Raw genomic sequence first — 40,771 nt, 5'->3', positions numbered from 1 at the left:
TGGAAGAAGGCACTGAACCAGTTCTCACTCTTCTTCGAGGACCGGCTCAACACGAAGTGAAAGTCGAGGACTTACACAAAGTTTCGTACACGCCCCGACTGACATGGAGTGGCGTGGAAGGGCTTGTTGCAGCGGGGGCAGTGGCCTTCCACACTGTCCTGGTCGAGGCGGGTAACTCGGTGGTCTGCGCTGCCACATCGGGCGCAGAAGACCGCTGTGTGTCCATACCGTTGGTTGTACATCAGGTCAGCGACATCGTTCCCCCGCTCAGGTTCGGAGCCTTCGAAGGACAGCGGTGGCACTCGCGCAAGGGCGCATGCCGCACGGTCGTTGGATGGTCCCGCACGCCATGCGCCCGTGTTCGCCTTCGCGGTGGTTTGCAACAGTTGTGTCCCTAGTGGTGAGCGCAGCGCTGGTGCTCCTGGCGGGTGTGTTTGGGTCCTGTGCATGGACGTGCAATTAAGCCCGGAAGAGTACGAACGGACTTTGCCGCGGAAGCGGGTCGCCGCGGGTGTTCTGTTCTTTGACCCGGAGGGGCGGGTGCTGCTGGTGGACCCGGTCTACAAGCCCTTGTGGGAGATCCCCGGCGGTGCCGTGGAGTGGGACGAGTCCCCTCGCGCCGGTGCGGTACGGGAAGTCAAGGAGGAACTGGGACTGGAGTGGGAACCGGGACGGCTCCTCGGTGTGGACTGGCGCGGGGCACGGCCGGGGCGCAGTGAGGGCCTGGTCTATGTGTTCGACGGCGGGGTGCTCAGCGGGGATCGGCTGGCGGGGGTCCGCTTGCAGGCGGAGGAACTCGGGGCAATGGAGTTCGTCGCGGTCGACCAGATCCGGGAGCGTTTGGTGGAGCGGCTCGCGGTGCGGGTGGAGGCGTGCGTGCGGGCCCGCGAGCAGGGGCTGACGGTGTACCTGGAGTACGGAGTGCCGATGTAGGGAGAACGCGCGCGCTGGTATTCCGGCCCGGTGTGGGGCCGGAACACCAGCACTTGGTCAGCTGGCCTGCGCGTGGGGCTGTTGTGCCGGCTGGGTGGTGGTAAGGGCGCGGCCCACGGAGCGATGGAGTGCGTCGTGGATGCCGTCGGCGTAGAGGAGTCCGCCGAGGTCGGCACGGGCTTTGGCGAGGGGCGACTGGGCCTGGTAGGCGGATGCTCCGACGAGGAGGGAGAGTTCGGCGGTCGCGCGGTGGGCGGTGTCGACGGCGTGTGCTTTGACGCCCCGGGACCAGGTGTCGCTGTGGGGGCTGCCGGCGGCGGTGAGGGCGGCTGCGCCGATAGCGTGGAGGAGTGCGGCGTTGAGTTCGGCGTGTGTGCGGCCGAGGGTGACCAGAGCGTTGTCGCGCAGGCGGCGGATGAGGCGGGTGTCGAGGCGGGCGGTCAGGTCGACGGTGACGGCGGTGTGAGCTCCGGCGGCGGTTCCCAGCGCGGTGGCGGCGACCAGCGGCCGGAAGTGGGCGAAGTGTCGGCGGAAGACACGCAGCCCTTCTCCGGAGCCGCTGAGGAGATCCTGTGGGTGCAGGGGGACGTCGGTGAGGGAGAGTCCGCCCCAGGCCCAGCCGCCCAGTCCGGCTGGCGGAACGGGCCGGCGTTGCAGGCCGGGGGTGTCGGCGTCCAGGACGGCTGCGGTCAGGGCTCCGGCCGGATCTTTGAAGAAGACGACGAAGCCGCTGGCCTCGGTGAGGCGTGAGACCCAGCATTTCTCGCCGTTCAGCAGCCAGCCGCCACCGGGGCGGATCGTGGCCTGTGTGGTGATCTCCTGCAGGCGGCTGCCGCCGTGGCGTTCGGTGGCTGCGATGCCGACCAGGTCTCCTGTGGCGAGCCGTGCGGCCCAGTGCTGGCGGACCGGTTCGCGGGCATGGCGCAGGATCATCCGGCCGTGGCCGATGCCGACGGCGTCGCGCAGGTCCAGGTCGTGGAAGCCGCAGAGGAAGGCGGCCAGGGAGTCGGTCAGTGCAAGGGCGGGTGGTGCGAGGTCGGGGGTGGCGTCGGGCTGTCTGAGGGCGGCGAGGCGGCGGCGGAGGGCGAGCAGGCCGGCGCCCGTGAGCGGCCCGGTGGTGGCGAGGGCCTGGACGAGGTGGGTTTCCAGGACGTGCAGTTCGTCGAGTTCGCGCTCACCCAGCCCCGGCAGGGCCGGCTGGAGGGGAGCGATCCAGGTGGAGACGCAGAGAGGTTCCATGGTGTGTTCCCTCACGGTCAGCGGGCGGCGGGGCGGGGGCGGGCCGGGGAGCCGTAGACGGTGCTGTCGGCCGTGACGTCGCGGGTGACGACGGATCCGGCGCCGACCAGGGCGCGTTCACCGATGGTGATGCCGGACAGGATGGTCGAGCCCGAGCCGACCTTGCAGCCCGTTTCGAAGCGAGGCGGCAGGAGGGTGGAGGTGCGGTCCGTCTCGCGCCAGATCAGGTGCTTGTCGTTGACCGTGCGGATGCCTGCCCCGAGGAAGACGCCGTCCTCGAGCACGGTTTCCGAGGTGAGGTGGGAGAGGGGGGAGCAGCGGACGCGGTCGCCGAGGTGGCAGGCGCGTTCGATGACGAGGAAGTGGCCCAGGACGCTGTCGGCGCCCAGGTGGCTGTGGCTGCGGATCAGGGTGTGGTGTCCGACGGCGGTGTTGTCGCCGATCCGGGTGCCGGCGTAGACGACGGCGCCGGAGCGCAGGGTGGCCCCGTGGCCGATGTGGGTGTCCGCGCCGGCGCCGGGGTAGGTGTGGCCGACTGCGTAGCCCGTTTCCGGTTTGCCGACGACGATGTGGTCCTCGATGCGGACGCCGTCGCCGATGCGGGTGCCGCCGTGCAAAATCGCGCCGGCGCCGATGACGGCGTGGTCGCCGATCCGGACCGGGCGCAGGGTGCCCTGCTCGTCGGCCGGTTCGATCAGGGCGTGGGGGCTGATGCGGCAGCCGGTGCCGGTCTCCAGCAGTCCCATGGACAGTAACTGGGAAGGGGTGGCAGGCGGGGTGAAGGAGATGGGTGTCCCCATGAAGGGGCCTCCATTCGAGGGGTGAGGTGCCCCAACGCACTGACGAACCATTAGGGCTAGGACTATCGTCGGGACGAGCAGGAGCACGGTCAATAGGGCTAGGACTATCGCGTCAGGTTGTCCGAATCCGCATGAAACAGGAGGTACGGATGAACAGTCCCGCCTACCAGCAGATGGCCGCTGAGCTGCGCAGCGCCATCGAGGACGGGACCTACCCCCCAGGCAGTCCTTTGCCGAAAATCGTCGACCTCGCCCAGCGGTACGGGGTGGCGAAGCAGACCGCCCGTGAAGCCCTCGCCGAACTCGAGTCCGAGGGCCTGATCGACGTCGCCCGCCGCAGAGGCACGATCGTCCGTCCCCACCCCGTACGCCGGCGCCTCACCCGCAGCCGCCAGGTCTACCGTGACGAACGCGGCTACTACTTCGACTCCGCCGCACAGCCATGGACCGCCCTGGAACCCCCCACCGTGACCTGGGCGCCGCCCCCCCACGACATCGCCGCCCTACTCGGACTCCCCGAAGGACGGGAAGGAGAAGACGTCCTGCTCCGCGACCGCATCATGGGCGAGGCCGCCACCAACACCCCCTTGCAACTGGCGACCAGCTACCTGCCCGCCTCCCTGGCCCGCGGTACCCGCCTCGCCGAGAAGGACACCGGCCCCGGCGGCATCTACGACCTGCTCGAGCACATGGGCCACAGCCCCCTGGCCTGGGAAGAAGCCGTCAGCGCCCGCATGCCCACCCCCACCGAGAACGAACGCCTCCGCCTCCCCAGAGGCGTCGCGCTGCTGAGAATCCTCCGCACCACCACCGGACCCGACGGCACCGTGCTGGAAATCAACGACACCCGCATGTCCGCCGAGACCTTCGAAATCGGCTACAGCCTCACCCGGCACACCAGCGCCCAACAGACCTGACCCGCAGGTCCCACAGCCGGACACCACCTACGCCGAGGTCGCACCGTTGCTGGACAGTGCGACCCCGTCTACCAGGTACTCCCCCAGGGTCTGTCGGTCAGCGCAATATGACCGCGTACCCGAGGGGCTCGTGGGAAGGGATGGAGACGATGACTACCGCAGCCGGTTTGCCCGCTGTCCGAGAATCACTCCACCTCGCCCTGCTCGCCGACCCGCAGAGCAACGTCGGGACGGCTGAGCTGGCCGAAGCGGCCGTCGAGCACTACGCGCTGAACTACTCCAAGCACCCGCCACAGATCCTGTTCAACGAAGCACGCGAGGTCCGCCAGCTCCTCACCCCGGTCGTCCAGTCCGAGCCCGACGCTTCGTACGGGGCCGATATACAGCGGCAGGTCGGCTGGCTCTCGGCACTCCTGGGGAACCTGGCATTCCACCTGGACGATCTGACCGGAGCCCGTACGAGTCGGGCGCGGTTCTTGGCGCGCGTCCGGGCCGCCTGCTGTGCGTCGTCGTTGGTCATATGAGCACCCCATCCCGGCTGGCCTGTGGAGGGAGGCTGCCGGTGCGAGCAGCTGCTGGCGGGTCGGCGGCGGGTGATCCGTGGCGATGTCAGACCTGATCTGGTGAGGGAAGCAAATGACTGCGCCCGCATGTGAAGATTCCGGCCAAACCTCGTAAACCGGTGGCTCGCGCCTGCTGCAGCCTCATAGCGTCAGACGCGTCCTGGTGCCGCACCGGCCGGAACCACCGGTCGCTAGAGCCCAGGACAAGGGGGATCAACAAGGATGAGTTACACCAAGCGTGCCGCGGCCTCTGGGCTTGCCGCATTCGCGCTTCTCGGAACCTGCACGGCGGTAGCCACGGCCGCACCGGCACCGCGTGTGACCTACGAGCTGAAGACCAGCGTCAGCGCTGTCAGTCCGCAGGCTGCGACCAGCGCGGTCACGCCGAAGGCCGGGCAGCTCGTGTGCGGTGTGCCGGTCGTACGGACCAATGATTTCATTCGCACCTTCAAGTGCGAGACGGTCAACGCACGCATCGATGTCCTCAAGATCGTCAACGGGGCGCCGCAGTACGAGGGCGCCGCCACATTCCAGATCCAGGACGAGATGCGGCTCGATATCAGGCAGACCACCTGGAAAGAGCATCTGACCGTCTCCAATGTCCGCCTGGTCGGCAAGGCCAGCGGCATCACGATCACACCCGCCTATTCCGCCGGTGGAGCCTCGGCGAAGGCCAGCGGGGCAATCGCCCATGCCTTTGCCCTCAGCCAGGGATCGAAGCACACCGGCACCGTCACCTACAACGCCGGTGCCATCGTCAAGGGGAAGAAGAAGAGCGTCTCCCCCAGCCACACCTTCACCGGCACGAAGGCCGGGTACTCCCCGGCCAAGCTGGCGTGGAAGTTCGAGACAGCCCGGTGCGACAACATGGTGGGCGGGCGCCGCGCAGGCTGCGTCTTCCCCGCACACGCGCCGATCGACGGTCTCAACGGGGTCTCCTCCATGGCCTCGATCCCGTTCGTCAACGCCAACATGAAGCAGGGGCAGTCGGGACCGCACCACTTCGGCAAGCCCGGGGGCACCCCGCTGCACCGGATCACCAACCAGACGGCGATCGACGACAACCGCAGGCTCGCTTGCGCAAAGTTCCCGAGGCCAGCGGGCGGCCGGTACGGCTGGGTCGTCAAGCCGGCCCCGCCGGGCAAGACCAACTCCACCACCCCGTCCTGCGACGAGTACCCCTTCGCCTCCAGCAAGGAGGGCGGCAACAAACACCCCGCCGACCAGAAGATGAAGTGGGTACCCAAGGGCAGCAACGACGCCCAGGGACGTGCCCTGAACAGCTTCTACAGTCCCAACCGCGTCCTCGACGGAGACCCCTACTACATCAACATGGGGCCCTGATCACCCGGTGATCACTACCTGATGGTGCCCCGGTGCCGGCCTCCCGCACTGGGGCACCACCATCAGCCCGATTGAACTCTGAACTACGTTGTGGACTATGTTGCTTCGTCATATCAACATGACCCTCCGGCCGCTCGGCGAAGGCTACGTCGTCTCCCTCGCCGAGGAATACGACTACCCCGGCCCCTGGGAAGACGACCGCAGTATCCAGACCAACGGCACATCCGCCGCCCAGGTCAACTGCGTCACCGACACCGGCGACCTCGCACTCCGCATCGAACTCCACGACACCCCCCCGGAGACCGACACCAGCCGCGCCTGGCAGTACGGACCTGAAGACGTCGTGCTGTGCGCCGAGGACGGCTGCCTCACGCTCGCGGTCGCCTGCCAGGGCGACCTCAGTGAGTGGTGGCCCGACGACGAGCCACCGCTCGCTCTCCCGCCCAAGACTGCTGGCGGGTCACTGCGGGTGCGCCTGTACGGGCGGGCGGATTCCAGCGAATACGGCATCGGAGACCGGGGAGAAACCCACCTGCTCCAACTCTGGCCCGACCCCGAAGCCGCAGCGCCGTAACTGCACGAGCGCTCCGGGAAGCCCGGTTCGCCCACGACTGCTCGGTCTGGGAACCGCCGCAGGCCAAAGGCCGCTGAACCCGACTCTCCGGCGATCGTCGGTGCCGACCGCGCCCTGGGCAAGGGCTGTCTCGTCGGTGCCGGCAGCACTATTGGGGACCGTGTGAAGATCGGTAACTACGCAGGCGTGTTCGGCGCGAGCGTGGCCGACGAGGCGGTGATCAGCCCCGGTGTTCTCCTCCTGGAGGACCCGGCCCCGCGGGCCACGACTCCCGAGGGCCGCCGCAAGGGCCCCGACGACTGGACCCGGCACCCCGTCACCATCGGTACCGGGGCGACGATCGAGGCCGGTGCGGCCGTTGCTCCTGGAGTTACCGTCGGCGCGCACGCCCTGGTCGCGGTCAGCGCGGTCGTGCTGCGCGACATGCCCGCCCACGGCCTGGTCATCGGCAACCCGGCCCGTCAGGTGGGCTGGGTATGCCGGTGCGACCAGACCCTGGACCCGGTGCTGCACTGCACCACCTGCCAGCGCGGCTACCGACGCGACGGAGACGAACTGACCGAGCACCAAGTTCCACCGCCGGAGTGAGAATCACACCGGTTTGTCACTGTTCTGTGCCAGACCGTGGCCGCGTGACGGTCCCGCGAGCGGTGCGGTTAGCGTCCCGACCCATGAGCACCACGCACCTGCCTCCAGCGGAGTACTACGCCTCCCTGCCCAAGCACATCGCAGGCGCCGGGGCAATCATCCACAACTCCGGCGGCCGCATTCTTCTGGTCCGGCCGTCCTACGGCGACGGCACGTGGGAGATCCCCGGCGGCGGACTGGACACGGGAGAGGACCCGCAGCGTGCGGTCCGGCGTGAGGTCAAGGAAGAGCTCGGCTTCGACCTCACCCTGGGCCGGCTGCTGGCCGTCGACTGGGTACCGGAGCAGCTCGACGGGCGCCCGCCGCTGGCGAACTTCATCTTCGACGGCGGCCTGATCACCCAGGAAGAGGCCGAGACACGGATTCACCTCGACACCGACGAGCTCACCGCATGGCAGCTGGCTGCCCCCGACCAGTGGGACACGCTCCTCGCCCCGCACATGGCCCGCCGCCTGCACGCCTGCTCCCGTGCCCTGACCCAGGGCACGGCCGTCTACCTGCATCACGGATTCGACCCCACCCGCCACCAGACCTGACGCCCACCGCCCCTTCCGGCCCGCGTACAGGCGCTGACCGGAACACCACCGTGAACACCCCACTTAGAACCCCTAACGAAATGGGATGGCGGATGTGCCCCTGCCAGGGCAGGGCTTCGGCGTAGTCGCGGGTTGAGCGGGTTGTCCTGTATGCGGGCCCGGAACGAAGGGCAGGCACGAGCTTCCAAGATCGTGTGGGTGTCGAGTCCAGTGATCCCTACGGAAGTCCGTGCCTGCCGTCGTATCTTCTCCGATCTCGCCCGTCCTTGACCAACTCTGCGATCAGCCTGACGCCGCTGAGGATGAACTGCCCGGGCTGCTGGCCCGGTTGGCCGAGGTTCCCGACCCCCGCAAGCCGCGCGGCGTGCGCCATAGCCTGGTGTACGTGCTGGCACTGGCGGCCTGCGCGGTGCTGACCGGCGCGACCTCGCTGCTGGCGATCAGCGAGTGGGTCGCCGATGCGCCACCGGCGGTCCTGGACCGTCTCGGCGTGCGCCGCTGCCCGCTGAGCGGCACCCGGCCGGTGCCGTGCGAGACGACCATCCGCCACACCCTGGCCCGCCTCGATGCCGATGCACTCGACCGGGCGGTGGGCGCCTGGCTGGCCGACCGCCGCATCCAGCCCGGCCCGAAGGCCCGGCGGGCGGTGGCGGTGGCGGTGGACGGCAAGAGCCTGCGCGGTGCCGCCAGGGCCGGCGGCCGCAAAATCCACCTGCTGGCCGCACTCGACCACACCAGCCGCCTGGTCCTCGCTCAGCTGGACGTCGGGGACAAGACGAACGAGATCACCTGCTTCCAACCCCTGATGGACGCCCTCGCCGACCTGGCCGACACCGTTGTGACCAGCGACGCCATGCATACTCAGCGCGAGCACGCCGAGTACCTCGCCAGCCGCGACGCCCACTACATCGTGATCGTCAAAGGGAATCAGAAGAAGCTCCGCAAGCAGCTCAAGGCCCTTCCCTGGCAGCGGATTCCGCTCCAGAGCCGCACCTGCGAGAGCGGTCACGGCCGCGGAGAGATCCCCCGCATCAAGGTGTGCACGGTGAACAACCTGCTCTTCCCCGGCGCCCGCCAGGCCGTCCAGCTCAAGCGGCGTCGCGTGAACCGCAAGAACGGCAAGGTCAGTATCAAGACCGTCTACGCGGTCACCAGCCTGAGCGCCGAGCAGGCCACACCTGCTCAGCTCGCGAACATGATCCGCTCGCACTGGCAGATCGAGGCCCTGCACCACGTGAGGGACACCACCTTCGCTGAGGACGCCTCACAGCTTCGGACCGGGAGCGCGCCCCGCACCATGGCGACCTGGCGCAACCTCGCCATCGGCGCCTTACGCATCGCCGGCACCCACAACATCGCCGCTGCACTCCGCGCCAACTCCCGCGACCCAAAACGCCCGCTCGCTCTCCTCGGCCTCACGTGATCACAAACCGGACATCACGCGACGATGCCGAAGCTCCGCGCCCAAGGGTCATACCTGAGATGAAGTCAGGAGCGGCTCAGGGGCAGCTCGGGGTCGTCTCCTGATGGCAGGGCAGGCGCGTCCCACGAAGATCCTCCGTATGACTTCGAACGCATACCGCCTGGCTCGCCCTCGGCCCGGACACAGGCGGCTGCTCATTGTGGCGCCGGTCCTCACGGCTGTAATCGCCGCAATGGGCGCAGCCTTTCCTGCCCAAGCCGTCCCCACGTCACGACCGCCTGCGGCTGCGGCACCCCTCCCCTCGCTGGACCCGACGGTGCTTCAACAGGCGATCTCCAGTGCACCGAACCGGGTCACAGCGGTGCTGGCCCGGGTGAGCGGACCGGACGGCCACTGGTCGGGGGTATCGGGAGTGGCCGACACGGTGACCGGCGAGCAGGTGCCGGTCGACGGGAGGTTCCGGCTCGGCAGCGTCACGAAGACGTTCATCGCGACAGTGGTGCTGCAGCTTGCCGCCGAGCACCGGGTCGATCTGGACAGCCCGGTGCAGGACTATCTCCCGGGTGTCCTCCCCGCCGATTACCCGCCGATCTCGATCCGTCAGCTCCTGAACTTCACCAGCGGCCTGCCAGAGTTGACCCCTGAGGATCTTCCGACGGACCCTCAGGGGATCGTGGCCCACCGGTTCGACGACCACCCGCTCTCCCAACTGGTCGGCATGGCGGTCCGGCACCCGAGGCTGTTCGACCAGCCCGGCAGCATGCAGGTGTACGGCGCCACCGGGTACTACGTCGCCGGGATGCTCATCGAGAAGCTGACCGGGCAAAGTTATCAGCGGGAGATCACCGATCGCATCCTGCTCCCACTGCACCTGCGGGTCACCACGGCACCGGAGACGGATCCGACGATCCCCGGCCCGCACGCGCACGGTTACATCGCCGTCCCGCAGCCCGATGGCAGCAGCCGTCTGGTGGACATCACGGAGCAGAACCCCGGCGCCGGGGGAATGATCTCCACCACGGCCGACCTCGACCACTTCATGACATCGCTGTTCCGCGGCCGACTTCTCCCGCCGGACCAGCTCGCCGCGCTGTTCACCGTCCCTGACGTCCCGTACCTGGGTGGTGGCGCCAACGACCCGGGCCACGGCCGGGCCTACTACGGTGCGGGCCTGATGCGCATCACCCTCCCCGACGGTGTGACCGTCTGGGGCAAGACCGGCAGCACCTTCGGCTACACCGACGGGATGTTCGCCACCCGCGACCTCCGCCGCCGACTCGCATACTCCTTCAACCCCGTCACCGGCGGCGGCAATGATCTCACCCTGGTCAACCGGATCGTCTCCGCCGCCTTCAACCCCTGAAGCATTTCGGGTGCCGGGACCAACGACCTGGGCAGTTCAACCGCCGGCCGTCATGCGCTCTCGCCAGCCCCTGACGGTCTCCCACTCGGATCACGGGGCGTCGAGAACTCCATGATCTTGGAAGCCCGCGCCTGCCTCGTGTCCGGACCAACCAACCCACTCGGACCCGGATCATTCGGACGATCCGCCACTTTGCCGAAGCCCTGCCTGCCAGGTCGAGGATCTCTCGGTACTCGCCGATGAAGGGGCAGTCGTGGACGACATTGTTCCGAGAGAGCTCATCTATCTTGCTGATGACGAGGGGAACAGCGTCACCGTCAACGTTCTGGGGCGTGATCCCAGGTGGTCCGCCGGGCTGGAAGCCGAGATCGTGGTCATGACGCCTTTCGTGTCCGGCCGTGTTGCCTTGGCGCTATACACCTCGAGACTGGAGAGCTGGGCGGATGCGCTGAACAGGCTCAATGCTGGCGAGGATGTTGCCTGGATGGAGATGAGCAGTGGGCCGTCGATCTTCATCCAACTCACCGGCGAGCGTGACTGTCCGGAGGTGGTCGTGGAGGACGAGTCGGGGTCCATGGTCACCGTTCGGGTGCCGCTCGTGCCGCCGGACGACTGGATTGCTGACCACCAACAGCGTCTGCAGCAGGTGATGAAGCACTGGGTTCCGCTGCTGTCAGCGTAGGGAGGCAAGCCTCCGCCTTGAAGCGTGGCCACACGATTGATGGCCTGGCCGACAGCGTCGACATCCTTCTGCGAGCCGGGGAAGAGCCGCTTCGTACCAGATCCATCGACGCGGTGGACAGGTCGTCCTGGTTCACGATCTTCCTGAACTCCACGGCGACGGCAGTGGTGGCCTGCTGCGGCGGACGCCGACCCACCACCATGGAGTCGGCCGACACCCCCGAGTCCGGCGCCCAACCTTGCAGGTGACAACAAGCCTGCCTATTACTCCAGTCGTAGATCGCGACATGACACAGCGTCATCTACGTTGAATCGGGGCTGGCTCGGACGATGACGGCCGGGTGCATCGGCATGTTCCGGATCTACTGTTTGTCCAGCGGATGCCCCAGTTGGGTCGACTTCACGGCTGGGTGCGTCGCTCGGCGGCGTCGAACGCGGGTGCGAGCGGGGCCAGCGCCGCGCGGAGCTGGTCGGGCAGTGAGCCGGAGGGCACGACCAGTCCTCCGGCGCCGAAACTCCCGGCGGCCCCTGCGCTCCCGGTCGGCTGGAGCCAGCCTTCCAGCGCGATGCGAACTGCCGCGGCCACGCTCGCCGCGAGAACGCGGGCTGTGTGCGCTCCGGCGTCAGCTAGGCGTTCGGCGATCACCGCCGTGAGAGGGGGCTCGATGCCGGTGGTGGTATCAAGGAACGCGTCGCGCAGCGCGGTCTGGGTGGTGATCAGCAGCAGCGCCTCGTGTTCGTGCTCACCGGTGTTCATGTACTGCTCGACCACTGCTTCGGTGACGGCGTCAGCCAGGCGCGCGCCTGCGGGCCGGGCCGCGACCGCCGCCGCGATCCGCGCCTCCCGGTCCGCGGTAACAGCGGAGACGATCGCCTGCTCGCGGCTGGCGAAGTAGTTGTTGTAGGTGCGCGGCGAGACCCCGGCCGCCTCGGCAATGTCCTCGACCCGCACCTGGTCCGGTCCGCGCTCAACGGCCAGGCGCAGGGCCGCCTCGCGTAGCGCCTCGCGCGTGGCCTGCTTCTTCCGCTCTCGCAGCCCTGGTGGTGGTGTCGTCACGGTGTCAGCGTTCCATACATGGCTGCGTGCACGCAAACTTGCGTGCACGCATTTTTCCTGTCAGCCTCGACCCGACCGAGACCGACAGAGAGGACGTCACCATGCGAGCAAGAGGAATGACCTACGACACCGGATTCGTCGTGCACGGCCAGATATCCCGCGAGCACTTCGACCCCGCGGTGGTCCGGCGCGAGCTCGCCATCATCCGCGACGACCTGCACTGCAACGCGGTCCAGATCATCGGCGGTGACCCGGACCGAATGGAGCTGGCCGCCGGTGCCGCCGCCGAGCTCGGCCTGGAGGTCTGGTTCTCGCCCTATCCGCTGGAGCTGAATCCGGAGCAGATCCTCACGCTCTTCCGCGACTGCGCCGAGCGAGCGGAACGGCTCCGACAGCAGGGGGCCACAGTTGTGTTCGTCGCAGGGGTCGAGCTGAGCGTGATGAACCGCGGGTTCCTGCCCGGAGAGAGCCCCGAGGAGCGGGTCGAGCAGCTGATGAGCCAACCCGAGCGGCGGGCCAAAGCGATGCGTGAGCTCGGCGTGCGCATCAACGCATTCCTCCGCGACGCCGCGGCCACGGTCCGCGAGCGCTTCCAGGGCAAGCTCACCTACGCATCCATCCAGTTCGAACAGGTCGACTGGACCCCCTTCGACATTGTGACGTTCGAGCTGATCCGCTCCGCCGAGGTAGCCGACCGGTTCCGGGACGCGGTGCGCACCCTGGCCCAAGGCCCAAAGCCGCTCGCCATCACCGGGTTCGGCACCGCGGCCTACCGCGGCGCGGGAGACCGCGGTGGGCGAGTGCTGGAAGTGGTCGAGTACGACCCAGAGACCAAGGCCCCAGTACGGCTGAACGGCATAATAGAGCGTGACGAGGCTGGCCAAGCCGTATATCTGAGCGAACTGCTGGAGATCTTCGAGACCGAGGGCGTGGACAGCGCGTTCGTGTTCCTGTTCGCCTTGCCTGGCTACCCCCACCGCCCGGACGGCGACCCCCGGGACGACTTGGACCGGGCCGGCCTGGGCATCGTCAAACTCCTCGAAGGGCGCCGGGGGCAGACCTACCCCGACATGGAATGGGAACCCAAGGCCGCCTTCGCGGCAGTGGCGCAGCGGTATCGGAGATGACAGGCCCCGCGCACGGTAACCACGGCTCGGGATCTGCACTGCGCCGCAGTGCAGATCCCGAGCAGATGGAAGCGGTATTCGCCGAACTCGCCGCAGACCTCGCGCCGGTCTACCGCCGCCGCGACCTGCGGGCCAACGGCGTGTTGTACCTGCGCGGGTTACTGATGCCGGGCGTTGCGGGCAACTGCTGGTCGATCGCGGAGGCAGTCGGCCTGGACCGACCGTATCGCCTGCACCACCTGCTCGAACGCGCCTGCTGGGAGGAGGACGCCGCGAGAGACGTGGTGCGCGCGTTCCTGACCCGGCACCTCGGCGCCGATGGCGGGGTCCTGATCTTCGACGAGACGGGGCAGGCGAAGAAGGGGACGAAGACCGCGGCCGTGGGTCGGCAGTATTCCGGCACGATGGGCCGGGTCGAGAACGTGATCGTCGCGGTGTACACGACGTACGCGACCAAGCGGGGCCACGCCCTCATCGACCGGGACCTGTACGTGCAGGCCGACTGGTTCGCCGATCCGGCGCGGATGGCGACGGCGGATTTCCCTAAAGATCACGCGTTTGCCACCAAGCCGGCGCTCGCCCTCGCGCAGGCGAAACGGGCGCTGGCCGCCGGGATCCGACCACAGTGGGCGACCGGGGACGAGGTGTACGGACGCAGCCGGGAGTTGCGCGAGTTTTTGGAAGGCGCCGGCATCGGCTATGTGTTCGCGGTGCCCGTCGACCACCAGCTCACCACCTCCGGCGGCGGGCGCATGCGCGCGGACCAGGCACTGCACCTGGTCGAGCCGGACGGGTGGAACCGCCGCTCGTGTGGAGCGGGCGCGAAGGGCCAGCGCTACTACAACTGGGCGTGGATCGCCACCGACCACCCGCGCCGATGGCTGCTCATCCGCCGCTCCATCGCCGCCCCGAGCGAGATCGCGTACTTCTACGCCTACGCGCCCGAGGGCCATCCCTGCCCCCTGACCGACCTGGTCAAGATCGCCGGGATGAGATGGAAGGTGGAGGACGACTTCCAGGACTCGAAATCCACCGTCTCACTCGACCAGACCCAGGTCAGGCGCTACCGGGCGTGGAAACGCCACGTCACTATGGCCATGGCGGCCCTCGCCCTGCTCGCCGTGCTCGCGGCCATCGACAGGACCAGCCACCCCGCCCCCATCCTGCCCGACGATCCCGACCAGGACCCGCCGGCCGATTGCGGCGCGATCGCGCTTACCGTCCCCGAGGCCCAGCGACTGTTTCACCTGCTCACCATGCGCATCCGCGACCTACCGCCGCCAGCCATGCGCGCCCAGATCGCCCGGCATCTGAACTGGTCCGACTGGCGGCGACATCACCAGGCCCGAGCCCGCTGGCACCACTACCGAACCCGACTCGCCCTCGCTGAATGACACCGCGTCAGGTCGCGATCTACGACTGGAGTACTATGTGACAACTATCGCACTTTGGCTCAGGATTGTTTTATAGCAGGCCCGGAATTCGGCCGCGTCAGAACTGGAAATATATGCACTGGACGTGCGTGAAATCCGCGCGCAGGCCAGCGGCGCGAGTGCCCCATTCCGTGAAATACAACTCGGTGATGGCTTCCGCGACGATCGGATGCAGAACCTCCTCCGTCGCTCCGGCTTCCTGGAGCTCCAGGATCTGCTTCACGTAGGTGAGCGAGATCGGGGTGGTGATGGTGCGGATACGCCCGTCGTCCGAGCTGCCAGAGCACGTGAATCCGAAGTTCGCCGTCACCTCCACCATCATCCCGCTGGAAGTGGAAGCCTGCTCTCGCACCTGTGCCCTGACCTGCGGTTGCCACTCGGATTCCGTCTCGTCCACCAGGGCGGCCTGGAGCCGCTTCTGCAGGGTCGTCAGCTTCCCGGCGCGGTAGCGCTCAACCGTCCGGCGCGAGACGCCCAGGCGCTCCGCCAAGGCCTTGGTCGACCTTTTCGCCCGCGTGAGGCTGAAATCTTGGGTAGGTGTGGTCGATTCGAGTGGCCACGCCGTTCAGGCACCCAGGTCGTAGTCTCCCTACTCAGCACTGCGATAGAGCGGTCTGCGGCACGTGCGTGACGGTAGTTGTGCTGTACGGAGCCAAGGTCACCGTGACGTACATGAACATCAGTCGGCCTTCCTGAAGACCTCCGACATCCCGTCTCCCGTGTCATGGGTCAGCAGCCCCGTCGCGTCCGGCGCGATCAGGCCGATGCGAGTGGCCAGTTCCCGGCCGTGTACGTCGACGGCCGCCTCGATGAGGCCCGCGAGCGCGCCCAGCGCGGTCCGAGCGCGGAAACGGGCCACGGCTCCGCAACCGACGGCGACCAGCGCGGCCGGCCACCACCAGCAGGCGAGCAGCGCGTAGCCCGCGGCCCAGGCTGTGAGGCGGGCCGCGGCGCTGAAGGAGTCGCGGGCCGACTGGATCTGCCGTCCGGCGAGCTCAGGGAGGATCAGCCACAGACGCGGCCACAAAGCGGCGAGGTCCACGCCGTAGGCGGCCTCGACGCGGTCCGCCGTCGCCTGCATGCGATCGCCGTACCAGGTGGGGCGGGTCGGTTCGCGCAGCGCGATGCGGTCGCGGGCCTCGCTGAGGGCTTGGATCCGCGCCCATGTGCTTCTCGGGATCGTCACCGCGCCGTTCGCTCCGGCAGCAGTCGGGTTGGCGTGCGCGACGGCCTCCTCGACCTTCGCATCCCTTTCCTTCCATTGCCGCTCGCGTCGTGCAGTGCGGGCAAGCGACAGGGGGTCCCGGCCGAAGCGCAGCCAGTACTGTTCGATCGCGCCGCCGAGAAACTGCGCGGCAAGTGAGGCCGCAGCCGCGGTGAGCAGGACGAGCGCCGCCAGGAGTGCGGCGGTGCCGGTTCGGTCGAGTGCGGGGCGGGCGGCGAGGCCATCCAGGGTGGCGCGCAGCCGGTCGACGTCGTGCCAGTGGCGGTGCCCCAGGGTGGTGCCGATGGCTGTGACGGCGAGAAAGAGCGCACCGGGCAGCACCAGCAGGTTCAGCCAGCGTTCGGTGAGTTTGCTGCCCAGAGTGTCGAGGAGTGGGTTCATGGGGTCGGTGGCCCGGGGGTCACTCTTCGGGGCGCAGACGCCGTTTGTGCATACGCGTGTCATGGACGGCGCAGTGCGGGGCGGGCAGTAGGTCGCGGGCCCGTTCCAGTCGGCTGCAGCTGGCCGGTCCCGGGCACACAGCCACCTTGATGTGCGTCGCAACGCCAGGAGTGGTGGCACCCCGGGATTCGTTGAGCAGGCCCCGCGCGTCCCCGGCCTGGCGCAACAGGTGATCCAGGTGGTCGTAGCAGGCCGCCAGTACGGCGGCGTCCGCGCCCGACCGCAGCAGGGCCAGTGCGCGCTCGGCCGCCGCCTGGACCTCGGGCAGCCGCCGCACGTCGCCCGACGAGCCGAGCAGGGCGCACAGTGCCGCTGTTCTCTGGGCGAGAGCGGAGCGATCGGGCTGTACGGTCATTCCCCAAGTGTGCCGCAGATTGTGCACAGTTGGTGTTGGCTATTACGGCGGCGGAGTCGATAGGGGGCGGCAACGTGCGGGATGATCGGGACCGGCTGGTCCGGGCGATCCGTGATCGCGTCATGCAGTACGGGACTGCGGACGGGCGTGTGAACAGGGACGCCGTGTTCGGCGACAAGGCGGATGCTGAACTTCGGGCACTGCTGAGGACCGCCGACATGAGGACCGACCTGGAGGCCCGGCACGCGGCCGGCTGGCTCTGTGCCGTCCGCGCGACGGCCGACCCGGGGGACCACGGCCGCCTCCACGGGAGCATGGCCGGAACCCTGCTCTTTCCGGTGTGGGTGGCCGATCCGCGACTCGTGCCGCCCCAACTGGCGGCGGTCTTTGCAGTCATCGACCGTGCTGTGCACCCCGACCCGGCGAGCGCCGACGGTCCCGCCGAGTGGGCAGGCGAGTGCGCCGCCCTCGTAATCGCTGCGGAGGGACAGCAGGACAATCCGCCGCCGGACGCCTCCGAAGATGTCCTCCGGCTCTACGAGTCGGCCGCGCGGTACGGCGCCATGACCCCCTCGCGCGAGGTGCATCTCGTCACCGCTATCGGGTGCGGCACCCTCGCCGTCCTCGCGACTCCGGACAACGACCCCGAGTCCGCGGCTCGGCTCGAGGGTCTGTCCTACGCAGTGGCCCTCGCCGGGATGACCTGGCCGTTCGGAGACCTGGGCGTCGCTCGGGTCCGGTTCGGCCACCGTGTCCTCGAGAGCATCCCGCCCGACTCCCCAGACCGGCTCGTCGCCCTCAGCGATCTGGGCATCCAGCTCCTGGAGCGCTACCGACGGTCATACGACCCGGAAGACCTGCACGAGGCGGTCGGCATCGCGCGTGACGTGCTGGCCCAACTGCCGCGGGAGAGCCCGCATCTGTCCCACTGTCTCAGCGCCCTGGGGAGCGCGCTGTTGACACTCCGGGAGCAAGAAGACAGCACCCCCGAGGAGTACGACGAGGTGGTGGACCTGTTCCGCCAAGCCGCCCCCGACGATCCGAAGGGGCCGGCGGTTGCAGGCCTCAACCTGGGCCTCGCGCTCGTACTGAGGGCCCAGCGCGCCGGCCGGGTGGACGACCTGGACGAGGCAGTCCACGTGCTGACCGAGGCACTCCGAGCGTCCCGGGATCCGGAACAAAGCGCCGCGATCCGCCAAGTCCTGGGCAGCGCGGCCCTGATCGGCGGCGATCCGGCCGAGCTGGAGACGGCGATCACGCACCTCTCCGCCATGGCCGACACATCCTCGGAGCTGACGCCTCATACCGCGCCACAACTGCTCGCTCCCGCCTTGGCCCGATACGCCCGGTACGAGCGCGATCCGGAAGGAAACAGGGCGGATCTGGCGGCGGCACTGCGGCTCCTGCGGCAGGCCGTGGCACTCCTGCCGCCGGACCACCCGCTGCGGCCTGAGACGCTCCACAGCCTCGGCCAGGTACTGAAGAGCAGCTACGAGCGGCGGGGAAAACAAGAGGAGGTGAGCGAGGCCGTGCGAGCTCAGCGGGAGGCGGTGGCACTTACCCCCGAAGGGCACAAGATGTTCGAAACGCGGATGCTCGACTTAGGCATGGTGTTGACTTTGCGGCACCTGCTGACCGATGACGGCGAGGACCTGCGAGAAGCCCAGGAGTGCTGGCGCAGGGTGGTGCCATCGCCCGGCCTGGACCGCGCGGCCCACGCGACGCTGCTGGACAAGGTGGGGGCCATTCGGTTCACGGCCATTGCGCGCGCCCCCGAGTCGGTTGCCCAACTCGATGAGTCAGTAAGGCTCTTCAGGGATGCACTCGCCCTCACCCCGGAGGGCGACCCGCTGTTGCCCAACCGGCACCTCGGCCTCGCCGCCGCCCTGTTGGCCCGCTTCGCGCACACGCAGCGGCGCGGCGACGCCCGCGAGGCACGCAAGCTGGCCGACATGGTGATCGCGGCGCTGCCTCCGAACTCCCCCGACCTGCCGAACGCTCTGGCCGTGGCCGCAGGCTCGCGCATCGCGAGCTCACGCAACCACGTCCGGGACGAGGCGGTCACGCTGGCCCGCCAGCTGATCGAGATCACCCCGCCCAACCACCCCCGGCGCGCCCTGCGGCTGGCGAATCTCGGCCACGCCCTGGTCGTCCGAAGGGCGGGCCGCCTGCGAGCCGACCTGGTCAAGGCGGCTGAGGCGTACCAGGAAGGGGCCCTGCAACAGCACTGCGCCCCTTCCCAGCGCCTGGATGTCGCACGGTTCTGGGGCAACCTCCAGGCGGAGCTCGGTGACTGGGCAGGCGCATTGGACGGCTATGCGGTGGCGGTTGACCTCCTGCACTCTGTCGCGCCCCGCCACCTCGCCCGCGACGACCAGGAGATACTGCTGAGCCGAGCCGTCGGGCTGGGTGCCGCAGCGGCGGCCTGCGCGGTGCGCTGCGGCCGCCCCGGGCTCGCGGTCGGTCTGCTCGAACAGGCCAGGGGCGTACTCCTCTCCCACGCCTTCGACGCCGACAGCGATCTGACCCGGCTCCGGGAAGTGGCCCCGGACCTCGCCGACCGCTTCGAAGAACTCCGGGATGCCCTGGACACGGCTACCGACAGCCAGGATCAGAGGTTCCTCGAGGAAGAGATCCCTGGCGCCGCGCACGGCCCCGACGCCGGCGCCGATCTGCGGCAGCGACTGGCCGCCGAGTGGCGGGAGCTGACTGAGCGGATCCGCGCCAACCACCCGGAACTCGGCCTGCTGCGGCCGGTGCGGGAGTGGGACGAGCGGGAACTGCGCGCGACGGCCGCGGCAGGCCCGGTGGTGCTGGTCAACGTCTCCCCGTACGGGAGCGACGCACTGGTCGTCACCCAGCGATCCATCGACGCCGTACCACTCCCTGGGCTGGATCCAGCGACGACATCGGCCCGCTGGCAGGCCTTTCAGGACGCGCTGTCGCGTATCGAGACGCCCCGAACCTCCCGCACCGAGTCCCTGCGCGCACAACAAGTCGTCCGCGACACGCTCACCTGGCTGTGGCAAGCGGTCACCGGACCCGTCCTCGACCACCTGGGCATCCCGGCTGCCCCCGCCGGACCGCTGCCCCGTGTGTGGTGGGCGCCCGGCGGCGTCCTCGGCACCCTGCCGTTGCATGCCGCAACCCCCCAGGAGGGTGCGCCAGGTGCGTTAAACCGGGTCGTCTCCTCGTACACGCCGACTTTGCGAGCTCTGCACCACGCCCGGCAACGCGCCGCCCGCCCGGCGGGCACCGGTGCGCTCGTCGTCGCCGTCGGCCAAGCCAGCGGCCTCGCACCGCTGCCCGCCGTACACCGTGAAGCCGAACACCTCGCCCGGCTGCTGCCCAGCGTTCAGGTGCTGACCGGCGCGTCCGCCACTCACTCCTCGGTGGTCTCCGCCCTGCCCCGGTACGCGTATGCACACTTCGCCTGCCACGCCCTGGGGGATCTCGAGCGCCCGTCCGCCAGCCGGCTCGTCCTGCACGATCACGCCGAACATCCGCTCACTGTCCGCGACCTCGCCCGGCTCAGGCTGCCGTCGGTCCGGCTCGCCTACCTCTCCGCCTGCGACACCCTGCGGACCAGCCCCGAGCTCGCCGACGAGGCCGTCCACATCGTCAGCGCCCTCCAGATCGCGGGCTTCCCCCATGTCGTCGGCTCGCTGTGGCACGTCGACGACACGATCGAAGCCGGTGTCGCCCAGGACGTGTACGAGGCGCTGGGCACGGGCGACGGCGCACTGGACGTCGACCGGACAGCCGAGGCCCTGCACTCCGCCGTGTGCGCGCTGCGCGACACATATCCCCAGACTCCAAGCCTGTGGGCATGCCAGGTGCATGCAGGTCCCTAGGCGTTCTGCCCGGGGAGGTTCGGCCTCGGGACTGGTGAGCTCGCATGTTCAGGTGTCGCGTATTCGCGGCCGAGCCCAGATGCGGCTCGCGCTGAGTGATCTGCGCGAGCTCGGCGGCACCCGGCAGTCTGCTGGTCGGCGATTGACATGATGGGCAGCGGCAAGTCTCAGGTGTCTCTAGAGGAGCGACTATGGCGTTCAAGACCGGAGTCGCCGAACGGGACGAGTGGTCCTATTCGCCGGCTGTCGGCGTCGGACCGCTCCGGTTCGGTATGACCGTCGACGAAGTGGTCGAGGCGGCTGAGATACTCGGCCAGACGAAGGTCAGCGATTGTGCGCGGGACCACGCGATCTTCTCGCCGACTTGGAAGGTCGAAGTCCACCGTCGCGGGGTGGCTTCTTCACCGCCTGCCGTCACGGCCTATGTGAGCCAAGTTGTGGGGCTGTTCTGCATCGCTGCCGACGCCGTGCACGGTCCCCAGGTCGCGTACGACGGACTCCCGCTGGTCGGGAGAGACCTGTCGGAGCTGGAGAGCGACGCAATCGCGTATGCCGAGGCGATGGACGTGCACTTTCGCGTCACGCCCGAGGGCTACGCAGGGCCGGATGATTCCGGGGTCGTGATGCGCGGGCAACTAGTCGGGCAGGTCCTCCGATCGCGTCCGTTGTTCATGGTGACGCGCGACGGCGCGAATACTGAATGGGACTCGATGCCCTCCGAGGAGTACCGCGTCAACGGCCAGTCCACGGCCTGACGTGGTGTGACTCATGACGTGGGGTGGAGGAGGTACGCCCGAATACGCCAGTTCACCAGTCGAGGCCGCGTTCGGGGCGCCCGTTAATGCACGAAGGCGAGTTCCTTGATCACATCCGTCGCTGCGTTGTCCGCTTCATGGAGACGGGCGCAACCGGCGACCTGCAGCGATCACTGGCTGTGGTCGCCAGGGGCGTATCGGCTCCAGGTTCCGCCGGCCTCCGTGACGAGGTGGGTGGTGGTCTTGTCGTGGTAGCCGAGGGCCCGGGCGACCACAGGTGCGGGGGCTTGGAGGACCAGTTGGCGGATCGCTGAGGCCCGGCCGCGCTGGGCGGGAACTCCGGCGGCTCGGAGCTGGTCGAGCAGGCTGGTCGGGTCCATCGGATGCCCGGGCTGCCGGCCGGGGAACAGCCAGGCCGTGCTGCGGCTGCTGGCGCGGGCGAGCCGGGGCTGTTCAGCCAGGTAGGCGCGCACGAGACTGGCGACGGGTCCGGGCAGCGGCGACGGAGGGTCTCCGAGCCGGAGCATGAGGGCATCACCGTCGTCGATGACGTCCTCGGTGGTCAACCGGACGATGCGACTGATGGGTTGGGCATAGAGCAGGACGAGCGAGGACGCGGTTCGAGTTCGCAGCGGCAGGGTCTCGTCGTGCAGGACGCGGCGGAGGACGGCGAGGCGGCGGTGCTGGTGCATCGGGGCCTGGTCCTGCTTGATCACGTGGGGCGGCAGGGCGAGTCGGGGCATGGCGCCGTTGCCCATGCACCAGCGCAGGAAGGGCTGGGCGGGTCGGCGGGTGGCGTAGTTGTCCGCGTGCCAGGCGTCGAGGTCGGCCTGTCGGCACTGGTCAAAGGTCCGGTTGCGGGCTGCGAGCCAGGTGAGGAAGGCGTCACCCTGGGTGATTTGCTGCCGGGCCTCGTGGGTGGGGGAGCGTCCGAGCGGCCCGGCTTCGGCCTTCGCTCGTAGGCGCCGCAGTTGGTGCCAGGTGGCGAATCGGTGCAGGAGCTGGTGTCGCGCGGGATCCTCGACCGCCGTGAGGCGCTCGGCGAGCCAGCGTTCGTAGAGCAGGAGCCGCCGGTCCGCGTGGGGCAGGATGTTGCTCTCCATGAGCAGGTCGCGCAGGTGGGCGGCCGTGCGCCAGTGCTCCTGCTGCTGCAGGCCCTCGTGGCTGATCGGGACGCGACCGCTCGCCAGGTCCTGCAGGAGGCGAATGACGTTGGGGCGGCGGAGCCAGATCAACCTGCTCTTGGGGCGGTCAAGCTCCAGGAGCAGGTCCATGAGGGGCACCAGCTGGGGGCGAACCTGGCCGGTGCCGTCGTCGAGGAGGCTGGCGAGCCGGTCGGCCAGGGTGCAGTGTTCGCAGAGCCGGCGACCGAGCAGCATCCCCTCGAAGCCGCAGCGGTCGCAGAAGAAGTCGCGGCTGATCCCCGCACAGTCGCGGCAGACCGAGACGCCATCCGGATCGCGGCCGGGCAGCAGCCGGTCCGTGCCGCAGCCCGGACAGCGGCCCCGGACGCGCATGGCGCGCTCATAGCAGGTGCGGCAGATCGGCCCGTCAGACCACTCGGCCAACTTCGCCCCTCGTCGGCTACAGCGCGAGCACGTGCGGACGTGCCAGCGTTCGTACTCCTCCGGCGTCATGATCAGTCCTCCGTCAGCCTGACCCGCTTGGGTCGGCGGGCGGCCAGGTCGATCGGCGCATCCTGGCCGACGGCCCGCCGGGCGGTCAGATTCTCGGCCGAGGTAGCGATCAAGTCGGTGGCCGTGCAGCCGAGGATGTCGCAGAGCGCCGCCAGCACCGGCAGCGATAGCCGTTCCGGGGTTCCGGAGACCAAGCGGTGGACCTGGGAGGCGGACAGGGTGATGCCCCGCTCGGACAAGTGGGGCATCAGCTCGGTGACCGTGAACATGCCGCGCGAGCCCATCAGCTCGCGCAGGCGCCACCGGTAGCTGATCTGGCGTGGCATCAGGAGATCCTTCCCGGCCGCAGGGCGGCCTCGACGGTGGCGTCCAGGACGCGGCGCAGGGTGCGGGTGCGGAAGTCGGAGGAGACGCAGGTGTAGATCGCGGTGGTGGATGCGTGGTCGTGGCCAACCTGGTGCTGGACGAACAGCGGGTCGAAGCCGGCTTCGATCAGGTGGGTGATGTGGGACCTGCGCAGGGAGTGGAACTCCAGGGCTGGGTCGAGGCCGAGGGCGTCGCGGTAGGCCGCGAAGCGTGAGTCCAGGCGCTGCAGTCCGACCCGCGGTCCCCGCTCGGAGGGCCAGAGGGCTGGGCCGGTGGCGTGCCGCATGCCCGGCCGGACCTCGCTGATCCACTCGTCGACGGTGTCGGGTGTCCACTGCCAGACGGTCAGCACGCTGCGGCGTTTGGGCGGTGAGCCCTTCTTCGCCTTGCCGTAGCGGACCTGAAGAGTGCCGTACTCTCCGAACTCGCGCCCTTCGGGGTTGCGGCCGAAGTCGGTGAGGTCGAGCATGCGGGTCTCGTTGCGCCGAAGGCCGTAGGCGTAAGCGGTCTTGAACAGGGCGGCGTCGCGGAAGGCCGGCAGCCAGCCTTTGCGGCCCTTGCCGCGGACCCGCAGGACCTGGTCGTCGGCGTAGTCGAAGAACGCCTCCAGCTCGGGCTTGGTGAACGCTCGGCGTTCCGGCTCGCCCTCGGCCTCGTCTGCGTGCACCGCCGCGTTCCAGTCGTGGACCACCTGGACCGGGTGCGTGCCGAACAGGCGCAGGCACTCCTCCGTCCACCCGTAGGCCGGGTTGGTCAGGAAGTCGCAGAACTGCCGTACCGCACCTAATGGTGACGTCGGGTATTGGAACTGTCCGAATGCCTCTGATCCGGAACCCCCGGTGTGCGGCCTGGGAGCCGACGTCAGCCTTGCTTGAGTATGCGAGCGCTCAGACCTGTTCGAAGTGGAACGCCTTGATGAAGCAGTCTCGGGGCTGGGCGACTGCGAAGAGGATGCAGTCCACGAGTGACTGACCGGTGAGGGGATCCTTGGCCTCGCGCGGGGTGGTCTCCCACTCCTCGGAGAGCGGGTCGGTGTTGTCGAAGTCGGGCGGGTAGAGCGATATCATCCGGACACCTTGGGGCCGTAGGCGCTTGGAGAGGATCTCGGTGAACCCGGCCTGTGCGCTCTTGGCTGCATAGAAGGCGGCGTGTGCGTCCGAGCGGTGATGTCCGGCCGTTCCGCAGGCGGAGACCATCGTCACCACGTCCGGCTTGTCCGAGTTGAGCAGGAGCGGGAGGAAGTTCTTCACGGTCAGGACCGTGCCCGTGGCGCCGGATGCAATGGTGTCGACGATATCGGCGTCGGATACTCCCTGGAGATCCGGCCCTTCGAGGTAGCGCGAGCCGTTGTTGATCAGGATGTCGACGCGGTCGGTGTGCTGGGCGACGCTGGAAGCGAAGTCGCTGATTGAGGCGGGATCCGTCAGGTTGCAGGCGTAGGCATGGATCCGCTGGTGGCCTCGGTCTCGGATCTCATCGCGGACACGCTCAGCGGCAGCGAGGCTGCGTGCGGACAGGAAGATCTCGGCGCCGAGGTCTGCGAGCCGGATGGCCAGAGTTCGCCCGAAGTCGCGGCCGGCAGCAGTGATGACAACGTGGTGGTTGTCGAATCTCATGATTTTGCTCCTTATTCGTGGACCGGCTGTTGTTGCGGTGAAGCGCGGCGGCTGACCTCGGCGGCGTAGGTGGCCCAGTCGCCTGCGGAGAGCCGTTGCCAGGCGACGGCGACGTCGGTGTGGATGCCCAGGGTGCGGGCGAGGATCGCGGCGGGGATCTCGGTGGCGAGCTGGAAGAGTGCGGTGCTGCGGGCCTGGTTGGGCCGGATCCCGAGCTGGTTCAGCCGCTGGGTCAGCTGTGTGGTGCTGATCGGGCGTCCGGGCTGGCCGCCGGGGAAGAGCCAGGGTGAGGGGGCCAGGGCGCCGATGGTCGCGTGGCCCTTGCGGTTCGCGGCGACGGTGCGGGCCAGTGCGGCGACGGGCTCGGGCAGCTGGACGGGTGCATCGCCGAGATGGAGACGTACTGCCTGGGCGCCGACCTCGATGTCCTCGGTGGTCAACCGGTGGATCGCTGAGGGTCCTTGGGCATAGAGGAGGAGCAGTAGCCCGGCGAGGCGGTCTTCGGGCTTGAGGGTGTCGTCGTGCAGGAGTCGGCGTGCGACGTTCCACCGGTGCTCGTCATCGAGTGGCTGGGTGGGGCCGTTCCAGCGGATGGCGGGGACGTGGACGGTGGTGAACTTGTTGGTGCGAGCCCAGCGGATGAAGTGCCCGGCTGTGTGGCGGTAGGTCGCGGAGTCGTCGGTGAGCCAGCGGTCGAGGTCGGCTTGCTGGCAGGTAGCCAGGGTGAGGTCGTGGGCTGTCAGCCAGGTAAGGAAGGCGACGGCCGCGTGGGTGCGTTGACGTGCGGAGTTGAACTGCTGCGGGGTGATGGGGCGGCCGTTGCTGCGTCGGCGAAGCCGCCGGACCAGATGCCAGATCGCGTACCGGTGTAGAACTTTGCGTTGTTCGGGGTCCGGCTGGGGTGCGAGGAGGCCGGTGAGGAAGCGTTCGAGGCGGACCATGTACTCGTCCCGCTCGGGCAGGGCACCGACGCCGACGAGGACTTGGCGGAGGTGGGCGAGGGGCGGGCTGCCGGGCAGCTCGTCGAGGGCCTCGTGAGTCAGGGCTCGTCTGCCGGCCGCGAGGTCGGCCAGGACCGGAGACACGGACGGCTTGTTCAGCCACCGCGTGGCGGTGAGTGGGTGCTCGGTGGTGGCGATGTTGTTCCGCAGGGCTTGGAGACCGGGGTGGAGGGCATCGGACGGAGGGCCCAGGAGCTCGTTGAGGCGCCGATTGATGAGACAACGAGCGCACTGGCCGGGGTGCGGGTAGTCGGGATCGCTGCAGGTGGGGCAGGTGTGCCAGACCTCAGGCGCGGTGCAGGCCAGGCAAAGGGGCTGGTCGAGAGTTCCGGAGACGACCGCCGCGACGCCGCCGCAGGCTGAGCACGGCGCGGAGTGACGTTGGCAGTCCAGGCACCATGGCCGACCCGTAGTCCGGGAGGTGCCGCAGGGTTTCTCCGCGTCGCAGATACTGCAAGTCGCGGTGGACAAGGAGGGGCAGCTTTGGCAGAGCGGGCCGTCCGGTGTGCGGGTGTTCACGACCCTTCGTCGGCCGCAGTTGATGCAGGTCTCCAGGTTCGCCGGGTCGCTGACCAGGCAGTTCGGACACACTGGCCGGCCTTGGTCGTCGCTGGTGGCGGGCTCTCGGCGGGCTCCGCATCCCGAGCACTCCTCGGTGCGGGAGTGGGAGATGCACATGCGGCAGACCCGCTTTCCGTCCAGAGGCTTGTCGATGCGTACGACTCTGTGGCAGCCGGGGCAGGACGGCCGGACGATCCCGGCGATGCCGGCCTCGTGCAGCAGGTCGATCAGCTTGAGGATCGCGCGGTGGGGTGCGAGGTGGCCGTCGCCGGTCAGCAGAGCTGGATGGGATTCCAGGGACCAGGCAAGTTTCCTCTGGTAGGAGGGACGAGGTGCCGATCGACGGACCGCGTCGGAGACCGTCTCCCGTTCGGCCTGCGGATCCAGTTCAGCGATCAGGGCGCCGATCGCTGCGATGGGGTCACGTCCGTCGTCGTCCGGGCACTTGGCGCATCGTGGCCGCCCGGTCCGGTCGCGTGAAGTGACCCGGCGGGTGTTTCCGCAGGCAGCACACGGCTCGGGCTGTGGCTGCCCGCAGTTCCAGCAGTACCAGTCGTTGCCGCGGCGCTGGAGCGTTCGTATCTGCCTGCCGCATTCGGCGTAACACGGCGGCGAGACCCTCTGGGCCCCGGCCTCACGCAGGGCGATGAGCAGGTCGCCGACGGCCCTGGGCGCCGGCGAGCGGCCGTCGTTCAGAACGCGGGGATGCTCAGTGAGATGTGCCGCGAGGAGGCGTGACTTCGAGCGTCCGCCCGCGACGCTGGCGACCACGGCACGGATCCGGTCCGGCTCCAGCTGATGTTCGATGGCCGCGACCAGGTCCGCAATGAGCCCGATCGGGTCGGAGACGGCCCGCTCGGGGTGCCCGGGTGCGGTCACGGCCGCTCGAAACCGCTGATGCGGGCTCGCTTGGGTCGCAGGTCACCGACGCCTGCCTCGGCACCGACAGCCTTCTTTGTTCGGGTAGCGGTTCCGGCACCCGCCGCGGCGGTCGGCTCGATGAGGTCGTCCATGGTGCAGTTGAGGATGTCGAGCAGGGCCATGAGGATTTTCAGGCTGAGCCGCTCGGGGCGCTCGACGACGAGCCGGTAGACCTGGCTGGACGACAGGGTGATGCCCCGTTTGTCCAGTAGCGGGATGAGGTCGGTGGTGGAGAAGAGCCCTCGGTCGGCCATGATCTTGCGCAAGTGCCAGTGGTAGTCGAGCTTCGCGGCCATCAGCGGTCCTTGTCTGCGGGGAACGGGGCGAGCGCGGGCGCAAGTGCCCTGTGGAGCATGGTGTTCATGAAGTCGTCGCTGACGTGGGTGTAGATAGCGGTGGAGCTGTCATTCTCGTGACCGACTTGCTGCTGGAGAAACCGGCGGTCAACCCCGTTCTCTGTGAGGTGGGTGACGTAGGAGTGGCGAGCGGAGTGGACGGTCAGCGCCTTCGGGAGCTTCAGCGCGTCGCGGTAGGCGACGAACCGGCACCGAGCACGACGCACCCACCGGACCGCAGCCTGCGCACAGCTACCGCGAACTCGTTGGCGGGCCGCTGGACGGAGGAAGAGATCACCACCGGCGCACACACCTGATCACCACTCACAGCGCCTACGGGCCGGGCGGGAGAACCTCGTACGGGCCGACGTTCAGCCGTCCTGACGGGCCGTGGGTCTGGGAGGGCGACGTCCCCTGACCACCCCGGCGCCCTTCCGAGCACTCCCCCGCACATCCTGAGGTGGCAGGCGGCGCTAACGCCAATCCGGAACCCGTCGGCGTCACACGAAATGCGCCACGGATGACACCTGATGGCCCGTCTGTACTGAAGCAATTACTAGCAGTTAGCGTCCATGGGCACCTGATCTTGTCCGGTTGGGCCGCGTTGAACCGGAGAGTCCCCGACTCGTTGACTTGTTCGCGGAGGCGAGAAAACGGGTCGTTGCCGAGATCGAGGGTGCACAGCAGCCCGAGACCGGCGATCCGTTCAACCGGGGAGGCGGATTCGGTCGCTCGTGGCCCCTGACCCAATCGCCCCCCACGGGTGCCAACTGCAACCGCTGATCTCCGACACCTGTCTCCACCTTCATGACAGCCAACGGAAGGCCGCGATCCACCCCGAACGACCGGGAGCTACGACTGTGGAAGGTTGGCCGGGCCCTCACGGTCGCCTTCGCTGTCGCAGTTCTGGCAGCGGGCAGCGTCTTCTACGGCTTGGTGTACCTGCTGGACTTCCAGGAGATCGACAACACCAAGAAGCTCGACGCCGCGACGCTCTTCGACCTGGTGAAGCTCTCCTTCGGAGTGGTCGCTGGGGCCGGCGCGCTCGTCGCCCTGGTCGTCGCCTACCGCCGTCAGCGCGTCGACGAGGCTGGCGCCCACCGCGAAGCCACCCGGCTCCACACCGAACGCTTCTCTCAGGCGGTCGACAAGCTCGGCTCGGACTCCCCGGCCGTCCGGCTCGGGGGCGTCCATGCCCTGGCCGGTCTTGCCGACGACGCCCCCGACGACAGCCTGCGGCAGACCTGCATCGACGTCCTGTGCGCCTACCTCCAGCTCCCCTTCACCCCCGACCCCGGCGACGACCCGACCCACCAGGAGGAACACCACCAGTACCTGGCTTTCCGCAAGGTCCGGCACACAATCCTGCGCCTCATCGGCGACCACTACCGACGCCCTCGTGGAACCCATCGCTCCTGGCAGGGCTGCGATCTCGACCTCACCGGCGTCACCATCGACAGCAACCTGGACTTGCGAGGGGCGACGTTCTCCGGCGGCACGGTGTCCTTCGGCGGTGCCACGTTCTCCGACGGCATGGTGTCTTTCAACGAGGCGACGTTCTCCGGCGGCGAGGTGTCGTTCCACAGAGCGGTGTTCTCCGGGGGCATGGTGTCCTTCGACGATGCGACGTTCTCCGGCAGCGTGGTGTTGTTCGGCCCAGCGACCTTCTCCGGCAGCGTGGTGTCGTTCGCTAGGGTCGCCTTCTCCGGCGGCACAGTGTCCTTCAGCGGAGCGACGTTCGCAGACCACGGGGTGTCATTCCACGCCGCGGCGTTCTCCGGCAGCGACGTGTCCTTTATGCACGCGACGTTCTCCGGCAGTCATGTGTTCTTCGAGCACGCGGCGTTCGCCAGCGGCGAGGTGTCGTTTCACGAAGCGTCGTTCCGTGACGGCGAGATGTCCTTCGAGCACGCGACGTTCTCTGGCGGCGAGGTGTCGTTCTACAGAGCGGCGTTCTTCGGTGGAACGGTGTCGTTCCGCGACACGACGTTCCGCGGCGGCTTGGTGCCCTTCAACGAGGCGACGTTCTCCGGCGGCGAGGTGTCGTTCCGCGCAGCGGCGTTCTCCGACAGCGAGGTGATCTTCCACGGCGTGACGTTCTCCGGCAGCACGGTGGCCTTCCGCGACACAACGGGCCCGGTCCCCATTGGGCTTCTCACTGCCTTCAGCACTTCTCCTCCTGGGTCGGTCATCCTTCCCCCAGCTTGGCTGCCCGTGAATCCATAGAGAGGGGGAGGCCAAAACGGTCGGTTGCGCCCCCACCTGCCTCTGGAGTGCTCGTACGGGGGGAACTGCAACCAGCAGCGAACTGCCTGCCATCGTCGGAGCGTCGGCCCGGTCATGGAACAGATCGCCCCTCTTCACGTCTCGGAACCGGACCTGCTGGTCGTCGACCTCACCGCGGCGGACGAAGAGACCGTCCAGGCCGCGATCAATGCGCTCGTTCGGCGCTGGGCAACGTCGGGCGGTGGCCGGGTTCGCCGTGTACCTGGCGAGCCTGGGGTGACGGCGAGGCTGTATGCAGATATCCGCCGCGTTGGGTCCGAGGGCGCTGCGGCGCCGGACTGACTCCCGGGCCGCTACGTGCTCAATCCCCTCGCCCCGCACGGGCCGCCTGGACGCTCTCCTCCAGCGCCGCCAACAGATCCACCGGCGCCGCCGGCCCCACGGGCTCGACCAGCTCGCCGCCGCTGAGTTTCGCCGTGACCAGCTGCTCCAGGGCGTGCCCGTACCCATCCTGCAGCTCGCTCTCCTCGATGCCGGGCAGTGATCCGATCAACGTCTCAGCGAGTTCGAGCTCCCGGTCTGTGACGGGCGCGGACGGAGCGAGATCACCGGGGTCACGCAGCTCGTCGGCCCAGAGCAGGGTCTGGACAACGAGCACGCCATGCCGTGGACGCAGCAGCGCCAGCCGCTCCCGGCTCCTGATGGCGATCTTGGAAACGCCCACGAATCCGGTCCGGGCGAGGGCTTCGACGAGCAGGACGTACGGTCGGTCGGCCCCAGGACCGTTGGGCCCCGCGAAGTACGGCTTGCCGTAGCTGATGGGGTCGATGTCCTGGCCCGGGACGAAGTCGAGTACCTCGATGACACGCTTGGTCGGCAGCGGAAGGTGGGCCAGATCGTCATCCGTCAGCGACACCACATTGCCGTCGGGCATCGCGAAGCCCCGCCCGACTTCCTCGTACGGGATTTCCCGGCCCTCGACCCGGCAGAAGCGCCGATGCTCGACCCGGCCGAAGTCGGTGGTATGAATCTCGTGGAGCTGCACCCGGTGCTCTTCGGTGGCGGCGAACAGCTGGACGGGTAGCGCGACCATCCCGAACTGGATGACGCCGGACCATGTAGCCCTCATGCTCCCAGCGTCGACGGCTGACGGCCGAGACGCATCCCCGAACCGCGCGTCTGGCCTCGGCCGAATCCGGCGCCTCACGGAGGCGCGGGCCCTCGCTGTTCGAGCGCCCAGGTGGAGACGCAAGGCGGGGCCCTACGGTCCCGATGCCGCCCGGGGCGCGGGAAGGATTGGGGAGCGGTGGGGATCACGGCTCACCGGTGATGGGTTCGCGCGTCGCGCAGCAGCCTCCCCACTCACCAGCCGAGGCCCCGCAGACTCCTCGCCGTGTCGGTGAGCGTCACCACCGCCTGCCCTCGCGACTCCCCCGAGCGCTGCGATGCGCGGGCAGGACGCGACGCTGGAACGGCTCCGCGTCGACCGCCAACTCGAAGAGGCCCTGGCCCACGGCCCCGACCCGCTCCACCTCGCCGAGGTGTTCGGCCTCGACGAGAAGACCGCGATGCGCTACGCGGAATCCGCACGAGCCCTGCTGGAACAGGCCGCTGAACAGCACCTCCGCTGAAACCGGCTCGACCGCGACGCACCCTGAAGGGAATCATGGACGAGTGATGTCGACCGAAGCTGCAGCGCTCGCCCTACAGGACCATGCCGTCCTGGCGTGACGTCGTCGCTCTGCTCGCCGAGTGCCTGCCCGTCACGGATTGATCCGATCGGCTCCTGATACTCACTCCTGCCCGCCGTCGTCGTCTTCGTCCAGCTCCGACGCCTCCGGGTCGCGCAGCGGGCGCAGGGCGCCGGCGGCCGGGGTCGAGGCCGTGAAGCTGTAGCGGCCGAGCAGGTTCAGGTTGCGGTGCTTGAGCGGGGAGAGCCGGGCGATGTCCTCGTCCCGTATCTCGTGGCCCTCGGCCTTCAGCTGGGCGACGGCGGCGTCGATGTAGCGGGTCGTCCAGAGCACGATGGCGTTGAGGACCAGGCCGAGCGCGCCGAGCTGGTCTTCCATCCCGTCCCGGTACGCCTGGTGGATGGTGCCGCGCTTGCCGTGGCACACGTCGCGGGCGAGCTTGTGGCGGGACTCTTGCACGGTGAGCTGGCGGTTCATCTGCCGGCGGTAGGTGTCGTCCACCCGGGCGAACCTGCTCTCGGCCTGCTCCAGCTTCTACGTCTACGCCGTACGGACCCGCGCCACCGAGGCCGATCCCTTCGAGGCCGTGCTGCGCCCGGTCGTCGACCCGGACGAGTCACCGACCGAGGGCCTGACCGAGGACGAGACCGCGAAGCTCATCACGATCGCGACCGCCTGGTCCCCGCGTGCCGAGGCACTCGTGAAGCTGCTGTACCTGATGGGGCCGCGCGTGGACGAGATCCTGGCCCTGGACGCCGCCAGCTCGGCTACGACCGAGGCCACCGCACCCTCCCCCTGTGGGTCAAGGGCGGCGCCGAGCTGGCCGAGCCGCCGGAGGCGGCACCAACGGTGGACCTGATGTCCGCGCTGGAGGCAAGCGTACGGGCGGCCCAGGCCGAGCGCGGCAGCTGAGAAGCCGCGGCGCGGGCCCATTGGCCGTCCGGTAGAAGCGAGCGTGAACCCCTTGTGGCCTCGTGCACGACTCGGTAGGTTCGTATGAAGTCGTGTACGACTTTGGAGGGATGATGGATCGAGAGGTACTGCGAGCCGCCGTCGTTGGTGCGCTTGCGGACGTTGAGGCCGTTCAGAAGAAGCTCACGGGGTTGCTTGCCGACATCGACGGCACGGCGTTCTCGGTGAACATCCCCCGGCAGGGGCTCTGGACGCGAGAGCAGGTCAGTCTGCTGTGGGGGCGAGTCCGGCACCTGGCAGGGGTGCGTGCCCTGTTCGAAGTCGCTGTCGAACGCACCGGCGAGACTGTCACGTTTACCGAAGTCCTTGAGCGCTCAGGGCTCGATGAACGTCAGCAACGCAACGAACACGCACGCCTGAGCCGTGTTGCAGCGGAACTGTTCGGGGAGAAACGGTGGCCGATCGAGAACTGGCAGGGCAGCTACAACGGCAACAGTGGCAAGTCCGAGATGCTCTACCGGATGGATCCCCAGGTTGCTGACTGGTGGCGTGGTCTGACGAGCTGACCTTGAGTCTGGGCTCCGTGTAGGTCTGTACGGCCCCGTTGTCGCCCCTCACCTCGTGGGGCGGCCGAACGACACATGAGGAGAAGTGAATGACCAACCATGCCAAGCCTCCGGCCGACCCCTACCAGGACGTGCCAACGGCCATGGTCTTCGACGAGTTCTCGGAGACGGCCACCACGCTCACCGGCCTCTACAACGGCCGCTCGAAGGGCGCAGCGACCGCCGAGGAGCGTGAGGAGTGGTGGGACAAGGTGATGGCGCTGCGCGACGCGCGCCGTGCCGTACCGGCCCACGATCGGGATCAGCTCATCGCGCACATCGCCCGATGGACGCGAGAGAGCGAGGAACTGGAGTCGTCCGAGCGTGGCTGAGGCGAGCAAGTACTTCTTGACCGAGGAGCAGCTGCAGGCCGAGTTCGACCGCACGGTCCGGCGCTATGTCTTCGATGGATACCAGCCCCAGCCGGACCAGCCGGTTCTGGTGCTTCTTGGCGCTCAGCCGGCGGCCGGCAAGTCGCAGGCGATGCAGGCAACTCAGCGGCGCTACGAGGGTGCCGACCTGGTGCCGCTGACCGGTGATGAGCTTCGTTCTCTTCACCCCGAGTACGACGAGCTGCGCCGGGAGGGGCCACAGACGTTCGCGCAGGCTTCCGGTCCCTGGGTACGCATGAGCATCGACTACGCGCTCAAGAACCGCTACAGCCTGGTACTCGAAGGCGTCTTCCGTGATCCGGAGATGACGATCAGCACGGCCGAACGTTTTGCGGTCGCCGGATTCCGGGTGGAGATCGTTGCCCTCGGTGTGCGGGAGGAAATCAGCCGCCTTGATGCGCTGCACCGGTTCCTCACTCCCGGCACCGGACTGCCCGGCCGGTGGACGCCTCCAGCACTGCAGTACCTGTCGTATCGAATGATGCCGGAGACCGTGGCCGCGGCAGAGGCGAGTGCGATAGTTCAGCGGATCACCATCACGAACCGCACAGGCGCCGACCTCTACGTCAATGAACGCTCCCCCGACGGTCGGTGGAGGTCAGCCCCGCAATCCAGGCCCTCCAGCGTGAGCGGGCTCTTCCGCTGCCGGCCGCCGATGCGCAGAGTTGGCTCAGCCGCTACCAGCAGGTCATTGTCACCTTCGCCGGGGAGGGCCTGGTGGACGAAGGGGTGTTCACGAGAGGGCCTGACCAGCGGCGTGCCGAACCGCTGAAAATCGCTTCCCACCTGCCTACTGATCGTTTCCCGAGCGGAGGCTGCTCAGCAGTCGTAGCGGTGTGCGTACGGCATGTCCGGGCACTCGGGGCAGACGAAGAGGTACACGCCGCCGAGATCGCCCATGTCCATCCCGTGGCCGAGGCTGTCGACGACCACGTGGTCCGTCTCGGTCCACTTGCTGGGGTCTGAGCTCTCTGGTCCCTGTTCGTCGAGCGGGAACCAGCGCCCTTCGACCGGTTCCGAGGCGGTGATGCTGAGAAGGTGGTCCATGCGCCGGCCGCAGCGGCAGTCCGGCCAATTGGGCTGCTGGAGCCAACCCGGGACCCGCCGACCTTACTTTGGACGGTGACGGCCATCTCGGAGTACGAGAAGCCGAACACCTCCTCGATCTCATCGAACCGTTGGCTCAGGCTCTGGGCCAGACCACCCGGCAGGTCCCCATTCGGGTACTCCACCACTCGCGTCGGCGTCACCGTGCAGGATCCGGGCACGAACTCCTCTTCGTACTCGTACGGCAGCGGCGGGTCCGACAGCACCCGACCCGCTGCGGCTGTCTGCTCGCTACGCCAGTACACCTTGGGCAGCGCAGTCCCGGCCTCGTCATTGTGGATCAAGGGGCACCACACGACCTGCAGCACGAAACCAGCGGGTTCACAGAATCTGAAGGCCACCGGGTCGGGAACGCGCTGGCGGTGGGTGGACAACACCCGAGGAGGCACGCGGGTTCGCCCGGCTCTGCTGGTGTCAGTGCTCTGTGAAAGCCTCGCGGGCATGAGTTACGACTTGGCTGTATGGGAAGGCGAACGTCCAGCAGACGACAAGACCGCTGGACGGGTCTTTAACGACCTTTACGATCGCCTCATGGAGACGGAGACTGACGAGCCTCCGACCGAGCGCATCAGGGACTATGTCGCCGGACTCCTTGAGCGCTGGTGCGACCTCACCGAAGACGACGACGACACCTCGCCGTGGTCAACTGGTCCCTTGATCGGCGAAGCCCGTGGCTCACTGATCTACTTCCCGATGCGCTGGAGTATGGCTGAGGAGGCCTCCGCCTTCGCAGCTGACCTTGCGCGGTCCATGGACCTGGTCTGCTTCGATCCTCAGCTGAACAAGCTCAGGCCTTAACGATCTCGGTCAGTTCGCCACCAGCACCGAAGTTGACGGAGCCTATGCCTGGGTGGGGTCGATCGTGAAGCGTTCGGGGTGGGCGGTGCGGACGTAGTGGATCGCGGTGTAGGAGGTGATCCCGAACAAGCGCATCAGCCTGACCGGGTCGGCGGTCTCCCGCGCTTCGTCCAGGAGCCGGTCCTGTCGGAGCTGGGTGAAGTTGATGCCGATGCGGTCGCGGAGCGTTGAGAAGTTGGCGATTCCCACGGCTGGACGATCGATGTGCAGTGCGGTGAGAGGACTGACGATCAGGTAGGGGCTGGTGCTTAGCCTCGATCCGCCGAGGTGGTTTGAGAGTGGTCTTTTGATCGGCTTTGGGTCGGGTGGCCGGGTGAGGGCAGGTTGTGTCCGCTGGTCTGCCCAGCTTTTCCACGGGTTCGGTTCCGGTCGGGCCCTGGTGGGCGGGGTGGTCAGGGGCTGTTCGTGTCAGCCGGGTGGGCCGTGGACGGTGTCGAAGAGGTGTGTCCAGGCGTGTTGCCAGGGCCAGTTGTGTGGCAGGTGCAGGGTGATGCGTCGTGCGGAGCGGGCGATCCGGGCCGGGACCTGGACCAGGTGGGTGCGGGGGGTGGCGGTGGTGGCCTTGGTATGGAAGGGCGAGGTCAGTGCGCCGGTGGCCCGCAGCAGGTTGTAGGTCATCGCCCACAAGGTCAGCCAGGCGGCGTTGGCGTGGAAGTGTCCGGAGGGCAGGTGGGCCAGGGCGCCGGCTTTGCTGTCGGCGATGACCTGCTCGACCACGGCGTGGTGGCGGTGTTCCCGCTCGGTCTGCAGGGTTTCGGTGGGCCGGTCGGTGAAGAAGGGGTGGTAGCGCCAGACGGGGAACAGTTCGCCCTGCTCATCCATGACGGCGGCTTTGGCCAGGTCACGGACCCGGCGCACGATCAGCCGGGCAGTGACCCGCTCACTCTTCTCCCGGCTCGTGAAGGCGGTGTACTGGGGTATCTCGGCAACTTCGGCGTCCGAGATGAGCTCACCGGTTTCGGGGTCGGGCACCGCGGTCGGGTAACTGATCTGCTGCCAGGCATCCTCGGGAATGCCGTGGACGGCCCGTTTGATGGAGGGGTTCATGCCGGTGGTGATGGAGAAGTGCGCTCCGGCCCGGCGGCAGGCGGCGATCACCCCGGCGTTGTAGAACTGCGAGTCCGCTCGCAGGATCCGGTACTGGTGCAGCCGGCCTCGGCGGCGGTGGACAGGGCCTCGGCCACGAACTTCGGGGCGCCCCGGGAGTCGGCGGCCTTCCCGCGGCGCATCCGCACCGTGGCGATCACCGGCCTGGAGTACGGGGTGCAGACCGTGGCCAGCAGGGGGTGCAGAGTACGGATGCCTTTGAACCGGCCGTACTCGGCGCTCTGCTTGGCCCGCCCGTAGACCCGCTTATGGGCGCTGTCGACGTCGATGAACGCCAGCTTGTCCGCGCCGGGCAGCAACGGAGTGTGCGCGGCCAGGAACCCGCGGTGCACAGCGTGGAGTTGAAGCGCATGGCCGTGGGTGAACGCACGCAGGAACGTGCCCAGCGTGGACGGGGCGCGAATCCCGCCGAACAGGGCCGGCATCGCGCCGTGCCGCAGGACGTCCAGGTCGTCGATGCTGTCCGCACCCGCAGCCATCTCGCCCACGATGCTGGTGACCTTGGCATCCGCCGCGGCCCCCGCACCGTTCCTCGCTCCGGTCAGCTTCACCTTCGCAGCCACCAGTCGCGACAGGCCGCACCGCTCGGCCAGCCGCATCACCGGGACCAGCCCGGCATGCGCGATCAGATTCGGGTCATCGAACACAGCGGAGACCGCTGCCGGAGTGTGGGAAACTTGCATCTACGAGGTGCCTTGCTGATTGTGCGTGCTGGAAGCGTCAGAACTCCCATCATCGCAGGTCAGCAGGCACCTCTTCTTGACTCCTCATCCACAGGAAACAAGCCCCTCGGTGGATCGAGGCTCAGCGGAGCGAATCGGAATGCATGTAGGGAGGGTCCCAGCAACCACTGACAACGGACGGCTCCGTCACTTCCGGTGTGCGATGTACCGTCTTCATGACAGTGAGCCACCTGTAAATGCACCGCTCCACGTCAGCCACCGAGACGCAAAGCACCACTTCGTGTCAGCAGCCAGCCGTCGCCATAAGCCAGAGACCTGCAAGAAGACGCCCACATGATCAACCGTCACTGCCACCAGCTCACCGACATGAAACCGACACATCGCAAACGGCTACCCGGGCAACAAGGACAACGGCCAGGTCCAGTGGTACTGCGAGGGCCGGACCTCGGACTCCGGCGGCAGGCTGGCGCTCGGCTGCGACTTCGGCGGCGGCTGCAGCGGCGGCCCGTGGATGCGCGAGTTCGACCAGTCCTCGGGGCTGGACCAGACCAACGGGGTCACGAGCACCGTCGACTCCGCCGGCGTGAACCGGAGTCCCTACTTCGGCGACAGCGTCAAGCAGATGCTCGACGACCAGGGCTCCGTCACCTGACGTCCATCGGATCGGTGTTCACCCCGCGGCACAGCCAGTAGCGTGGCGGGGTGAGCGTCGTTCCCGTACGGCTCCGCACTCGCCAAGGAGGTCGCCCCATGAAGCGCTCCGGCATCCGCGCCCTCGTCGTCACCGCAGGCGTCGCTGCGGCTGTGGCCACCGTCGTCGCACTCCGTCAGGACACGTCCGAGTCCCCCGCCTCTCCGCCTGAGCCCGGGGGCAGCACATCGACCTCCGAGGTTCAGCACGACCAGCGCGACGTAGAGAAGTACTGGACCGACCGCCGCATGGAGGAGGCCGAACCGGCACCCATGCCGCACGAGGAGTAACGACCCCTATCAGGGCGTCCCGTTGCTAGTTCACCGGGGCTTGACCCGCCACTCAAGACTCAAACGCAACGGTGTTGCTGTCCACACCGGCAGGCAAACGCTGCTTGAAGCGTACGAAGCCCGGGCTGTCGTCATTAGTCACCGTCCGCTCACGGTGGTGGCCGTTACGGACCACCAGACGGCGACCGGCCTCGTCCCGCTCGCCCGCCAACTCGGCTATGTACTGGTTGACTTCGGCTTCCAGGGCCGCGGCGAGCATCCGACGGGCACCCTCACGGACGATGTCGTCCATCAGGGAGCCGCTCGGGGTGGTGCCGTCCTCGTTGACTACGCTCAGCACGGGCGTGCCTTCCCGACCCGCGCTGCAACGCGGGCCTACTCGATGACCAGAAATCGATCACTCGGGAAGGTACGCCCTCCGCGTTGCGCGAGGCACCTCTCCCGAGTCCAATCCACAGGTCTTGAGCATTGCTCTTCGTCATCCACATTGCCGGGTGCCGGAAAGCAGTCGCGCGGGCCGTCTGCCGTACTCGGTGGATGAGTGGGCGCGTCTGGGCGGTCATCATGATGAGCCGGTGGCGGTCTTGGCGTTCTGAGATCCGCGGGAAGCAGGAGAGGGAGGCGCGGATGCTCGGGACCGTGACCGAGGTGTTCGACAGGGCCATGGACGTGCTCGTCGTGGCCTTGGGGCTGGACTGCGTGTGGCTGGGGTGGCGGGCCGTGTTCCGGCCTCACCGACCACCGGAGCCGATCCAGGGGCCCGTGTGGGTGGTCCGCGCCTGGGGGCTCGGCTTTGTTCTGCTGGGGATCTCCCTCGTCGTCCAGACGGTGACCCTGATGGCAGGCGAAGAGCCGAGGTGGCCGGCGAACGTGATGCGCTGGGTCGCCGGGCCGCTCGTGGTCGGCTCGATCGCGGCGGCCTGCGCCGCCCGGTGGCGGAAACGCCGTCGGACCCGGGCCGTGAATGAGCGGCGGCGGTAGTGGACCGGGCCATCTCCTGGAACGAGGCGACACTCGTGGCCGCGGTCTGCTGGGCGGTCAGCGGCCTGGGATACACCGCGAGCGCCACCCTCGACGAACCGCAGCTGTCCGTGGCTCCCCTCATCGGGCTGGGGCTTGTGCAGTGGTTCTGGGCGCGCCACCGCTCCTGGCCGGCAGCGGTCGCGGCGGGCCCCGCGGGGGCTGTCGTGCTGTTCGCCCTTGTCGACGTCCTGCGGCCGGAGCTGGGCCGGTACGTCGCGGACGCGCTGTCCACGGGGGCCGCGGCCACCGTCTCCGTGGCCGTGCTCACGCTGGTGGAGCGTGGAAGGGGACGCCTTCATGACGCCGCACGCTGATCCGCGCCGCGTTGGCCACCGCCTCGGCCTGCCGCCCGAGCCGGGTGCCGTGCGGCGCCGTACCGTCTGGCACCGGGTATGGGGACTGTGCGCAGCTCTGCTCGGCATCACGATGCTCCTCCTCGGCGCCACGGGGCTGGCCGCCATACCCGACCTGATCGAGGACGAGAAAGCGTTTCGCGCCGCGACCCCGTGCACTGCCCTGTCCTCTCCCCACGACGACTGCTTGCGCTCGTACGACGCGACAGTGACCCGCACAGTGATCAAGGAGCAAGCCAAGTCATCGCAGTACACGCTGTACCTGAACGGCCCGACGCAGGTGCCCCACAGCATCGACATGGGCGCCTCGGAGCCGCTGCTCAAGCGCCTGCGCCCCGGTGACAACGTGACGGTCACTCTGTGGCGGGACTACGCGACCGCGGTACGGCAGGGCAAGATCTCCCAGGAGACCGCCGATACCCCACAGGGGGAGCCGGCGTTCGTGTGCGCGCTCGCCCTGGCGGTGCTCTCCGGCGGCGCGTACGGCCTGTACGCGGGAGGCACAGCCCTGACCCGAGCCCGGCGCCACGCCGTGCAGGGCCTGCCCGCCACGCTCGTGACGCGGGGCAAGGAAGCGGCCGGAGCAGCCCTGTGCACGCTTCCGGCCCTGGTCGTGGGCGACTTCACGAACGTTCCGGTCATGCTGGTGGTGTGGCTGGGGCTGCTGCCGCTGGTCCGATGGGTCGTGCACCGGCAGCAGCAGCGCAGTACGGGACGGCACGCCCGGCCGCCCGTGTCCACAGCCTGACGGATCCACGGGCCCTGAATATGAGAGCGCCTGAGGCGAGGTCCTCGTCGGTGGTGGCCGGGTAGCGCAGCGGGCGCAGTCCGCCGACGTCCCTTTCTGCAGGCGCTTGACCCCATCACCCACGAACGCGAGTGACCCAAGCCACTCAAGCTCCGATGAGAAATGCTCAACCTTCCCTACGTTCTTCTGTGGGACCGGGCGAGCCCTTCGTACGGTTGGCCTTCCCAGGGACGTCAGGTGTGGCTTTCAACCTTCTGCCGACTGTGGCAATGATTGGCCGCCCGAGCGCATCGACCAGCTGACCCCGACCGTGGTGGGCCGCACAAAGCGCCTGGGCGCGTCGTGGGAGGTGATAGGCCAGCTGCTCGGTATGAACAAGG

43 protein-coding genes and 5 pseudogenes are annotated in these 40,771 nt (G+C 68.4%); 29 read left to right on the top strand and 19 right to left on the bottom strand.

The window, feature by feature from the left end; genetic code table 11:
• The first annotated feature begins 486 nt into the window (after positions 1-486).
• On the top strand, positions 487-933 hold the full coding sequence (locus tag ACIPEK_RS39430; RefSeq protein WP_402006672.1) for an NUDIX domain-containing protein: 447 nt from the start codon (positions 487-489) through the stop codon (positions 931-933).
• Between the two features lie 57 nt (positions 934-990).
• Here ACIPEK_RS39430 and ACIPEK_RS39425 read toward each other — a convergent pair whose 3' ends face one another.
• Complete coding sequence (locus ACIPEK_RS39425) at positions 991-2,172, bottom strand: acyl-CoA dehydrogenase family protein (protein ID WP_402006670.1); 1,182 nt, start codon at positions 2,170-2,172, stop codon at positions 991-993.
• 17 nt (positions 2,173-2,189) lie between these two features.
• Positions 2,190-2,972, bottom strand: coding sequence for a DapH/DapD/GlmU-related protein (locus ACIPEK_RS39420; protein ID WP_402006667.1), 783 nt, complete (start codon positions 2,970-2,972; stop codon positions 2,190-2,192).
• 149 nt (positions 2,973-3,121) lie between these two features.
• On the opposite strand from ACIPEK_RS39420, the gene ACIPEK_RS39415 reads away from it, so the two are divergent.
• The 10 genes from ACIPEK_RS39415 (at position 3,122) to ACIPEK_RS39370 (ending at position 11,270) form a co-directional block, all read left to right on the top strand.
• The gene (locus tag ACIPEK_RS39415) at positions 3,122-3,889 is read left to right on the top strand and encodes a GntR family transcriptional regulator (RefSeq protein ID WP_402006664.1); all 768 of its coding nucleotides are present in this window, start codon (positions 3,122-3,124) and stop codon (positions 3,887-3,889) included.
• A gap of 149 nt (positions 3,890-4,038) precedes the next feature.
• A complete protein-coding gene (locus ACIPEK_RS39410; protein ID WP_402006661.1) occupies positions 4,039-4,413 on the top strand; it encodes a hypothetical protein in 375 nt (124 codons plus the stop codon).
• Between the two features lie 261 nt (positions 4,414-4,674).
• Positions 4,675-5,796: a NucA/NucB deoxyribonuclease domain-containing protein gene (locus tag ACIPEK_RS39405; protein ID WP_402006658.1), complete on the top strand. Its 1,122-nt coding sequence runs from the start codon at positions 4,675-4,677 to the stop codon at positions 5,794-5,796.
• Positions 5,797-5,893: 97 nt separating this feature from the next.
• Positions 5,894-6,370 (top strand): hypothetical protein, encoded by a 477-nt coding sequence (locus ACIPEK_RS39400; protein ID WP_402006655.1) that lies wholly within the window; start codon positions 5,894-5,896, stop codon positions 6,368-6,370.
• 162 nt (positions 6,371-6,532) lie between these two features.
• Positions 6,533-6,958, top strand: coding sequence for a hypothetical protein (locus ACIPEK_RS39395; RefSeq protein ID WP_402006652.1), 426 nt, complete (start codon positions 6,533-6,535; stop codon positions 6,956-6,958).
• Between the two features lie 83 nt (positions 6,959-7,041).
• Positions 7,042-7,554 (top strand): NUDIX domain-containing protein, encoded by a 513-nt coding sequence (locus tag ACIPEK_RS39390; RefSeq protein WP_402006649.1) that lies wholly within the window; start codon positions 7,042-7,044, stop codon positions 7,552-7,554.
• A 229-nt stretch (positions 7,555-7,783) separates the two neighbouring features.
• Positions 7,784-8,977, top strand: coding sequence for an ISAs1 family transposase (locus ACIPEK_RS39385; RefSeq protein ID WP_402006646.1), 1,194 nt, complete (start codon positions 7,784-7,786; stop codon positions 8,975-8,977).
• 316 nt (positions 8,978-9,293) lie between these two features.
• Positions 9,294-10,340, top strand: a complete 1,047-nt coding sequence (locus tag ACIPEK_RS39380) for a serine hydrolase domain-containing protein (protein WP_402006643.1) — start codon at positions 9,294-9,296, stop codon at positions 10,338-10,340.
• Positions 10,341-10,593: 253 nt separating this feature from the next.
• The gene (locus ACIPEK_RS39375; RefSeq protein WP_402006640.1) at positions 10,594-11,022 is read left to right on the top strand and encodes a DUF5959 family protein; all 429 of its coding nucleotides are present in this window, start codon (positions 10,594-10,596) and stop codon (positions 11,020-11,022) included.
• Positions 11,023-11,039: 17 nt separating this feature from the next.
• Positions 11,040-11,270 carry a hypothetical protein gene (locus tag ACIPEK_RS39370; protein ID WP_402006637.1) on the top strand — a complete coding sequence of 77 codons (231 nt, stop codon included), beginning with the start codon at positions 11,040-11,042 and terminating at the stop codon, positions 11,268-11,270.
• A 151-nt stretch (positions 11,271-11,421) separates the two neighbouring features.
• Here ACIPEK_RS39370 and ACIPEK_RS39365 read toward each other — a convergent pair whose 3' ends face one another.
• Complete coding sequence (locus tag ACIPEK_RS39365) at positions 11,422-12,078, bottom strand: TetR/AcrR family transcriptional regulator (RefSeq protein ID WP_402006634.1); 657 nt, start codon at positions 12,076-12,078, stop codon at positions 11,422-11,424.
• A 116-nt stretch (positions 12,079-12,194) separates the two neighbouring features.
• Between ACIPEK_RS39365 and ACIPEK_RS39360 the strand changes: the two genes are divergently transcribed.
• Together ACIPEK_RS39360 and ACIPEK_RS39355 are read left to right on the top strand one after the other, a co-directional pair.
• Complete coding sequence (locus tag ACIPEK_RS39360; protein ID WP_402006675.1) at positions 12,195-13,205, top strand: hypothetical protein; 1,011 nt, start codon at positions 12,195-12,197, stop codon at positions 13,203-13,205.
• A 65-nt stretch (positions 13,206-13,270) separates the two neighbouring features.
• Entirely contained in the window at positions 13,271-14,599 is a 1,329-nt protein-coding gene (locus tag ACIPEK_RS39355; RefSeq protein WP_402006631.1) for an IS701 family transposase, read from the top strand.
• 97 nt (positions 14,600-14,696) lie between these two features.
• Here ACIPEK_RS39355 and tpg read toward each other — a convergent pair.
• The 3 genes and pseudogenes from tpg to ACIPEK_RS39340 all read right to left on the bottom strand — a co-directional run.
• Positions 14,697-15,155: pseudogene (gene tpg / locus ACIPEK_RS39350) on the bottom strand (telomere-protecting terminal protein Tpg); the annotation flags it as partial.
• 162 nt (positions 15,156-15,317) lie between these two features.
• Positions 15,318-16,244: a hypothetical protein gene (locus tag ACIPEK_RS39345; RefSeq protein ID WP_402006628.1), complete on the bottom strand. Its 927-nt coding sequence runs from the start codon at positions 16,242-16,244 to the stop codon at positions 15,318-15,320.
• 19 nt (positions 16,245-16,263) lie between these two features.
• Positions 16,264-16,659: a hypothetical protein gene (locus tag ACIPEK_RS39340; protein ID WP_402006625.1), complete on the bottom strand. Its 396-nt coding sequence runs from the start codon at positions 16,657-16,659 to the stop codon at positions 16,264-16,266.
• Between the two features lie 74 nt (positions 16,660-16,733).
• On the opposite strand from ACIPEK_RS39340, the gene ACIPEK_RS39335 reads away from it, so the two are divergent.
• Together ACIPEK_RS39335 and ACIPEK_RS39330 are read left to right on the top strand one after the other, a co-directional pair.
• Complete coding sequence (locus tag ACIPEK_RS39335; RefSeq protein WP_402006622.1) at positions 16,734-20,513, top strand: CHAT domain-containing protein; 3,780 nt, start codon at positions 16,734-16,736, stop codon at positions 20,511-20,513.
• Positions 20,514-20,704: 191 nt separating this feature from the next.
• Positions 20,705-21,268 carry a hypothetical protein gene (locus ACIPEK_RS39330; RefSeq protein WP_402006619.1) on the top strand — a complete coding sequence of 188 codons (564 nt, stop codon included), beginning with the start codon at positions 20,705-20,707 and terminating at the stop codon, positions 21,266-21,268.
• Positions 21,269-21,438: 170 nt separating this feature from the next.
• Here the strand turns inward: ACIPEK_RS39330 and ACIPEK_RS39325 are convergent, their stop codons facing one another.
• The 7 genes from ACIPEK_RS39325 to ACIPEK_RS39295 form a co-directional block, all read right to left on the bottom strand.
• Positions 21,439-22,785, bottom strand: a complete 1,347-nt coding sequence (locus ACIPEK_RS39325) for a hypothetical protein (RefSeq protein WP_402006616.1) — start codon at positions 22,783-22,785, stop codon at positions 21,439-21,441.
• 122 nt (positions 22,786-22,907) lie between these two features.
• Positions 22,908-23,231: a helix-turn-helix domain-containing protein gene (locus ACIPEK_RS39320; protein WP_402006613.1), complete on the bottom strand. Its 324-nt coding sequence runs from the start codon at positions 23,229-23,231 to the stop codon at positions 22,908-22,910.
• Complete coding sequence (locus ACIPEK_RS39315; RefSeq protein ID WP_402006610.1) at positions 23,231-23,938, bottom strand: tyrosine-type recombinase/integrase; 708 nt, start codon at positions 23,936-23,938, stop codon at positions 23,231-23,233. Before ACIPEK_RS39315 ends, ACIPEK_RS39320 begins: the two co-directional genes overlap by 1 nt.
• A 220-nt stretch (positions 23,939-24,158) precedes the next feature.
• Positions 24,159-24,887 carry an SDR family oxidoreductase gene (locus ACIPEK_RS39310; RefSeq protein WP_402006607.1) on the bottom strand — a complete coding sequence of 243 codons (729 nt, stop codon included), beginning with the start codon at positions 24,885-24,887 and terminating at the stop codon, positions 24,159-24,161.
• Positions 24,888-24,898: 11 nt separating this feature from the next.
• On the bottom strand, positions 24,899-27,328 hold the full coding sequence (locus ACIPEK_RS39305) for a site-specific integrase (protein ID WP_402006604.1): 2,430 nt from the start codon (positions 27,326-27,328) through the stop codon (positions 24,899-24,901).
• Positions 27,325-27,666 carry a helix-turn-helix domain-containing protein gene (locus tag ACIPEK_RS39300; protein WP_402006601.1) on the bottom strand — a complete coding sequence of 114 codons (342 nt, stop codon included), beginning with the start codon at positions 27,664-27,666 and terminating at the stop codon, positions 27,325-27,327. The genes ACIPEK_RS39305 and ACIPEK_RS39300 overlap by 4 nt, the downstream gene beginning before the upstream one ends.
• Entirely contained in the window at positions 27,666-27,932 is a 267-nt protein-coding gene (locus ACIPEK_RS39295; RefSeq protein ID WP_402006598.1) for a tyrosine-type recombinase/integrase, read from the bottom strand. The genes ACIPEK_RS39300 and ACIPEK_RS39295 overlap by 1 nt, the downstream gene beginning before the upstream one ends.
• Between ACIPEK_RS39295 and ACIPEK_RS39290 the strand changes: the two are divergent.
• From ACIPEK_RS39290 to ACIPEK_RS39280, 3 genes and pseudogenes are all read left to right on the top strand, one after another.
• A pseudogene (locus ACIPEK_RS39290) lies at positions 27,896-28,123 on the top strand (hypothetical protein); the annotation flags it as partial. The gene ACIPEK_RS39295 and the pseudogene ACIPEK_RS39290 sit on opposite strands and share 37 nt — an antisense overlap.
• A 389-nt stretch (positions 28,124-28,512) precedes the next feature.
• Complete coding sequence (locus ACIPEK_RS39285; RefSeq protein WP_402006595.1) at positions 28,513-29,931, top strand: pentapeptide repeat-containing protein; 1,419 nt, start codon at positions 28,513-28,515, stop codon at positions 29,929-29,931.
• 114 nt (positions 29,932-30,045) lie between these two features.
• Positions 30,046-30,273 carry a DUF6207 family protein gene (locus ACIPEK_RS39280; RefSeq protein WP_402006592.1) on the top strand — a complete coding sequence of 76 codons (228 nt, stop codon included), beginning with the start codon at positions 30,046-30,048 and terminating at the stop codon, positions 30,271-30,273.
• Positions 30,274-30,292: 19 nt separating this feature from the next.
• Here the strand turns inward: ACIPEK_RS39280 and ACIPEK_RS39275 are convergent, their stop codons facing one another.
• Positions 30,293-31,060 (bottom strand): Ku protein, encoded by a 768-nt coding sequence (locus tag ACIPEK_RS39275; protein ID WP_402006589.1) that lies wholly within the window; start codon positions 31,058-31,060, stop codon positions 30,293-30,295.
• A gap of 316 nt (positions 31,061-31,376) precedes the next feature.
• Between ACIPEK_RS39275 and ACIPEK_RS39270 the strand changes: the two genes are divergently transcribed.
• Positions 31,377-31,562: a hypothetical protein gene (locus ACIPEK_RS39270; RefSeq protein WP_402006586.1), complete on the top strand. Its 186-nt coding sequence runs from the start codon at positions 31,377-31,379 to the stop codon at positions 31,560-31,562.
• Between the two features lie 162 nt (positions 31,563-31,724).
• Here ACIPEK_RS39270 and ACIPEK_RS39265 read toward each other — a convergent pair.
• Positions 31,725-32,120 (bottom strand): annotated as a pseudogene (locus ACIPEK_RS39265) (Tn3 family transposase); the annotation flags it as partial.
• On the opposite strand from ACIPEK_RS39265, the gene ACIPEK_RS39260 reads away from it, so the two are divergent.
• The 4 genes from ACIPEK_RS39260 (at position 32,113) to ACIPEK_RS39245 (ending at position 34,303) form a co-directional block, all read left to right on the top strand.
• Complete coding sequence (locus ACIPEK_RS39260) at positions 32,113-32,481, top strand: hypothetical protein (protein WP_402006583.1); 369 nt, start codon at positions 32,113-32,115, stop codon at positions 32,479-32,481. The pseudogene ACIPEK_RS39265 and the gene ACIPEK_RS39260 sit on opposite strands and share 8 nt — an antisense overlap.
• Before the next feature lie 163 nt (positions 32,482-32,644).
• A complete protein-coding gene (locus tag ACIPEK_RS39255) occupies positions 32,645-33,100 on the top strand; it encodes a hypothetical protein (protein ID WP_402006580.1) in 456 nt (151 codons plus the stop codon).
• A gap of 89 nt (positions 33,101-33,189) precedes the next feature.
• Entirely contained in the window at positions 33,190-33,471 is a 282-nt protein-coding gene (locus ACIPEK_RS39250; protein ID WP_402006577.1) for a hypothetical protein, read from the top strand.
• The gene (locus ACIPEK_RS39245) at positions 33,464-34,303 is read left to right on the top strand and encodes a zeta toxin family protein (RefSeq protein ID WP_402006574.1); all 840 of its coding nucleotides are present in this window, start codon (positions 33,464-33,466) and stop codon (positions 34,301-34,303) included. Before ACIPEK_RS39250 ends, ACIPEK_RS39245 begins: the two co-directional genes overlap by 8 nt.
• A 47-nt stretch (positions 34,304-34,350) precedes the next feature.
• Here ACIPEK_RS39245 and ACIPEK_RS39240 read toward each other — a convergent pair whose 3' ends face one another.
• Positions 34,351-34,578, bottom strand: a complete 228-nt coding sequence (locus ACIPEK_RS39240; protein ID WP_402006571.1) for a hypothetical protein — start codon at positions 34,576-34,578, stop codon at positions 34,351-34,353.
• 591 nt (positions 34,579-35,169) lie between these two features.
• Here ACIPEK_RS39240 and ACIPEK_RS39235 point away from each other — a divergent pair.
• A complete protein-coding gene (locus tag ACIPEK_RS39235; protein WP_402006568.1) occupies positions 35,170-35,436 on the top strand; it encodes a hypothetical protein in 267 nt (88 codons plus the stop codon).
• A gap of 42 nt (positions 35,437-35,478) precedes the next feature.
• Here ACIPEK_RS39235 and ACIPEK_RS39230 read toward each other — a convergent pair whose 3' ends face one another.
• Together ACIPEK_RS39230 and ACIPEK_RS39225 are read right to left on the bottom strand one after the other, a co-directional pair.
• Positions 35,479-35,685 carry a hypothetical protein gene (locus ACIPEK_RS39230; protein ID WP_402006566.1) on the bottom strand — a complete coding sequence of 69 codons (207 nt, stop codon included), beginning with the start codon at positions 35,683-35,685 and terminating at the stop codon, positions 35,479-35,481.
• A gap of 219 nt (positions 35,686-35,904) precedes the next feature.
• Positions 35,905-37,286, bottom strand: a pseudogene (locus tag ACIPEK_RS39225) (IS1380 family transposase).
• Between the two features lie 511 nt (positions 37,287-37,797).
• On the opposite strand from ACIPEK_RS39225, the gene ACIPEK_RS39220 reads away from it, so the two are divergent.
• Both ACIPEK_RS39220 and ACIPEK_RS39215 read left to right on the top strand, forming a co-directional pair.
• A complete protein-coding gene (locus tag ACIPEK_RS39220; RefSeq protein ID WP_402006564.1) occupies positions 37,798-37,938 on the top strand; it encodes a hypothetical protein in 141 nt (46 codons plus the stop codon).
• 98 nt (positions 37,939-38,036) lie between these two features.
• Entirely contained in the window at positions 38,037-38,267 is a 231-nt protein-coding gene (locus ACIPEK_RS39215) for a hypothetical protein (protein WP_402006561.1), read from the top strand.
• Between the two features lie 139 nt (positions 38,268-38,406).
• On the opposite strand, the pseudogene ACIPEK_RS39210 reads toward ACIPEK_RS39215, so the two are convergent.
• Positions 38,407-38,559 (bottom strand): annotated as a pseudogene (locus ACIPEK_RS39210) (IS256 family transposase); the annotation flags it as partial.
• 335 nt (positions 38,560-38,894) lie between these two features.
• On the opposite strand from ACIPEK_RS39210, the gene ACIPEK_RS39205 reads away from it, so the two are divergent.
• From ACIPEK_RS39205 to ACIPEK_RS39195, 3 genes are read left to right on the top strand one after another with little or no spacing between them, the layout of a single operon-like run.
• Positions 38,895-39,248: a hypothetical protein gene (locus ACIPEK_RS39205; protein ID WP_402006558.1), complete on the top strand. Its 354-nt coding sequence runs from the start codon at positions 38,895-38,897 to the stop codon at positions 39,246-39,248.
• Positions 39,248-39,604, top strand: coding sequence for a hypothetical protein (locus ACIPEK_RS39200; protein WP_402006556.1), 357 nt, complete (start codon positions 39,248-39,250; stop codon positions 39,602-39,604). Before ACIPEK_RS39205 ends, ACIPEK_RS39200 begins: the two co-directional genes overlap by 1 nt.
• Positions 39,588-40,391, top strand: a complete 804-nt coding sequence (locus tag ACIPEK_RS39195) for a hypothetical protein (protein ID WP_402006553.1) — start codon at positions 39,588-39,590, stop codon at positions 40,389-40,391. The genes ACIPEK_RS39200 and ACIPEK_RS39195 overlap by 17 nt, the downstream gene beginning before the upstream one ends.
• Positions 40,392-40,771 lie beyond the last annotated feature (380 nt).

Origin of the sequence: Streptomyces sp. NPDC088246, assembly GCF_044741025.1 — a bacterium.
In the GTDB taxonomy this organism is placed as follows: Bacteria; Actinomycetota; Actinomycetes; order Streptomycetales; family Streptomycetaceae; genus Streptomyces.
Note: the sequence above shows the minus strand (reverse complement) of the source record. Positions and strands in the feature narration are given on the sequence as shown.

Excerpts from the sequence above, each read along its gene's own strand:
- ACIPEK_RS39425 (WP_402006670.1), bottom strand. The coding sequence starts at position 2,172 with ATGGAACCTCTCTGCGTCTCCACCTGGATCGCTCCCCTCCAGCCGGCC.
- ACIPEK_RS39420 (WP_402006667.1), bottom strand. The coding sequence starts at position 2,972 with ATGGGGACACCCATCTCCTTCACCCCGCCTGCCACCCCTTCCCAGTTA.
- ACIPEK_RS39415 (WP_402006664.1), top strand. The coding sequence starts at position 3,122 with ATGAACAGTCCCGCCTACCAGCAGATGGCCGCTGAGCTGCGCAGCGCC.
- ACIPEK_RS39410 (WP_402006661.1), top strand. The coding sequence starts at position 4,039 with ATGACTACCGCAGCCGGTTTGCCCGCTGTCCGAGAATCACTCCACCTC.
- ACIPEK_RS39405 (WP_402006658.1), top strand. The coding sequence starts at position 4,675 with ATGAGTTACACCAAGCGTGCCGCGGCCTCTGGGCTTGCCGCATTCGCG.
- ACIPEK_RS39400 (WP_402006655.1), top strand. The coding sequence starts at position 5,894 with ATGTTGCTTCGTCATATCAACATGACCCTCCGGCCGCTCGGCGAAGGC.
- ACIPEK_RS39390 (WP_402006649.1), top strand. The coding sequence starts at position 7,042 with ATGAGCACCACGCACCTGCCTCCAGCGGAGTACTACGCCTCCCTGCCC.
- ACIPEK_RS39360 (WP_402006675.1), top strand. The coding sequence starts at position 12,195 with ATGACCTACGACACCGGATTCGTCGTGCACGGCCAGATATCCCGCGAG.
- ACIPEK_RS39355 (WP_402006631.1), top strand. The coding sequence starts at position 13,271 with ATGGAAGCGGTATTCGCCGAACTCGCCGCAGACCTCGCGCCGGTCTAC.
- ACIPEK_RS39345 (WP_402006628.1), bottom strand. The coding sequence starts at position 16,244 with ATGAACCCACTCCTCGACACTCTGGGCAGCAAACTCACCGAACGCTGG.
- ACIPEK_RS39340 (WP_402006625.1), bottom strand. The coding sequence starts at position 16,659 with ATGACCGTACAGCCCGATCGCTCCGCTCTCGCCCAGAGAACAGCGGCA.
- ACIPEK_RS39330 (WP_402006619.1), top strand. The coding sequence starts at position 20,705 with ATGGCGTTCAAGACCGGAGTCGCCGAACGGGACGAGTGGTCCTATTCG.
- ACIPEK_RS39325 (WP_402006616.1), bottom strand. The coding sequence starts at position 22,785 with ATGCGCGTCCGGGGCCGCTGTCCGGGCTGCGGCACGGACCGGCTGCTG.
- ACIPEK_RS39320 (WP_402006613.1), bottom strand. The coding sequence starts at position 23,231 with ATGCCACGCCAGATCAGCTACCGGTGGCGCCTGCGCGAGCTGATGGGC.
- ACIPEK_RS39310 (WP_402006607.1), bottom strand. The coding sequence starts at position 24,887 with ATGAGATTCGACAACCACCACGTTGTCATCACTGCTGCCGGCCGCGAC.
- ACIPEK_RS39300 (WP_402006601.1), bottom strand. The coding sequence starts at position 27,666 with ATGGCCGCGAAGCTCGACTACCACTGGCACTTGCGCAAGATCATGGCC.
- ACIPEK_RS39285 (WP_402006595.1), top strand. The coding sequence starts at position 28,513 with ATGACAGCCAACGGAAGGCCGCGATCCACCCCGAACGACCGGGAGCTA.
- ACIPEK_RS39280 (WP_402006592.1), top strand. The coding sequence starts at position 30,046 with ATGGAACAGATCGCCCCTCTTCACGTCTCGGAACCGGACCTGCTGGTC.
- ACIPEK_RS39275 (WP_402006589.1), bottom strand. The coding sequence starts at position 31,060 with ATGAGGGCTACATGGTCCGGCGTCATCCAGTTCGGGATGGTCGCGCTA.
- ACIPEK_RS39270 (WP_402006586.1), top strand. The coding sequence starts at position 31,377 with ATGCGCGGGCAGGACGCGACGCTGGAACGGCTCCGCGTCGACCGCCAA.
- ACIPEK_RS39255 (WP_402006580.1), top strand. The coding sequence starts at position 32,645 with ATGATGGATCGAGAGGTACTGCGAGCCGCCGTCGTTGGTGCGCTTGCG.
- ACIPEK_RS39250 (WP_402006577.1), top strand. The coding sequence starts at position 33,190 with ATGACCAACCATGCCAAGCCTCCGGCCGACCCCTACCAGGACGTGCCA.
- ACIPEK_RS39240 (WP_402006571.1), bottom strand. The coding sequence starts at position 34,578 with ATGGACCACCTTCTCAGCATCACCGCCTCGGAACCGGTCGAAGGGCGC.
- ACIPEK_RS39235 (WP_402006568.1), top strand. The coding sequence starts at position 35,170 with ATGGAGACGGAGACTGACGAGCCTCCGACCGAGCGCATCAGGGACTAT.
- ACIPEK_RS39220 (WP_402006564.1), top strand. The coding sequence starts at position 37,798 with ATGCGCGAGTTCGACCAGTCCTCGGGGCTGGACCAGACCAACGGGGTC.
- ACIPEK_RS39215 (WP_402006561.1), top strand. The coding sequence starts at position 38,037 with ATGAAGCGCTCCGGCATCCGCGCCCTCGTCGTCACCGCAGGCGTCGCT.
- ACIPEK_RS39205 (WP_402006558.1), top strand. The coding sequence starts at position 38,895 with ATGCTCGGGACCGTGACCGAGGTGTTCGACAGGGCCATGGACGTGCTC.
- ACIPEK_RS39195 (WP_402006553.1), top strand. The coding sequence starts at position 39,588 with ATGACGCCGCACGCTGATCCGCGCCGCGTTGGCCACCGCCTCGGCCTG.